The sequence below is a fragment of the Kitasatospora sp. NBC_01300 genome (assembly GCF_041435235.1).
Lineage (GTDB): Bacteria > Actinomycetota > Actinomycetes > Streptomycetales > Streptomycetaceae > Kitasatospora.
Genome location: NZ_CP108409.1, coordinates 892,501 through 945,000, shown reverse-complemented (window position 1 = coordinate 945,000; position 52,500 = coordinate 892,501). Strand labels below are relative to the sequence as shown.

The window sequence follows — 52,500 nt, the reverse complement described above, 5'->3', positions numbered from 1 at the left end:
GTAGACGAAATCTGTACGGCTCGTTTGAGAAACTCCCAAGTAGCACGGGGCCCGAGAAATCCCGTGTGAATCTGGCGGGACCACCCGCTAAGCCTAAATATTCCCTGGTGACCGATAGCGGATAGTACCGTGAGGGAATGGTGAAAAGTACCGCGGGAGCGGAGTGAAATAGTACCTGAAACCGTGTGCCTACAAGCCGTGGGAGCGTCGTTCATCAGCTTGCTGGTGGGCCGTGACTGCGTGCCTTTTGAAGAATGAGCCTGCGAGTTTGCGGTGTGTAGCGAGGTTAACCCGTGTGGGGTAGCCGTAGCGAAAGCGAGTCCGAATAGGGCGGTTGAGTTGCATGCCCAAGACCCGAAGCGGAGTGATCTAGCCATGGGCAGGTTGAAGCGCGGGTAAGACCGTGTGGAGGACCGAACCCACCAGGGTTGAAAACCTGGGGGATGACCTGTGGTTAGGGGTGAAAGGCCAATCAAACTCCGTTATAGCTGGTTCTCCCCGAAATGCATTTAGGTGCAGCGTCACGTGTTTCTTGCCGGAGGTAGAGCACTGGATAGGCGATGGGCCTTACCGGGTTACTGACCTTAGCCAAACTCCGAATGCCGGTAAGTGAGAGCGTGGCAGTGAGACTGTGGGGGATAAGCTCCATGGTCGAGAGGGAAACAGCCCAGAACACCGACTAAGGTCCCTAAGCGTGTGCTAAGTGGGAAAGGATGTGGAGTCGCAGAGACAACCAGGAGGTTGGCTTAGAAGCAGCCACCCTTGAAAGAGTGCGTAATAGCTCACTGGTCAAGTGATTCCGCGCCGACAATGTAGCGGGGCTCAAGCACATCACCGAAGTCGTGTCATTGCAGCAATAGGGCCAACGCCTGCTGTGATGGGTAGGGGAGCGTCGTGTGCCGGGTGAAGCGGCGGTGGAAACCAGTCGTGGACGGTATACGAGTGAGAATGCAGGCATGAGTAGCGATACAAGAGTGGGAAACTCTTGCGCCGATTGACCAAGGGTTCCTGGGTCAAGCTGATCTGCCCAGGGTAAGTCGGGACCTAAGGCGAGGCCGACAGGCGTAGTCGATGGACAACGGGTTGATATTCCCGTACCCGCTTTGAAGCGCCAACGCTGAACCAGGTGATGCTAAGGCCGTGAAGCCGGCCCGGAGTCTTCGGACAAAGGGACGTGGTGGAGCCGCTGAACCAAGTCTGTAGTAGGTGAGCGATGGGGTGACGCAGGAAGGTAGTCCAGCCCGGGCGGTGGTTGTCCCGGGGTAAGGGTGTAGGACGAACGGTAGGCAAATCCGCCGTTCACATAGTCTGAGACCTGATGCCGAGCCGATTGTGGTGAAGTGGATGATCCTATGCTGTCGAGAAAAGCCTCTAGCGAGTTTCATGGCGGCCCGTACCCCAAACCGACTCAGGTGGTCAGGTAGAGAATACCGAGGCGTTCGGGTGAACTATGGTTAAGGAACTCGGCAAAATGCCCCCGTAACTTCGGGAGAAGGGGGGCCATTCCTGGTGACGGCACTTGCTGCCAGAGCTGGGGGTGGCCGCAGAGACCAGCGAGAAGCGACTGTTTACTAAAAACACAGGTCCGTGCGAAGCCGTAAGGCGATGTATACGGACTGACGCCTGCCCGGTGCTGGAACGTTAAGGGGACCGGTTAGCTCCACTTCGGTGGGGCGAAGCTGAGAACTTAAGCGCCAGTAAACGGCGGTGGTAACTATAACCATCCTAAGGTAGCGAAATTCCTTGTCGGGTAAGTTCCGACCTGCACGAATGGCGTAACGACTTCTCGACTGTCTCAACCATAGGCCCGGTGAAATTGCATTACGAGTAAAGATGCTCGTTTCGCGCAGCAGGACGGAAAGACCCCGGGACCTTTACTATAGCTTGATATTGGTGTTCGGTTCGGCTTGTGTAGGATAGGTGGGAGACTTTGAAGCAGCAACGCCAGTTGTTGTGGAGTCGTCGTTGAAATACCACTCTGGTCGTGCTGGATGTCTAACCTGGGTCCGTGATCCGGATCAGGGACAGTGTCTGGTGGGTAGTTTAACTGGGGCGGTTGCCTCCTAAAGAGTAACGGAGGCGCCCAAAGGTTCCCTCAGCCTGGTTGGCAATCAGGTGTTGAGTGTAAGTGCACAAGGGAGCTTGACTGTGAGACTGACGGGTCGAGCAGGTACGAAAGTAGGGACTAGTGATCCGGCGGTGGCTTGTGGAAGCGCCGTCGCTCAACGGATAAAAGGTACCCCGGGGATAACAGGCTGATCTTCCCCAAGAGTCCATATCGACGGGATGGTTTGGCACCTCGATGTCGGCTCGTCGCATCCTGGGGCTGGAGTAGGTCCCAAGGGTTGGGCTGTTCGCCCATTAAAGCGGTACGCGAGCTGGGTTTAGAACGTCGTGAGACAGTTCGGTCCCTATCCGCTGTGCGCGTAGGAGTGTTGAGAAGGGCTGTCCCTAGTACGAGAGGACCGGGACGGACGAACCTCTGGTGTGCCAGTTGTCCTGCCAAGGGCATGGCTGGTTGGCTACGTTCGGGAGGGATAACCGCTGAAAGCATCTAAGCGGGAAGCCTGCTTCGAGATGAGCACTCCCACCTCCTTGAGAGGGTAAGGCTCCCAGTAGACGACTGGGTTGATAGGCCGGATATGGAAGCCCTGTGAGGGGTGGAGTTGACCGGTACTAATAGGCCGAGGGCTTGTCCTCAGTTGCTCGCGTCCACTGTGTTGTTCTGAAACAACGACCCCAGCCCTGCCACGGGTTGGTGCGGTTGACAGTTTCATAGTGTTTCGGTGGTCATAGCGTGAGGGAAACGCCCGGTTACATTCCGAACCCGGAAGCTAAGCCTTACAGCGCCGATGGTACTGCAGGGGGGACCCTGTGGGAGAGTAGGACGCCGCCGAACAATCATTCACAGAGAACCCCTATCCGGGAAACCGGATGGGGGTTCTTTGCATTTGTGGAGTTGTGGCCTGGTGGCCGGCCCCGCTCCGATCCGATGGGCAGCGACACGGCGACACGGCGCCGGGGCAGGGCGCGCGTCGGACGGGTGCAGGGCGGGCAGCCCCCGGGGTGTCGAATGCGTGTTCGTGGGGGAGCGTCGGCGAGGGCGGATGCGGGAAGAACAGGGGAAGAGGTCGCCTCTCGGATGCCGTGGAGGACCGATGCGCCGGAACGGACGGGTGGCGGATGCCCTGCTCGCGTTGCTGAGCCGGGACTGGCTGGGAGTGCCGGTCGCGGTGCTGGTGGTGGGTGTGGGGGCCTGGCTGGTCGGGGGCGGTACGGGATGGCTGGTGGCGCTCGGGTGCCTGGTGGTGACCGTGGGTGTGGTGCTGGCGGTCGGTGCGGTGCGGCATCTGGTGCTGGTCGGCCGGGGCACAGGGGCGGGCGGGCCGCCGGGGCGGCTGGTCGGGGTGGGCGGGCGCCGGATGCACGTCCTCGCGGAGGGGGTTGCCGGGGACGGGCCGACGGTGGTCTGGATGCCGGGCGGACACGCGCCGGGCGAGGAGTTCGGGCAGCTGCACGCGATGATGGCGGCCCGGACCCGCTCGGTGCTGGTCGACCGGTTCGGCTCGGGCTGGAGTGACGTCGGGCTCTTCCCGAGGACGACGGCGGCCGAGGCGGAGGAGCTGGTGGCCGCGCTGGAGGCGGCGGGGGAGCGGGCCCCGTACGTGTTCGTCGGCCATTCCTTCGGCGGGCTGCTGGTCGCGAATGCCGCCAGGCGGCGGCCGGACGTGGTGGCCGGACTCGTGCTGCTGGATCCGACGCCCCTGGAGGTCATCGCCTTCGCGCCGCCCAACCGGCTGGTCACGGGCATGCGCCGGGAGTTCCTGCTGACGGCGGTGCGGCACCTGTTCGGTGTGCACCGGGTCCGCGGCCGTGGCGGCCGGACCGGCCAGTACTGCGCCAGCGCGTCGATCTTCGCGGAGCTCTCGCCCGTCGGCCTGGCGGAGGTGGGCTGGGAGACGGTGGTCTACGACGGGGACCTCGGCGACCTGCCGCTGGTGCTGGTCATCCCCCGCGACCTCACGGGCGGGGATTCGGTGCTGGCCGCCGCCGGGGACGCCGCCGAGGCCGAGCGGATCGCCCGCTTCTACCTCGGGGCCCGGATCCGCTACCTGGCGGCGTCGACCGCGTCCAGGGTGGTGCACACGCCGTCGGGCACCGGCCACGATTTCCCGACCGAGGAGCCCGGGTTCGTGGTCGGGGTGGTCGCGGATCTGGTGAGCGAACTGCGCACCCTCAGCCCATGACCGTGCTCAGCCCATGACCGTGCGGGCGGAGCCGCTCCGGACGGGGCGGCGGCGGGAGAACGCGCCCAGGTCCACGACGTTGCCGGTGTGCTCGCAGCGGTAGCGGATCGGGTCGCCGTCATGGTCGTGGCCGGCCTCGACCAGGTCGATCAGGGTCGCGAGGTAGCGGCCCACCAGCGGGGCGTTCTTGAACTGGTTGCCGCTCGTGCCCATGGCGACGTAGTAGCCGTCGAGGGCGGTGCGGTCGTAGATCGGGGTCCAGTCGTCGGCGGCGTCGTACACGCCCGCGACGCCGACGGGCCGGTTGGGGACGGTGATCCCGGGGAAGCGGCGGGCCGCGCGGGTCACCTGGGTGCGGAAGTGGTGGGCGGTGGGGCGCGGGTCGGCCTCGTCCGGGTCGTCGATCCACTCCGCCGGGTCGCAGTCGGGCTGGGTGCCGCCGATGAGCAGGCGGCCCCCGGCGGCCGGGCGCAGGTAGGTGCCGAGGTCGACGTCGGCGACGACCGGAAGCGACCCGGAGCCGACGGTGGAGTCGGCGGTGGGGCCGATGGTGGGGCCGGCAGTGAGGCCGGTGGTGGAGCTGTCGGGCGCGGCGATCTGGTGGACCTCCTCGCGCAGGGGGCGCACACCGATGGTGAAGTCGCTGCCGACACCCGCCAGCCGGTTGAGGCCTCCCGACCACGGGCCGGCGGCGTTGACCACGACCGGCGCGGCGATCCGGGCCCCGTCGGCCAGCCGGAGGCCCGTCACGCGGTCCGCGTGCCGGTCGACGGCCACCACGGTGCGGTGGAACAGGAAGCGCGCACCCAGCTCGCCCGCCGCGTCGGCGAGGTTCTGGGCCGCGAGCTGCGGGTCGTCGACGAATCCGGCGTCCGGGGTGAACAGGGCGCCGAGCTCACCGGCCGGGCCGTCGAAGAAGGCGTCGTCGTCGACGGGCTTCGGCGGCCAGTACCGCCCGGCGTCGATCCCGGGCAGGCGCTCGCGCAGCGTGGCGGTGTCCCACCGTTCGTACGGGACGCCGGCCAGGTCGAACAGGGCCGTGGTGTCGGCGGGTTCGGGGAAGGGCGGGTCGAGCAGCACGGCGCCGGTGCGGTGGAAGGCAGCGAGCGGGCGGCGGTCGGTGGCGAGCCGGAGGTGCTGGGGCCAGGACGCCCACAAGTGGAGGGACTCCCAGGCCGTGGCGACGCCGTCGAAGGTGGAGTAGTTGAACCGGACGATCGCGCTGGACGCGCCGGTCGATCCGTGGCCGGCCGCGCCGGCCTTGTCCACGACGACCACCTGCCGTCCGGTGCGGGCGAGTTCGAGGGCGATGGCGGTGCCGATCACCCCGGCCCCGACCACCACCGCGTCGGGTCGGTCGACGGTCATCGGGACCTCCGGGAGGGCGGTGGGCCGGACAGGCGGGGGACGGCGGCGAGGAGCTCCCGCGTGTAGGGGTGCTGCGGGTCGCGCAGGAGGGCGTCGGTGGGGCCCGTTTCGACGATCCGGCCGCGCTGCATGACCGCCACCGTATCGGAGACGTAGCAGACCGCGGGCAGGTTGTGGCCGATGAACAGCATGGACAGGCCGAGCCGTTGCCGGAGTTCGCGGATCGTGTTGAGGACGGACGCCTGCACCGAGACGTCGAGGGCCGAGGTGATCTCGTCGGCGATCAGGAGTCCGGGTCCGACGGCCAGGGCGCGGGCGACGGCGACCCGTTGGCGCTGGCCGCCGGACAGCTGCCGGGGCAGGCGGCCGGCGAGCCGGGGGTCCAGTCCGACGAGGTCGAGCAGTTCGGCGACGCGCTCGGTACGGGCGTGCCGGTCGAGCCGCTGGAAGACGGTGGCGGCCTCGACGAGGGTCTGGCGGACGGTCATCCGGGGGTCGAGCGCGGTGTCCGGGTCCTGGAGGACGATCTGGACCAGGCGGCCGAGCCGGCGCCGGGCACGGACGGTGCGGACTCGGACGTCCTGGCCGTCGACGAGGACCCGGCCGTCGTGCACGGGGGCGAGCCCGACGATCGCGCGGGCCAGGGTCGACTTCCCCGAGCCGGACTCGCCGACGAGCCCGAGCGTGGTGCCGGTCGGGACCTCCAGCGAGACGCGGTCCACGGCGGTGACGGGGCCGCGTGGGCCGTGGTGGCGGACGGTGAGGTCGCAGAGCCGCAGGTCGGTCATGACGGGTCCGCCTTCACCTGATGTTCCGGCACCTGTTCTGACGTCGCCTGGTCCGTTTCTGCCAGCGGCGGCGGGGGGTTCCAGCAGGCGACCCGCTGGAGCGCGTCGATGCTGTCCAGCCGCGGAGCCTCCCGGGCGCAGCGGTCCAGCCGGTACGGGCAGCGGGGTTCGAACGGGCAGCCCGGGGTGGGGGCGATCGGGTCGGGCGGCGTGCCCGCCACGGTGGGCAGCGGCCGGTCGCGGTCCGCGGTGAGGTCGGGCACCGAGGCGACCAGGGCCCGGGTGTAGGGGTGCCGGGCGGCGGTGGCGAGCCGGTCGGCGGGGAGGGCCTCGACGACGGAGCCCGCGTACATCACCAGGACGCGTTCGCAGAATCCGCTCACGAGCGCGATGTCGTGGCTGATGAACAGGACGGCGGCGGAGGTGTCCCGCCGCAGGTCGGAGAGCAGTTCGGTGATCTGCCGCTGCACGGTGGTGTCGAGGGCGGTCGTCGGTTCGTCGGCGATGATCAGGCCGGGCCGCATCATCAGGCCGGCGGCGATCATCACGCGCTGGCGCTGGCCGCCGGAGAGCTGGTGGGGGCGTGACCGCAGCAGGGCGGGGGGCAGGGCCACCCGTTGCAGGGCGTCCGCGGCATCGTGCAGGGCCTGGGTGCGGCTCGTGCCGAGGTGGGTGCGGGGTGCCTCGGTGAGCTGGGTGGCGATCCGGAGTGACGGGTTGAGCGCCGTGGCCGGGTTCTGGAAGACCATCGCCAGGCCGGTCGCGAGGTGCTGGTCGCGCTGCTTCGGCGTCATGGCGTCCAGGTCGGCGCCGAGCAGCCGGAGGGTGCGGTGGGAGACCCGGGCGCGTTCGGGGAGCAGGTCGGCGATCGCGAGCGCGGTGAGCGACTTGCCGGAGCCGGACTCGCCGACGAGTCCGACGATCTCGCCCGGCCGCAGGGCGAGGCTCACGCCGCGGACCGGCCGGATCGTGCCGTCCGGGGTGGGGAGTTCGACGCTCAGGTCCTCGACCTGGAGGACGAGGCCGTCCTCGGCGGGCCCGCTCGGCGCACTCGGCGCGACCGGACGCCGCGGTGTACGGCCCGCCGGGGTGCGTCGGGCGGCGCCTCCGGCCAGGACCTCGCCGAGCAGTTGGAACGTCACCGCGGCGTAGAGGATGGCCAGGCCGGGGGCGAGGGCGGGCAGCGGCTGGGCGTAGATCCGGTCGAGCCCCTGGTTGAGCAGTTGCCCCCAGTCGTAGCCGGGCGGTTGGACGCCCAGGCCGAGGAAGCTCAGCCCGGAGAGCGCGACCAGGGAGGTGCCCGCCGCCGTGGTCGCGGTCAGCAGCAGCGGTTCGGCGATGTTGGGCAGGACGTGCCGCCACAGCAGCCGGTGCCGGCGCAGGCCGAGGACCCGGGCGGAGGCCAGGTGGTCGGTGCCCGCGACGGCGGCGGCGAGGGTCTGGGCGAGCCGGGCGAAGCCGGGTACACCGGCGACGGCGAGGGCGAGCACCGCCCCGGCCGCGCCCGCGCCGAACACGACCGCGAGGAAGAGCGCGACCAGGAGCGCGGGGAAGGCGAGCAGGAGGTTGATCAGTGCCGCGAGCAGGCGGCGGGCGCGGGGGCCGACGACGGCGGTGGACGTGCCGAGGAGGATGCCCGTGCTCGCGCCGATCGCGGTCGCGGCCAGCGCGAGCAGCAGGGAGGGCCGGGTGGCGGTGAGGACCCGGGCGAGCAGGTCCCGTCCGAGGTTGTCGGTGCCGAAGGGGTGGGCGGTGGAGGGGCCTTGCAGCACCGCCGAGGGGTCGGGCTGGTCGGCTGCCGCGCCCCAGACGAGCGGGCCCGCCAGCGCGAGCACGATCAGCGAGGCCAGCATGGCGGTGGCGGCCCAGGCCATGGGCGAGCGGAGGTACCTGGTGGGAAGGGGCATCGGCACCTCAGCTCTCCCGGATCGTCGAGCGCGGGTCGAGCAGCGCCAGCAGCACGTCGACCAGGAGCGCGGCGAGCAGGACGGTCGTGCCCAGGATCAGGACCATCGCCTGGATCACCGGGTAGTCCTGCGAGCTCACGGACTGGGCCAGGGCCGAACCGATGCCGGGCCAGGCGAAGACCTTCTCCACCAGCACGGTGCCGGCGATCAGGGCGGGCAGCAGGCCTCCGGCGACGGTGAGTGCGGCGGTGGCCATGTTCGGCGCCGCGTGCCGCAGGTAGCGGCGCGGCGGTGACAGCCGCTTTCCGCGGGCGGTGCGCATGTAGTCCTCGGACAGCACTTTCAACGCCTCCACCCGGACGATGCGCACCAGGACGGCGGTGGGCGCCACGGAGAGCGCGAGGACCGGCAGGACGAAGGATCCGGCGCCCGCCGTGCCGGCCACCGGCAGCAGCTGGAGGCCGACGGCCAGCAGCGCGCTGAGCCCGGCGGCCAGGACGAAGTCGGGGATCCCGGCCAGGCCGGCGGTGAGCGTGGTGAACGCCAGCTCGCTGCGCGGGTGCCGGCCGTCCCGGGTGCGGACGGCGGCGAGCAGGCCGCAGGGCAGGGCGACGGCGAGGGTCACGAGGAAGGCCAGGCCGGCGATTTCGAGGGTGGCCGGCAGTCGGGTGCGGACGAGCTCCGCGACCGGTGTCGAGGTGACCAGCGAGGTGCCGAGGTCGCCGTGCACGAGGCCGTCGACATAGTGCCGGTACTGGGTCAGGAAGGGTTCGTCGAGCCCGAGTTGGTGGCGGCGTGCGGCCACCAGGGCGGGGGAGGCGTCGACGCCGAGCGCCGCGCGGACCGGGTCTCCGGGTACCAGGCGGATCATCGCGAACGAGGCGGTGAGCACGACCCCGAGTGAGAGGAGCAGCCGGGCGGTGCGCCGGCCGAGGAACACCGTCCAGGGGTGTCGCAGGAGCCGGGGCACGGGATGGCGTGGCAGGGGCGGCGAACGGCGGGGCACGGTCACGCGGGTTCCCCCGGTCATCGGTGCAGGCGGAGGCTGGTGGGGATGACCTGGCCGCCGAAGGTCGTGGCGAAGGTGGTGCTGTGCCCGTACACGGTGCTGCGGCCGTCGGCGATCGGCAGGGCGTCGGCGGAGCGGAAGAGCGCGGCGGAGGCCTGGTTCCAGGTGGTGCAGCCCGCGGTGTCCGGCTCCCGGAGGGCCTGGGCGACCAGGGCGTCGTATTCGGGGTTGGCCACGCCCGCGAAGTTGAGGCCCTGGGCGGGGGGCGGGCCGGAGAAGAACGGGATGAAGCCGACGGGCAGGGCGAAGCCGGGGGAGGTGCCGACGACGACGTCGAAGTCGCCGGTCTGGTACATGGCGTTGACGAGGGCGGGCAGGCTCTCGGTGACGAGCTTGACGTCGGCGCCCAGGGCCGTCCAGGAGCGGGCCATCAGCTCGGCGACGGGTGCCAGCGTCGGGCCGAGGTCGGGGCTGGTGATCAGGCGCAGCCGGAGCGGTCGGCCGTCCTTGGTGAGCCGGGCGTCGGCGGCGCGGGTCCAGCCGGCGGCGCGCAGCGCCGCGGTGGCGTCCTGTGCGGGCAGGTTGGCGGCGGCGAGGTCGGCGTGGCAGACGGCGCCCTGGGCGCCGAAGTCGGTGGCGGGTGCGCCGGTGCCGCCGACGGCGACGTTGGCGAGCCCCTGGCGGTCGAGGGCGGAGACCAGGGCCCGGCGCAGGGCCGGGTCGGCGAGGGGGCGGCCGGGGCGCTGGTTGAAGAAGGTCAGCCCGATGACGGTCGCCGCGTCGGCGGTGGCCAGGCCGTGGTCGGTGAGCCGGGCGCGGTCGGGTCCGTTGACGCTCGCGATGTCGATGCCGCCGGTGAGCAGCAGGTTGGCGGCGGTGGAGGCCTGGGGCACCACGGAGATGACGATGTGGGCGGGGAGGCCGGGTTCCGCGGTGGTGGCTCCGGCGGGCCCCCAGGTGTAGCCCTCGCGCACGGTGAACTCGTACGGCCCGCCCGGGGTGTAGTGGGTCAGCACGTACGGTCCGGTGCCCTGGGTGGAGCGGTCCAGGGACTGGGGCCGGTCGAGGCCGGCGGGGCAGACGATCGGCAGCAGTCCGAGCGTGCGGGTGAGAAACGGGAAGGGGGCGGTGGTGGTCGCCGTCACGGTGCCGGTCGGGTCGTCGGCGCTCGCGGTGAACGGGACGGTGGGCAGGACGGTCTGGGCGCCGGCGAGCTGGTGGGCCGGGTCGGCGGCGTAGGTGAGCGCGCGGGCGACGGCCGTGGCGGTGAGGGGGGTGCCGTCGGAGCAGGTGGTTCCCGGGCGGAGGGTGAAGGTGGCCGTGGTGGTGGTGGCCTTCCAGGAGGAGGCCAGGCCGGAGACCAGGGTGGCGTCGGCGGCGACGTTGACCAGCGAGTCGTAGGCGTAGCGGGCCGCAGCGGCGCCGAAGGCCGTGTACGGGTTGAAGCTGGGCGTCTCGCTGGCGGCCGCGATCCGTACGGTCCCGCGGTCCACGAGGGGACCGGTCGTGGAGGAGGGGGCGACGCTGCCGCAGCCGGTGAGTGTGCCGGCCGTGACGGCCGCGGTGGTCAGGGCAGCCGCCAGCGGGACCGGTAGGGGGCGACGGGGCATGGCGTCATGGTGCCACCGAGTGCTGGTGCTGGCGAGTCAACTCACCTGTACGGCAAGCCTGTTCGAAAGGTCTGGGCCGTGTGCCGCCTTGGCGGGCGGAAGGGGTCACGGGTGGCGGGGGCCGATCCGGTTCACCCGTTCGGGGGGTGCCGTGGCCGGTTGTGTGCGGACCGGGGTGGCCGGGCGGCGGGTCCTCGGCAGGATGGCGGGATGACGACGAATGAACCGGGCCGGGAGATCGGTCGGCTGGCGGACCGCTACTGGGAGTTCCTGTTGGAGCGTGACCCGCTGCTGCGGGCCCGGCAGGGGCTCCCGGTCGAGTCGCTGCCGGGGGTGTCGCCGGCCGAGGCCGAGGAGCGGGCGCGGTTCGCCGCGGGCGTCGTGGAGCGGGTCGGGGCGGTGGTGGAGGGGGCCCGGGCGCTCGACGGCGCGGAGCTCTGCGGCGCCGATGCCGATACGGCCGCCTTCCTCGTGGGGTCGGCCGAGCAGGAGCTGCGGGCCCACCGCTGCTACTGGCTGACGCCCGCCGTCACGCCGTACCAGCTGTTCCCGTTGTCGCAGTACGTCGATGCCGTTCTGCGGCCCCACCGATTCGACCGACCTCCGGATGCCGAGCGGTACTTGGTGCTGGTGCGCGAGCTGGCCGGGGTGGTCGGCTCGATCGGCGACAAGGTGGCGGGGCAGGCCGCGCGCGGCTTCCGGGTGCCGGCGCCCGCTCTGCCCGGGGTGCGGGCCACCCTCGCGGGCCTGCGGGCGTCGGCGGCGGAGCGCGTCGAGGTGGACGAGGGCCGGCTCGGCGGGCTGGGGCCGGCCGAGCGAGGGCGGGTCCGAGAGGGCGTGCGGCGGCTGGTGGAAGCCGAGTTGCTGCCGGCCTTCGACGGCCTGCTCGCCGTCGTCGACGGTCCGGACCGGCTGCGGGAGGCGCCGCAGGCCGTGGGCTGGGCGCGGTACGAGGGCGGTGAGGAGGCGTACCGGGAGTTCGTCCGGACGTACACGGGCGGTGGGACGCCGCCCGAGCGGCTGCACGAGCTCGGCCGCGAGCAGTGCCGCGAACTGGCCGAGCGGATGCGGGAGGTCCGTACCACCCTCGGATTCCCGGGCCCCGAGGAGGAGTTCCACGAGCGGCTGCGGAGCGAGCCCCGGCTGTACGCCCGCACGCCGGAGGAGGTCGAGGCCCGCTACCGCCGCTACCTCGACCGGCTGGCCCCGTTGCTGCCGCGGTGGTTCGCCGCGCTGCCGGACGCCCCGTACGGGCTGGCCCGGTTGGATCCGGCGCTGGAGGCGGGGCTGACGTTCGGGTACTACCAGCAGCCCACGGCGGCGGACCCGGTCGGACGCTACCGCTACAACGGCTCGGGGCTGGAAGGGCGGTCGCTGCTGGGCGCGGCCTCGCTGATCTACCACGAGCTGGCTCCGGGCCACCACTTCCACCTGGCCCGCCAGGCGGAGAACCGGGCGCTGCCCCGGCTGCGCCGTGAGGTGGCCGGGTTCGGCGCGTTCAACGAGGGCTGGGCCGAGTACGCGGCCGGTCTGGGCTGGGAGATGGGCCTCTACGACGACCCGTGGGACGCGTACGGGCGCCTGGCGCAGGAGCGGTTCACCGCGCAGCGCCTCGTCGTCGACACCGGGCTCAACCTCGGCACCATGGGGTTGGAGCAGGCGCGGGACTTCATGCGCGCCAACTCCACCGAGGCGGACGCCCAGATCGCCTCGGACCTGCTGCGGTACTCGACGGACCTGCCGGGGCAGGCGCTGTCCTACCGGGCGGGGTATCTGGAGTTCGCCCGGCTGCGGGAGGGGGCCGAGGCCGGCCCGGGCGCCGGGTTCGAGGTGCGGGCCTTCCACGAGGCGGTCCTGGGCGGCGGCGGGCTGCCGTTTCCGGCTCTGCGGCGGCGGGTGGCACGTGAACTCGACGGGCCCGATCAGTGAAAAAAGAATATAAGTGGATTGTCGTGTGGGCATTTGTTCGTTAATCCAAGCTACAAAAAAGGGCCGAGAGCACTCGCATGAGTGAAACCGGATGAGAAGGTTTGGCTCCGATGGACCCGGCTCGACTACGGTGAAGCGAGAGCGGGCGGTTGATCCATCGAGTGCGGAATTCATCCCGGCGGGAAATCCGGTGGGGAGCGTCGAATTCCGGAGTCGGGTGCTTCCGTCCGCCTAGTCGTGCGGTGCTCCGGTGCGTCCGCAGTTGCCCGGGGTCCCTGTCATACGTCCGCGTAGAGAGGATGGAGCAACATGCCGCCCCTAGTACCGCCCTTCCTGGTCGGCCTCATCGTCGCGCCACTGGCCAAGCGTCTCCTCAAGCCGCTGGTGCGAGGCGTCGTCAAGACGTCCGTCGGCCTCGTCCTCGAGGTGAAGAAGGCGGCCCACGAGGCCGGAGAGAACATCCACGACCTCGCGGCCGAGGTGGCCGCCGAGGTGGTGGCCGCGCAGGTCTCCGCCGGCGACGGCGCAGCCCCCTCGGGTGACGGCCAGCGCGTCGCCGAGGGCGCCGCCCCGAGCAGCGGGAAGGACGAGGCCGCCGCCCGGGCCGAAGCCGAGGCGAGGGCCCCGAAGATCCGCGTGGGCGCCGGCGCCGGCAAGGTGCACTGACGGTCTGCCTGGCGACCCCGGCCGCCGTGTGAGCGCACTTTTCGGTCGATCCGGAATGCGGCTCCCGCGCGGCGGCCGGCTGCGGGCCTTTCGGTAGCAGCAGTTTCCCCTCAAGAATTCCCACTTCGTCGCAGTGATCCCGTCGTGCCCGTGACGGCCTTTCTCGCGACCTCCGCAAACAGGTGATCGTACACATGCCCTCTCTGCTGGGTGCCGCAGCCGGATACCGCTCCGTGGACGTGGACGCGGACGTGCGCCCGCGCTCGGTCATTCCGGGCCGGCAGCGCTGGGACGTCAAGCTGGTCGTCGGGCGGCCCCGGACGGCCGAAGTCCTCGCCGCGGCCCTGCGGCGCGTCCCCGGGATCAGCGAGGCGCAGGCCAGCCCGGTCACCGGCGGGGTCCTCGTCCGGCACGACGCGCGGGTGAGTGCCACGGACGTCGGCCGGATCGTCCGCAGAGCCGTCACCCTGGTCGCGCAGGGCCCGGCCGGCGCGGGACGCCGGGCGCCCGACCGGCCCGGCGCCGCACCGGCTCCGCGGGTGGACCGCGGCATCGTCGTGCGCCCCGTGCTCGCCGTCGGGGGCGGTGTGGCGGCCGCCGTCGCGCTGGTCCGCGGGTCGGCGCTGAGCAGGCAGCTGGTCGCGCTGGGCGGTGTGGCGGCGGCGACCGCAGCGGTGGCCCGGAAGGCCTGGCGCCGGACGGTCGACACGACCCGGGAGCTGTCCGGGGCCGGAGCCGCACGCCACCCCCTGCTGGAGATCGTCGGACCGCACCGGAAGCGGTTCTACCGCGCCACCACACTGTCGGTGGCCTGCCAGGTCGCGGAGATGGCGCTGGGCACCTTCCTCGGTTGGACGGGACTGGTGCTCATCAAGGGCCAGGCAGGTCCGTTGGTCAGCCTCGGCCTGACCACCGCGTCGGCCCAACTCCTGGGCCTGGCAGGGCTGGTGGCGGCCGCCTGCGCCGCCGTGGCGGGCCTGTCGTACGCGTCGAACCTCCAGTGGCGCGGGCTCGGCCAGGACATCGAACACGACTGGCGCAGCCGCACGTACGCCCATGTCCAGCACCTCGAACTGCGGCACCTGGAGGGCGAGCGGACCAGCCGGGTGGCCGGTGCGCTCACCGAGGACGTCGGTCAGTTGGGCGCCTTCTTCGCCACCTCGGCCAACGACGTGCTGCACCTGGGGACCAGCCTGACCATCCTGGTACCGGTGTTCCTGCTGATGGCGCCGCAGATCGCCTGGATCGCCCTCCTGCCCATCCCGGTCATCGCCTGGCTGTCGCTCCACTATCAGGACAGGGTCGCGGCCGACTACGCCGTCTCCGGCGAGAACCGGGCCAGGCTGCACAGCCAGCTGGTCAACACCCTGGAGGCCGGAGCCACCGTCAAGAGCTTCTGCACCGAGGACTACGAGGCCGACCGGATCGACGGCTTGAGCGAGGCGGTCCAGGAGAGCAACCAGCAGACCGCACGGAGCACGATCCGCCACGCCGAGACCGTCCGGGCCTGCACGACCGCCTCCATGGCGGGCACCCTGCTGGTCGGCGGCCGCGCGGTGCTCGACGGCACGCTGCGCTTCGAGGTGTTCAGCCCGTTGATCGGGTTGCCGCAGATGGTGCTGTTCCGGATGAGCCGGCTCGGCGGCATCGTCGACCAGTACCAGCGCACCCTGGCCGCCTACGACCGGGTCCAGCGGCTGCGCGCCCTGCCGGTGGAGGCCGAGGGCACCGGCGGGCCGCTCGACGTCGAGGCGGTGAAGGGCGAGATCGTCCTCGACGGGGTGACCTTCGCCTACCCGGGCCGGCCGCCGGCGCTGGAGGACCTCTCGCTGACCATCCCCGCCGGGCAGGTCACCGCCCTCGTCGGCGCCACCGGCTCCGGCAAGACGACCATCGCCAAGCTGCTGATGCGCTTCCAGGACGCGGAGTCCGGGAGCGTGCTGCTCGACGGGCGCGACGTGTCCGACGTGCCGCGCCGGGACCTGCGCCACGCGATCGGGTTCGTCGCCCAGGATCCGTTCCTCTTCGACGGCAGCATCGCGGACAACATCCGCTACGGCAGCTTCGCTGCCTCGGACGAGGCCGTGGTCGAAGCGGCCGCGATGGCCGAGGCGCACACCTTCATCGCGACGCTGCCGGACGGCTACGACACGGTGATCGGCGAACGCGGCGCCGCACTGTCGGGCGGACAGCGGCAGCGGATCGCCCTGGCCCGCGCGATCCTCAAGGACGCGCCGGTCGTGATCCTCGACGAGGCCACCTCCGCCGTGGACAACGAGACCGAGGCCGCCATCCAGCGCACGCTGCGCGGCTTCGCGGCCGACCGGACGATGGTCATCATCGCCCACCGGCTCTCCACCGTCCGCCATGCCGACCGGATCTACGTCATGGACAAGGGCGGCGTGGTGGCCGAGCAGGGCACCCACGACGAACTCCTGGCCCGGCACGGACTCTACGCATCCCTGTGGCAGCTCCAGGCCGGCGAACTCGCCGCCTGACCGCAGCAGCCGCGCCACACCCGCCACCCGCCCGCCGACCGCGTGACGCCACCGCGGTCGGCGCGCCCCGGCGCGCCCTCACGCCTGCCCACATTCCCGGAGGTACCCCCATGTCCCGTCGCGACGGCGACACCCTTCCCCTGACAGCGGCCCAGCGTGAGATCTGGCTGGCCGAACAACGGGCCCGCACGGCGATCCCCGGTTACCGCATCGGCGACTACCTGGAGATCCAGGGGCCGGTCGACCCGGAGCTGTTCGCGACCGCGCTGCGCCACGTCGTCGACGAGGTCGACGCCCTGCACGTGGGTTTCGTCGACGGTGCCGAGGGCCCGCACCAGGTCGTCCGCGCGCACACGCGATGGGAGCCCGCACGGGTCGACGTCAGCGCGGAGGCAGAGCCGCTCGCGGCGGCCCGGGAGTGGATGGAGCGGGACCGGCTCCGGCCGCTGGACCTCGCCCACGACCCGCTCTTCCGCTACGCGCTGATCACGCTGGCACCGGACCGGTCCGTCTTCTACCAGAGCTACCACCACCTGGTGATGGACGGGTTCGGGTACTCCGCCGTGGGCCGGCGGGTGGCCCAGGCGTACGCGGCGCTCGCGGAGGGGAGGCCGGTGCCGCCGTCCCCGTTCGGCTCACTGGGTGACCTGGTCGCCTGCGACGAGGCCTACCGCGACTCGGAGCAGTACCTCGCCGACCGCGCCTACTGGACCGGACGGTTCGCCGACCGGCCGGCGCCGACCCGGCTGTCGGAGCGCCGGCCGGGCAGCCCCTCCGCGCGGTTGCGGCGCACCTCGCCGGCCGGACCGCAGCGCCCCGGGGCACTGCGTGACGCGGCCGAGCGCCTGGGGGTCCGCTGGTCCCGCGTCGTGCTGGCGGCGACGGCGCTGTACGTGCACCGGCTCACCGGGGCCCGGGACGTACTGCTCGGCCTCCCCGTCACCGGCCGGGCGGGCGACCCGGTGCTGGCGGCGACGCCCGGCGCGGTGTCGAACCTCGTGCCACTGCGTCTGTCGGTGCGGCCGGACCTGCCGTGGTCGGAACTGGTCGAGCAGGTGGACCGGGAAGTCGCCGCCGCGCTGGCGCACCAGCGGTACCGCAGCGAGGACCTGCTCCGGGACCTCGGGCAGGCCGACACGATCGAGACGGCGTTCCCACTGGTCGTCAACATCATGTCCTTCTACTCCGAACCGACCTTCGCCGGGCAGCCCGCCACGGTGTACGCGCCCCTGGGTACCTCCGCCGACGACGTGGCGGTCTGGGCCGTGGGCGGGCGTGACGAGTACGCCCCGAGGATCGAGCTCGGAGCCTGCGCGGAGGTGTGCGCGGAGAGTGAACTCCTCGGCCACCAACGGCGTTTGCTCGCCCTGCTGGACACCGTCGCTGACTGTGACCCGGACGAGGTGCTGGGCCGTATCGGTCTGGTCGGGGCCGAGGAGCAGCGTGAGCTGCTGGCCCTGGGCGCTGGTCCGAGGGTCGGGGTTTCGGCCGAGACCCTGCCGGAGTTGTTCCGGGCGCATGTGCGGGCGATGCCGGATGTGGTGGCGTTGGTGTGTGGGGATGTTTCGCTGACTTATGCGGAGTTGGACGGGCGGGCGAATCGGCTGGCGCACGCTCTGGTTGCGCGGGGTGCGGGGCCGGAGCGGCTGGTGGCGGTGGCGTTGCCGCGCTCGGCTGAGTTGGTGGTGGCGATTCTCGCGGTGCTCAAGTCCGGGGCGGCCTGTGTGCCGGTCGATCCCGAGTATCCGGCGGCGCGGATCGCGTTGCTGCTGGATGACGCGCGCCCGGCCCTGGTGGTGACCGACACGGTCAGTGGGGGTCGGTTGCCGGGGGAGGGTTCGGTCGGTCGGCTGGTTGTCGATGATCCGGTGACGGCCGGGCTGGTGGCGGGTCTGTCGGGGGCTGATCCGATGGTGGTGGTCGATCCGGGTCATCCGGCGTATGTGGTCTACACGTCCGGTTCCACTGGCAGGCCCAAGGGTGTGGCGCCGACCCATGGTGGTCTGCTCAACCTGCTCGCGGACCTGCGGGAGGTCCGCTTCGCGCCGGCGACGGGCGGGCGGCGGTTGCGGGTGGCGTTGACGACGTCGGTGTCGTTCGATGCGTCGTGGAACCAGTTGCTGGCCCTGTTCGCGGGTCATGAGTTGCATGTCCTGGACTACGGGACGTGGACCGATCCTGAGGCGTTCGTCGGTTACGCGGCGCGTCACGGGTTGGACTATGTCGAGGCGACGCCGTCCTATCTGGAGGTTCTGGTCGCGCATGGGCTTCTGGGTGGCGGGGGGTGGCGTCCGGCGCTGGTGGCGTCCGGTGGGGAGGCTGTTCCGGAGGGGTTGTGGGGGGAGTTGCGGGCGGCGGACGGGGTGTCCTGCCTCAATCTGTACGGGCCGTCGGAGTGCACCGTCAATCCGGTGGTGGCCTCGGTGGGGTCGAGTGCGTTGCCGGTGATCGGCCGGCCGGCCGGCAACGTCCGGTTGTATGTGCTGGACGGGGCTCTGCGGCCGTTGCCGGCGGGTGTGTCGGGTGAGTTGTACATCGCGGGGCCTGGTCTGGCGCGTGGGTACCTGAACCGGCCGGGGCTGACCGCGGGGCGGTTTGTGGCGGACCCGTTCGGTCCGGGTGGATCGCGGATGTACCGCACGGGGGACCTGGTGCGGTGGGGCGCGGACGGGAACCTGGAGTTCCTCGGGCGTACGGACGACCAGGTCAAGGTGCGCGGTTTCCGGGTGGAGCTCGGCGAAGTCGAGGCCGTCCTCGCCGAGCACCCGCAGGTCGCCCGGGCCGCGGCCATGGTGCGCACCGAGGACGAACCCCGACTGGTCGCCTACGTCGTCCCGACCGCCGGGGCGCAGGTCGAGCCGGACGGGCTCCGGGCCCACCTGCGCGAACGGCTGCCGGAGCACCTGGTGCCCGGCGCGTTCGTCCTGCTGGACGGGCTCCCGCTGACGCCCAACGGCAAGCTCGACCGCCAGGCGCTCCCGGCCCCCGGCCCGGCGCCGGTCACCGCCGGACGGGCCCCGCGCAGCGCGGCCGAGCAGGTGCTCGCCGGCCTCTTCGCCGACGTCCTCGGCGTGTCCGGGGTCGGGGCGGACGACAGCTTCTTCGACCTCGGCGGGCACTCCCTGCTCGCCACCCGGCTGATCGCCCGGGCCCGCTCGGTGCTCGGCGTGGAACTGGCCCTGGCCGACCTGTTCGACGCGCCGACGGTGGCGGGCCTGGCGGCGACCGTGGACCGGGCCGGCCGGGCGAGGCCCGCGCTGTCACGACGCGAGCGGCCCGACACGGTGCCGCTGTCCTTCGCCCAGCGCCGGCTGTGGTTCCTGCACAGCATGGAGGGGCCCGGCGCCACCTACAACGTGCCGCTGGCCCTGCGCCTGTCCGGGCACCTCGACCAGCAGGCCCTGGAAGCCGCGCTGGCCGACGTCGTCGAGCGGCACGAGAGCCTGCGCACCGTCTTCCCGCTGGTCGACGGCGAGCCGTGCCAGCGCGTGCTGGACCCCGACACCGCCCGGCCCCGGCTGCGCGTCACCGCGGTCACCGCGGGCGACCTGCCGCAGCGGCTGGCGGAGGCGGCCCGGCACGGCTTCGACCTGGCGGCCCAACCCCCGCTGCGCACCGAGCTGTTCGAGCTGGGCGCGGACGAGCACGCCCTGCTGCTGGTCGTGCACCACATCGCGGGCGACGGCTGGTCGATGGGCCCGCTGGCGCGCGACCTGACCGCCGCGTACGCCGCACGGGCGACGGGCGGGAAGCCCGAGTGGGCCCAACTGCCCGTCCAGTACGCCGACTACACCCTGTGGCAGCGGGAGCTGCTCGGCGCGGAGAACGACCCGGACAGCCTCCAGAGCCGGCAGCTCGCCGCCTGGTCGCAGCGGCTCGCGGGGCTGCCGGAACAGACCGAGCTGCCCTTCGACCGGCCCCGGCCGGCCGCGATGTCCTTCCGGGGAGCGCAACTGCCGGTCCGGCTCGACGCCGACCTGCACCAGGGCCTGCGCGAGCTCGCCCGGGGCGGCGGCGCAAGCCTGTTCATGGTGCTCCAGGCCGGGCTGGCCGCCCTGCTCGGCAAGCTGGGCGCCGGCACCGACGTCCCGATCGGCACCCCGATCGCCGGGCGCACCGACGAGGCCGTGGACGAGCTGGTCGGCTTCTTCGTCAACACGCTGGTGCTGCGCACCGACCTGACCGGCGACCCGACCTTCACCGAACTGCTGGGCCGGGTCCGGGCCGGCGCGCTGGCCGCGTACGCCCACCAGGACCTGCCGTTCGAGCACCTGGTGGAGGCGGTGAACCCGACCAGGTCGCTCGCCCACCACCCGCTCTTCCAGACCATGCTCGCCCTGCAGAACGCGCCCACGGGCACCTTCGACCTGCCGGGGCTGCGGGTGACGACCGATCTGGTGCACACCGGAACGGCCAAGTGCGACCTGACCTTCATCCTGACCGAACGGCCCGGCGAGGACGGCCTGTCGGGCGTGCTGGAGTACAGCACCGACCTGTTCGACGCGGCCACCGCGGCGGACCTCGTCGACCGGTGGCTGCGCCTGCTGCGGGCCGTGGCCGCCGACCCGGGCCGCCGGATCGGCCGGATCGACGTGCTGTCGCCGGACGAGCTGTGCGAACTGCTGCCGTCCGTGGCGGGTGCCGAGGACGACACTCCGCAGAGCACCATCACCGCGCTCGTCGAGGAGCGGGTGCGGGCCGACCCGGCGGCGGTCGCGGTGGTGTGCGGCGAGGTCGCGCTGACGTACGGCGAGCTGAACGCCCGGGCCAACCGGCTCGCGCACGCGCTGATCGAGCGGGGTGTGGGGCCGGAGCAGCTCGTCGCCCTGGCGCTGCCGCGCTCGGCGGAGCTGGTGGTCGCGGTCCTGGCCGTCCTCAAGGCCGGCGCCGCGTACCTGCCGGTGGACCCGCAGTACCCGGCGGCCCGGATCTCCTACCTGCTCCAGGACGCCCGCCCCGCAATGATGCTGACGACGCGTCAGGTCGGCGACCTGCCCGGCGCGGAGTCCGTGGACCGGCTCCAGCTGGACACCGCCGACCTGGACGGCCTGCCGGACACGGACCCCGCGCTTGATGTCGACCCGGGTCACCCGGCGTACGTCATCTACACCTCGGGCTCCACCGGGAAGCCCAAGGGCGTGGTGGTCCCGCACCGCAACGTGGTGCGCCTGTTCGGCACCACGCGGGCGCTGTTCGACTTCACCGCCGAGGACGTCTGGACGCTCTTCCACTCCTACGCCTTCGACTTCTCGGTGTGGGAGCTGTGGGGCCCGCTGCTGCACGGCGGCCGGCTGGTGGTCGTGGACTACGAGACCAGCCGCTCGCCCGGCCGGTTCCTCGAACTCCTCGCCCGCGAGCGGGTGACGGTGCTCAACCAGACGCCGTCCGCCTTCTACCAGCTGATGCAGGCCGACGCCGAGCACCCGCATGAACTCGCCCTGCGGACGGTGGTGTTCGGCGGCGAGGCCCTGGAGCCCGCCCGCCTGGCGCCCTGGTACGAACGGCACCCGGACGACGCGCCGCGGCTGGTCAACATGTACGGCATCACCGAGACCACCGTGCACGTCACCTACGCCGCGCTCGACCGCTCGGCCGCGACCGCGGGGGCGGCCAGCGTGGTCGGCGCCGCCATCCCCGACCTGCGCGCCTACGTGCTGGACCCCCACCTGCGGCCGGTGGCCCCGGGCGTGCCCGGCGAGCTGTACGTCGCCGGCCCGGGCCTGGCGCGCGGCTACCTGAACCGGCCGGGCCTGACCGCCGGGCGCTTCGTCGCCGACCCGTACGGGCCGGCGGGTAGCCGGATGTACCGCAGCGGCGACGTGGTGCGCCGGACTGCGGAAGGCAGCCTGAGCTTCGTCGGCCGGGCCGACCAGCAGGTGAAGGTACGCGGCTTCCGGATCGAGCTCGGCGAGATCGAGGCGGCGCTGGCCGCGCACCCCGGCGTGGCCCAGGCCGCCGTCCTCGCCCGGCAGGACCGAGCCGACGACACCCGCCTGGTCGGGTACCTGGTGCCGGCCGCCGACGCGGCCCCGCGCTCGGCCGAGCTGCGCGCCTACCTGCGCGAGCGGCTGCCGGAGTACATGGTGCCCTCGGCGTTCGTCGAGCTGGACGCGCTGCCGCTGACCACCAACGGGAAACTGGACCGCCGGGCGCTGCCCGCACCGGAACTCGTCTCGACGGGAGCGGGAGCCGGGCGCGCACCGCGCACCCCGCAGGAGCAGATCCTCTGCGAGCTGTTCGCCGAGGTCCTCGGGGTGGCCGAGGCCGGCGTCGAGGACAGCTTCTTCGACCTCGGCGGGCACTCGCTGCTCGCCACCCGGCTGGCCGCCCGGGTCCGCGCGACCCTCGGGGTCGAGCTGGAACTGCGCACCCTGTTCGAGGCGCCGACCCCGGCCGCGCTGGCCGCCGCCCTCGCCGGTGCCCGCCGCGCCCAGCTGGCCCTGGCGCCCTACCCGCGCCCGGAGCGGACCCCGCTGTCGTTCGCCCAGCGCCGGCTGTGGTTCCTGCACCAGCTGGAGGGCGCCAGCGCCAACTACAACATCCCGCTGGCCTGGCGGCTGACCGGACCGCTCGACCGCGAGGCGCTCACCGCAGCGCTGGCGGACGTGGTGGCCCGGCACGAGAGCCTGCGCACGCTCTTCCCGTCGGTGGACGGCGTGCCGTACCAGCAGGTGCTGGACGTCGTGGCGGCCCGCCCCCGGCTGCACCTGCGCCGCACCACCGAAGCGGAGCTGGACGCCGTCCTGGCCACAGCGCTGGCCTGCCAGTTCGACCTGAGCACGGACCTGCCGCTGCACACCGAACTGTTCGAACTGGCGCCGGACGAGCACGTCCTGCTGCTGGTGGTCCACCACATCGCGGGCGACGGCTGGTCGCTCGGCCCGCTGGCGCAGAACCTGACCGCCGCCTACGCGGCGCGCCGCCGGGGCGAGGAGCCGTCCTGGGAGGCGCTGGCCGTCCAGTACGCCGACTACACGCTGTGGCAGCACGAGCTGCTGGGCGACGCCGCCGACCGGGACAGCCTGTTCGCCCGGCAGGCGGACTACTGGACCGGGCAACTGGCCGGCCTGCCGGAGCAGGTCGAGCTGCCCACCGACCGGCCCCGCCCCGCGATGGCCTCGCACCGGGGCGACTTCGTGCGCAGCGGGCTGGACGCGCAGCTGCACCAGGGCCTGCGCGAGCTGGCCCGCGCGCACGGCACCAGCCTCTTCATGGTGCTCCAGGCGGGGCTCTCGGCCCTGCTGACCAAGCTGGGTGCGGGCGAGGACATCCCGGTCGGCAGTCTGATCGCGGGCCGGACGGACCAGGCGCTGGACGAGTTGGTCGGGTTCTTCGTGAACACGCTGGTGCTGCGCACCGACACGAGCGGGGATCCGACCTTCGCCGAGCTGCTGGGCCGGGTCCGGGACACCTCGCTGGCCGCGTACGCCCACCAGGAGCTGCCGTTCGAGTACCTGGTCGAGGCCCTCAACCCGGCCCGGTCGCTGTCCCACCACCCGCTGTTCCAGGTCATGCTGGTGCTCCAGAACGCCCCGAGGGCCGACTTCGCGCCGCCCGGGCTGGAGATCGGCGAGGTCAAACTGACCACGACCACCTCCAAGCTCGACCTGATCTTCTCGATGTCCGAGCGGCACTCCGAGGACGGCGCCCCCGAGGGGATCGACGGATTCGTCGAGTACGCCTGCGACCTGTACGACCGGGCGACCGTCGAGACGGTGATCGCGCGGTGGGTGTGCCTGCTCACGGCGGCGGTCGCCGACCCGACGGCTCAGCCGGCTCGACCTGCTCTCCGCCGAGGAGCGGCGCGCACTGCTGCCGGCGGGGCCGGTCCCCGCGGCGACGGCCCAGACCACCGGGCTGCCCGCGCTGTTCGAGGCCCAGGCGCGGGAGCGGCCGGACGCGGTCGCCGTGGTGTGCGGCGAGACCGCGCTGACGTACGGCGAGCTGAACGCCCGCGCCAACCGGCTCGCCCACGCGCTGATCGGCCGGGGTGTGGGGCCGGAGCAACTGGTGGCGCTGGCCCTGCCGCGCTCGGCCGAGCTGGTGGTGGCCGTCCTCGCCGTCCTCAAGACCGGCGCCGCGTACCTCCCGGTCGACCCGGACTACCCGGCCGCCCGGATCGCCCACCTGCTCGACGACGCCCGGCCCGCGCTGCTCCTGACGGACCGCCGCAGCGGCGACCTGCCGGGCGCGGACGGGGTCGACCGGCTCGTGCTGGACACCGCCGACCTGGACGGCCTGCCGGACACGGACCCCGCGGTCGCCGTCGCACCCGACAGCGCCGCCTACGTCATCTACACCTCCGGCTCCACCGGGAAGCCCAAGGGCGTGGTGGTCCCGCACCGCAACGTGGTGCGGCTGTTCGACGCCACCCGGCACTGGTTCGACTTCTCCGCCGAGGACGTCTGGACGCTCTTCCACTCCTACGCCTTCGACTTCTCGGTGTGGGAGATCTGGGGCCCGCTGCTGCACGGCGGCCGACTGGTCGTGGTGCCGTTCGACGTCACCCGCGCACCGGAGCGGTTCCTGGAGCTCCTCGCCCGCGAGCGGGTGACGGTGCTCAACCAGACGCCGTCCGCCTTCTACCAGCTGATGCAGGCCGACGCCGAGCACCCGCGTGAACTCGCCCTGCGCACGGTGGTGTTCGGCGGCGAGGCCCTGGAACCCGCCCGCCTGGCGGCCTGGTTCGAGCGCCACCCGGCCGGTGCGCCGCGGCTGGTCAACATGTACGGCATCACCGAGACCACCGTGCACGTCACCTACACGGAACTGGACGGCACCCACACCGCCGGCCCGGCGAGCGTCATCGGCACCGCGATCCCCGACCTGCGCGCCCACGTGCTCGACGCCTATCTCCAGCCGGTGCCCCCCGGGGTCGTCGGCGAGCTGTACGTGGCCGGTGCCGGTCTGGCGCGCGGGTACCTGAACCGGCCGGGCCTGACCGCCGGGCGCTTCGTCGCCGACCCGTACGGGCCGGTGGGCAGCCGGATGTACCGCAGCGGCGACCTCGTGCGCCGACGCGCCGACGGCGCGCTGGAGTACGCGGGCCGGGCGGACGACCAGGTGAAGGTGCGCGGCTTCCGGATCGAGCTCGGCGAGATCGAGGCGGCCCTGGCCCAGCACCCGCGGATCCGCCAGGTCGCGGTGATCGCCCGGCAGGACCGCGCCGACGACACCCGGCTGGTCGCCTACCTGGTGCCCGTGGCCGGGGCTGCCGTCGGGCCGGACGAGCTCCGCGCCCACCTGCGCGAGCGGCTGCCGGACCACATGGTGCCGGCCGCGTACGTCGCCCTCGACGCCCTGCCGCTGACCGGCAACGGCAAGCTCGACCGGCGCGCCCTGCCCGAGCCCGACACCACCGGCGCCCCGGCCGGCCGGGCTCCGCACACCCCGCAGGAACACGTCCTCGCCGGACTGTTCGCGGAGGTGCTGGGGGTGTCACAGGTCGGCGCCGACGACGACTTCTTCGCCCTCGGCGGGCACTCCCTGCTCGCCACCCGGCTGGTGGCCCGCGTGCGCGCGACCCTGGGCGTGGAGCTGGAGCTGCGCAGCCTGTTCGAGACCCCGACGGTGGCAGGCCTGGCCGCCGGCCTGGGCGGAGCCGACCGGGCACGGCTCGCCCTCGGCCGCGCGGAGCGGCCCGACCGCGTACCGCTGTCGTACGCGCAGCGGCGGCTGTGGTTCGTCGACCAGCTGGAGGGCGCCGGCGCGATGTACCACATCCCGCTGGCCTGGCGCCTGACCGGCGACCTGGACCAGGACGCGCTGCGGGCGGCGCTCGGGGACGTCGTCGCCCGCCACGAGAGCCTGCGCACGGCCTTCCCCCAGATCGACGGCGTGCCGTACCAGCAGGTCCTGGACGCCGAGACGGCCCGGCCGCACCTGTCCGTCACCCGGACCGACGAGGCGGGCCTGCCCCGGGCCCTGACCGAGGCCGTGGGCCGCGGATTCGACCTGGCGGCCGAAGCGCCCGTGCGCGCCGAACTGTTCCGGCTGGCGGCGGACGCGTACGTGCTGCTGGTGGTGATCCACCACATCGCGGGCGACGCCTGGTCGCTGGGCCTGGTGTCCGCCGACCTGTCCACCGCGTACGCGGCGCGGCTGCGCGGCGAGGAACCGGCCTGGGCGGACCTGCCGGTGCAGTACGCCGACTACACCCTGTGGCACGACCGGCTGCTCGGGGACCGCGCCGATCCGGAGAGCCTGTTCGCCCGCCAGGCGGACTACTGGACCGCGCAGCTGGCCGGCCTGCCGGAGCAGATCCGGCTGCCCGCCGACCGGCCCCGCCCCACGGCCGTCTCCAGCCGCGGCGGACACCTCGCCGTCGAGCTGGACGCCGAACTGCACGAGGCGCTGGTCCGCCTGGGCCGCGAGCGCGGCGCGAGCGTGTTCATGGTGCTCCAGGCGGGCTTCTCCGCCCTGCTCAGCAAGCTGGGCGCGGGCGAGGACATCCCGGTCGGGAGCCTGATCGCGGGCCGGACGGACCAGGCGTTGGACGAGCTGGTCGGGTTCTTCGTGAACACGCTGGTGCTGCGCACCGACACGAGCGGGGACCCGACCTTCGCCGAGCTGCTGGGCCGGGTCCGGGACACCTCGCTGGCCGCGTACGCCCACCAGGAGCTGCCGTTCGACCACCTGGTCGAGGCCCTCAACCCGGTCCGGTCGTCGGCCCGTCAGCCGCTGTTCCAGGTGCTGCTCGCGCTGCAGAACGCGCCGCGCTCCGCCTTCGAGCTGCCCGGCCTGGCCACCGAGCTCGTGCTGTTGCAGTCGCCCACCGCGATGTTCGACCTCTCCTTCCACCTGCTGGAGCGCGGCGGCACCGGCGGGGCGCCGGAGGGCATCATCGGCCACGTCGAGTACGCCACCGACCTGTTCGACCGGGCCACGGTGGAGGCCCTGCTCGCCCGCTGGCTGCGGCTGCTCGCGGCGGCGGCGGCCGAGCCGGACCGGCCGCTGAGCCGGATCGACGTCCTCACCGCCGAGGAACGGCACGAACTGCTGGCCGGGCGCAACGACACCGGGTGCCCGTACCCCGGCACCGGCCCGGCCGCGCTGTTCGAGGCGCAGGTCAGGGCCACCCCGGAGGCCGAGGCGGTGGTGTTCGAGGACACCGTGCTCATCTACCGGGAACTGAACGCCCGCGCCAACCGGCTGGCCCACGCGCTCATCGGGCGCGGGGTGGGGCCGGAGCAGACCGTCGCCCTGTGCCTGCCGCGCTCGGCGGAGCTGGTGGTGGCCGTCCTTGCGGTGCTCAAGACCGGCGCCGCGTACCTGCCGGTCGACCCGGAGTACCCGGCCAGCCGGATCGCGTACATGCTGGAGGACGCGCGCCCGACCGTCGTGCTCGACGACCTCGCGGCCGTCGACGCGCCCGGGACGTACCCGGACACCGACCCGCTGGTCGCACCGGACGCCCGGCACCCGGCGTACGTCATCTACACGTCCGGCTCGACCGGCCGGCCCAAGGGCGTGGTGATGCCCTCCGGCGCCCTGACGAACCTGCTGCACTGGCACCACCGCGCCGTCGGCGGCGGGACGGGCACGCACACCGCGCAGTTCACCGCGCTCAGCTTCGACGTCTCGGTGCAGGAGGTGCTCTCCGCGCTGCTGTTCGGCAAGACCCTGGTGGTGCCGATCGACGAGCAGCGCCGCAGTGCCGAACTCCTGGTCCGATGGTTGGAGCACCACCGGGTGGCGGAGCTCTTCGCCCCCAACCTGGTGATCGAGGCACTGGCGGAGGCGGCCGAGGAGCACGGCCGCGACCTGCCGGACCTGCGGCTGATCGCGCAGGCCGGCGAGGCGATGCGCCTCGGCGGCGGACTGCGGCGCCTCCAGGCCCGCGGGCCCGGCCGGGTGCTGCACAACCACTACGGCCCGGCCGAGACCCACGTGATCACCGCCTTCCCGCTGCCGGCCGACCCCGCCGACTGCCCGCTGCCGGTGCCGATCGGCCGTCCGATCGCCAACTGCCAGGTGTACGTGCTGGATTCGGCGCTTCGACCGGTCGCCCCCGGCGTCACCGGCGAGCTGTACCTGGCCGGGGCCGGGCTGGCCCGCGGCTACCTCAACCGGCCGTCCCTGACGGCCGGGCGTTTCGTCGCCTGCCCGTTCGAGGCGGGCGGCCGGATGTACCGCACCGGCGACCTGGTGCGCTGGCGCGCATGGGGGTCCCCCCGGCCGGAGGCTGGGGGAGGAGAGCTGGAGTTCGCCGGCCGGGCGGACCACCAGGTGAAGGTGCGCGGCTTCCGCGTCGAGCCCGGCGAGATCGAGGCGGAACTGGCCGCCCACCCCGGCGTGGCCCAGGTCGCGGTGCTCGCCCGCGAGGACCGGCCGGGCGACACCAGGATCGTCGCCTACGTCGTGCCCTCGGCCGAGACCGGGACCACGGCGCCGGTGCTGGCGTCGTACCTGCGTGAGCGGGTGCCGGACTACCTGGTGCCGTCGGTGTTCGTGGTGTTGGCGGCGCTGCCGTTGACGCCGAACGGGAAGCTGGACCGGGCGGCGCTGCCCGCGCCGGAGGCGGGCGCCGTCGGCGGTGGCCGGGCGGCGCGGACGCCGCAGGAGCAGATCCTGTGCGAGCTGTTCGCGGAGGTGTTGGGCCGGGGACAGGTCGGTGTCGACGACGACTTCTTCGACCTGGGCGGGCACTCGCTGCTGGCCACCCGACTGGTCTCGCGGGTCCGGGCGACCCTCGGGGTCGAGCTGGAGCTGCGCCGCCTGTTCCGGACGCCGACACCGGCCGGGCTCGCGGTCGGGCTGCACGACGCCGCCACCGCGCGGCAGGCGCTGGTGCCCCGGCCGCGCCCAGAACCGCTGCCGCTGTCCTTCGCCCAGCGCCGCCTGTGGTTCCTGCACCAGTTCGGGGCGCCCAGCGCGACCTACCACATGCCGTTGGCGCTGCGGCTGACCGGCGACCTCGACCGGGAGGCGCTGGGAGCGGCGCTGACGGACGTGGTGGCGCGGCACGAGAGCCTGCGCACGGTGTTCCCGCACACCGAGGGCGTCCCGCGCCAGCGCGTGCTGAGCGCTGCGGAGGCGACGATCCGGATCCCGGTGCGCCGGGCCGACGAGTCGGAGCTGCCGGGGCTGCTGAGCGAGGCGGCGGTGCGCGCCTTCGACCTGACGGCGGACCTGCCCGTCCGGGCGCAGCTGTTCGCGCTCGCCCCGGACGAGCACGTCCTGCTGGTCGTCCTGCACCACATCGCCGGCGACGGCTGGTCGATGAGCCCGCTCTCCCGCGACCTCGCGACCGCGTACACCGCCCGCCGGCGCGGCGACGCCCCGGGCTGGGCGCCGCTGCCGGTGAGCTACGCGGACTACACCGTGTGGCAGCACGAGATCCTCGGCGAGGAGTCCGACGCGGACAGCGCGTTCGCCCGCCAGGTCGGCTACTGGAGCCAGGCGCTCGCCGGGCTTCCCGAGCAGCTCGCGCTGCCCGTCGACCGGCCCCGGCCGGCGGTCATGACCTACGGCGGCGACCTGCTGGACATCCGGCTGACCCCCGAACTGCACGCGGGGCTGGCCGAGTTGGCCCGGCGGTCGGGGAGCAGTCTGTTCATGGTGCTCCAGGCGGGCCTGGCGGCGCTGTACACGCGGCTGGGGGCGGGGACGGACATCCCCATCGGGAGTCCGATCGCGGGCCGGACGGACGAGGCGCTGGACGAGCTGGTCGGGTTCTTCGTCAACGCGCTGGTGCTGCGGACGGACACGAGTGGTGATCCGAGCTTCCGCGAACTGCTGGGCCGGGTGCGGGAGACGGCGCTGTCGGCGTACGCGCACCAGGATGTGCCGTTCGAGCACCTGGTGGAGGCGCTGAACCCGGCGCGGTCGATGTCGCTCCACCCGCTCTTCCAGACCGTACTGGCCCTGCAGAACGCGCCGATGGGCGACTTCGAGCTGCCCGGGCTGACGGTCTCCGGGGTGCCGGTGCCGACCGGGACCTCGCGGGTCGACCTGACCTTCGGCCTCGTGGAGAACCGCGGGCCCGACGGCACGCCGGCCGGGCTGACCGGGGCGGTCGAGTACAGCACCGACCTCTTCGACCGTTCGACGGTCGAGGCCCTGGTCGCCCGGTGGGCCCGGCTGCTGGCGGCGGTCGCCGCCGATCCGGACCGGCCGCTCGGTGCGATCGACCTGCTGTCCGCCGAGGAACGCCGCGAGCTGCTGCCCGCCGTCGAGCCACGGGCGGCCGGGGTGAGCCTGCCGGAGGCGTTCGCGGCGCAGGTGGCGGCGACGCCGGACGCGCAGGCCCTGGTGTCCGGCGGTGTCGAGCTGACGTACCGCGAGCTGAACTCCCGGGCGAACCGGTTCGCGCATGCGCTGATCGCGCGTGGGGTCGGTCCGGAGCAGGTCGTGGCGGTGGCGCTGCCGCGTTCTGTGGAGTCGGTGGTGGCCGTCCTGGGCGTGCTGAAGGCCGGTGCCGCGTATCTGCCGGTGGACCCGTCGTACCCGGCGTCGCGGATCGCGTACATGCTGGAGGACGCCTGCCCGGTGCTGGTGATCGACGATCCGGCGCTGGTGGCCAAGGCCTCCGAGGCAACCGCGGTGTCTGCGGTGTCCGCCTGGCCGGACACGGATCCGGTGGTCGCGCTCGACGTCCGGCAGCCGGCGTACGTGATCTACACGTCGGGTTCGACCGGTCGTCCCAAGGGTGTGGTGGTGAGTCACAGTGGGGTGTCGGGCTTGGTGGCGGCGCAGGTCGAGCGGCTCGGCGTGGCGCCGGGCAGCCGGGTGCTGCAGTTCGCCTCGCCCAGTTTCGACGCGTCGTTCTGGGACCTGTGCAGCGCGCTGCTGACCGGTGCCGCCCTCGTGCTGGCCCCCGCCGAGGCCCCGCTGGAGGCCCTGACGGACCGCCGGCTCGGCGTGACCCATGTGACGCTGCCGCCCTCGGCCCTGGCGGCGCTGGACGGCGCCGATGTCACGGCCGGCACCCTGGTGGTGGCGGGTGAGGCGTGCCCGTCGGAGCTGGTGGCGCGGTGGGCGCCGGGGCGGCGGATGGTCAACGCGTACGGGCCGACGGAGACGACGGTGTGCGCGACGATGAGTGCCCCGCTGGCGGCGGGCTCCGGCGTGCCGCCGATCGGCCGTGCGGTCGCGGGCTTCCGGGTGTACGTGCTGGACGAGCGGCTCCGCCTGGTGCCGCCGGGCGTGGCGGGGGAGCTGTACGTCGCGGGGCCGGGTCTGGCGCGCGGGTACCTGAACCGGCCCGGGCTCACCGCCGGGCGGTTCCTCGCCTGCCCGTTCGGCGCGGCGGGCGAGAGGATGTACCGGACCGGGGACGTGGCGCGGCGCCGGGCCGACGGAGAGTTGGAGTACGTCGGCCGCGCCGACCAGCAGGTGAAGGTGCGCGGCTTCCGGGTCGAACTCGGCGAAGTCGAGGCCGTCCTGACCGCGCACCCCGCCGTCGCCCAAGCCGCCGTCCTCGCCGACGGCGACCGGCTCGTCGGCTACGTGGCCCCGCGCTCCGGCGCCGACGCCCGCCCGGCGACACTGGCGTCATACCTGCGCGAGCGGCTGCCGGACTACCTGGTGCCGTCGGTGTTCGTGGTGTTGGCGGCGCTGCCGTTGACGCCGAACGGGAAGTTGGACCGGGCGGCGCTGCCGGCGCCGGAGGCGGGCGCCGTCGGCGGTGGCCGGGCGGCGCGGACGCCGCAGGAGCAGATCCTGTGCGAGCTGTTCGCCGAGGTGCTGGGCCGGGACCAGGTCGGGGTCGAGGACGACTTCTTCGACCTGGGCGGGCACTCGCTGCTGGCCACCCGGCTGGTCTCCCGGATCCGTTCGGCCCTGGGGGCCGAGGTCGGGCTGCGCGCGCTCTTCGAGGCGCCGACGGTGGCCGGCCTGACGGCACGGCTCACCGAAGCCGACCGGGCCCGGCCCGCACTGGCGCCGTACGAGCGGCCGCAGACGGTACCGCTGTCGTTCGCGCAGCGCCGCCTGTGGTTCCTGCACCGGATGGACGGAGCCGCCGCGGCCTACCACATCCCGCTGGCGCTGCGACTGACCGGAGCGCTGGACCGGGAGGCACTGGAGGACGCGCTGGCCGGGGTCGTGGCCCGGCACGAGAGCCTGCGGACGGTCTTCCCGGAACTCGACGCCGTGCCGTGCCAGCGGATCCTCGACCCGGCTGCGGCCCGGCCCCGGGTGCGGGTGACCGAGGCCGCGGAGGACGAGCTGCCGCAACGGCTCGCCCACGCGGCGCGGCTCCCGTTCGACCTCGCGGCGGAACCGCCGCTGCGCGCCGAACTGTTCGCGGTCGCGCCGGACGAGCACGTGCTGCTGCTGGTCATGCACCACATCGCCGGTGACGGCTGGTCGACCGGCCCGCTGGCCCGTGACCTGGCCGAGGCGTATGCTGCCCGCTGCCAGGGCCGTGCGGCGGACCGCGACGCCCTGCCGGTGCAGTACGCCGACTACACGCTCTGGCAGCGCGAGCTGCTCGGCGACCCGGAGGATCCGGACAGCCGGTTCGCCGGACAACTCCGCTACTGGGCCGAACAGTTGGACAGCCTCCCGGAGCGGATCCCGCTGCCCGCCGACCGGCCCCGGCCGGCCGTCGCCGGCTACCGGGGAGCCACCTTCGGCCTTGAGCTGACCCCCGAACTGCACGCGGGGCTGGCCGAGTTGGCCCGGCGGTCCGGGAGCAGTCTGTTCATGGTGCTCCAGGCGGCGTTGGCGGCGTTGTACACGCGGCTGGGTGCGGGGACGGACATTCCGATCGGGAGTCCGATCGCGGGTCGTACCGACGAGGCGCTGGACGACCTGGTCGGGTTCTTCGTGAACACGCTGGTGCTGCGGACCGACACGAGCGGCGACCCGAGCTTCGGTGAGCTGCTGGAGCGGGTGCGGGAGACCGCGCTCGCCGCCTACGCGCACGAGGATGTGCCGTTCGAGCACCTGGTGGAGGTGCTGAACCCGTCCCGCTCGCTCGCGCACCACCCGCTGTTCCAGACGATCCTCGCGGTGCAGAACGTGCCGATGGGTGAGTTCGCGCTGCCCGGCCTCCAGGTGTCCGCCTTCGCCGTGCCGACCGGGACGGCCAAGTTCGACCTCGGCTTCAACCTGAGCGAGCGGTTCGGCCCCGATGGAAGCCCGGACGGGATCGTCGGCGTGGTCGAGTACGCCACCGATCTGTTCGACCGCTCGACGGTCGAGGCCCTGGTGCGGCGCTGGACGCTCCTGCTGGAGGCGGTCGCCGCCGATCCGGACCGGTTGATCGGGGGGATCGACCTCCTCGACTCCGACGAGCGGCACCGGTTGCTGGAGCGGGGCAACGCGACTACCCGCGAGGTGGGCGCCGTTCCGGTGCCGCAGGCGTTCGCGGCGCAGGTGGCGGCGACGCCGGACGCGCTCGCGTTGGTGTGCGGCGGTGTTGAGCTGACGTATCGTCAACTGAACGACCGGGCGAATCGGTTCGCGCATGCGCTGATCGCGCGTGGGGTCGGTCCGGAGCAGTTGGTGGCGGTGGCGTTGCCGCGCTCGGTGGAGTCGGTGGTGGCCGTCCTGGGCGTGCTGAAGGCGGGTGCTGCGTATCTGCCGGTGGACCCGTCGTACCCGGCGTCGCGGATCGCGTACATGCTGGAGGATGCCTGCCCGGCGCTGGTGGTCGATGATCCGGCGCTGGTCGCCGAGACATGTGAGGCGTCTGCCTGGCCGGACACCGATCCGGAGGTGGCCCTCGACGTCCGGCACCCGGCGTACGTGATCTACACGTCGGGTTCGACCGGTCGTCCCAAGGGTGTCGCGGTCGCGCACGGCGGTGTGGCGAGTCTGGTCGCGGCGCAGATCGAGCGGTTCGCGATCGATGCCGGCAGTCGGGTGCTGCAGTTCGCCTCGCCCAGTTTCGACGCCTCGGTGTCGGAGATCTTCACGGCGTTGCTGTGCGGTGCGGCGTTGGTGCTGCCGCCGGCGGCGGAGCCGGTGGCCGCGCTGACGGATCCGGGGCTCGCGGTGACCCATGTGACGGTGCCTCCGTCGGTTCTGGCGGCTTTGCCGGAGGGCGCGGTGAGGGTGTCGACGTTGGTGGTGGCGGGGGAGGCGTGTCCGTCGGAGTTGGTGGCGCGGTGGGCGCCGGGTCGGCGGATGGTGAACGCGTACGGTCCGACGGAGACGACGGTGTGCGCGACGATGAGCGACCCCCTCGTCGCCGGTTCGGGTGTGCCGCCGATCGGTCGGCCGATCGCCAACGCGCGGGTGTATGTGCTGGACGAGCGGTTGCGGCCGGTGCCGCCCGGTGTGCCGGGGGAGTTGTACGTCGCCGGCGCTGGCTTGGCGCGCGGGTATCTGAACCGGCCGGGCTTGACGGCGGGTCGCTTTGTTGCCTGCCCGTTCGGCGCGGCGGGCGGTGACCGGATGTATCGCACCGGCGACGTGGTCCGGTGGCTGGGCGACGGGCAGTTGGAGTACGTCGGCCGGGCCGACGAGCAGGTGAAGGTGCGTGGCTTCCGGGTCGAGCCGGGTGAGATCGAGACGGTGTTGGCCGAGCACCCCGCCGTCGCCCGGGCCGCCGTCCTCGCCCGGGACGACCGCCTCATCGGCTACGTCGTCCCCCGCCAGGACGAGGCCCGCGACAGCGGTCTGGAAGCCGACCACGTCGGCGAGTGGCAGGACATCTACGACGCCCTGCCCATCACCCCCGAGGAGAGCGCTTTCGGCCAGAACTTCGTCGGCTGGAACAGCAGTTACGACGCCAGCCCGATCCCCGTCGAGCAGATGCGGGAATGGCGCGACGCCACCGTGGCCCGCATCCTGGCCCTGCGCCCCCGCCGGGTACTGGAGGTCGGCGTCGGCACCGGACTGCTCCTCTCGCAGGTCGCACCGCACTGCGAGACGTACTGGGCGACCGACTTCTCCGCCACCGCGATCGACGCACTCACCACCCAGGTCACCCGACAGGAGCACCTGGCCGACCGCGTCGTCCTGCACACCCGACCCGCGCACGACACCGACGGCCTGCCCGCCGGGCACTTCGACACCATCGTGATCAACTCGGTCGTGCAGTACTTCCCGTCCGCCGACTACCTCACCGACGTGATCGACAAGCTGATGGGGCTGCTCGCCCCCGGCGGCGCACTCTTCCTCGGCGACATCCGCAACCTGCGGCTCCTGCGCCCGCTGGCCACCGCCGTCCAACTCCACCGGGCCGCCGACGGCGCCGACCTCACCTCGGTGCGCCGCGCGGTGGAACAGTCCCTCCGGACGGAGAAAGAGCTTCTGGTCGACCCGGACTTCTTCACCGTCCTTCGGGAGCACGGCACGGATATCGGCGCGGTGGCCGTGGAGGTCAAGCGCGGCCGCCACCACAACGAGCTGACCCGCTACCGCTACGACGTCACCCTTCGCAAGCGGCCCGCCGCCCCGGCGCAGGGCGACGAGCCGGTCGAGCTCCGCTGGGGCCGGGACGTGGCCGCCCTGCCGGAGCTGTCCGAGCTCCTCGGGCGGCACGACGGCCGCCCGGTCCGGATCACCGGGGCACCCAACCGCCGCGTGGTCCAGGAGGCGGCCCTGGCCCGGGCCGTGCAGGAGGAGGACATCCCGCTCGGGCCGCTGCTGGACCGGCTGCACGCGCCGCAGGAAGACGCGGCGCCCGATCCCGAGGACTTCCACACCCTCGGGGACACGCTCGGCCGCCAGGTGTCCGTCACCTGGTCGGCCACCGGCCCGGACGCCCTGGACGTGCTCTTCAGCGCCGCACTCAGCGACGTATCCGACGACGCGCCCGACGGCACACCCAACGCCGCCCCGGTCGAGGCGTACCGTCCCACCCGGGGCGCGGGCGCGGCGCTGTCCGCGCTCACCAACCGCCCGGCCGGAAAGCGCGGCGCCCCGGCCCTCGCCGCCGAACTCCGGAGCTGGCTGGGCGCCCGGCTGCCCGACTACCTGGTGCCGTCGGTGTTCGTCGTGCTGGACGCGCTGCCGCTGACCGCCAACGGCAAGCTCGACCGCCGCGCCCTGCCCGCCCCCGACCTGGGGACGGCCGCCGGCGGCCGGGAGCCGCGCACCCCGCAGGAGCAGCTGCTCGCCGGGCTCTTCGCCGACGTGCTCGGCCTGCCCCGGGTCGGCGTCGAGGACAGCTTCTTCGACCTCGGCGGCCACTCGCTGCTGGCGACCCGCCTGGCCTCCCGGGTCCGGGCGGTCCTCGGCGCCGAACTGGAGATCCGGACGCTGTTCGAGCACCCGACCGTGGCCGCGCTGTCGGGCCGCCTCGACGGGTCCGTCACCGAGCGGCCCGCGCTGACCGCCCGTCCGCGCCCCGAGCAGCTCCCGCTGTCCTTCGCCCAGCGCCGCCTGTGGTTCCTGCACCGCATGGACGGGCCGAGCGCCACCTACAACATGCCGCTCGCGCTCAGCCTGACCGGCGACCTCGACCGGGAGGCGCTGGCGGCAGCGCTGGCGGACGTGGTCGCCCGGCACGAGAGCCTGCGCACCGTCCTGCGGGAGACGGACGGGATGCCCCACCAGCAGGTGCTGGGCACGGACGAGGCGCACCCGCCGCTGCCGGTGGTCGAGCTCGACGAGAGCAGGCTCGCCGAACGGCTCGCCGAGGCGGCCCGGCGCGGCTTCGACCTGGCCGCCGAGCCGCCGGTCCGGGCGGAGCTCTACGCGCTCGCCCCCGGGCGGCACGTCCTGCTGGTCGTGGTGCACCACATCGCCGCCGACGGCTGGTCGATGGGCCCGCTCTCCCGGGACCTGGCCACCGCCTACGCGGCCCGCTGCCAGGGCGGGGCACCGCAGTGGTCCCCGCTGCCGGTGCAGTACGCCGACTACACCCTGTGGCAGCGCGACCTGCTCGGCGAGGCCGCCGACCGGGGCAGCCTGTTCGCCCGGCAACTCGACTACTGGAAGCAGGAGTTGGCGGGCCTGCCGGACCAGGTGCGGCTGCCCGCGGACCGGCCCCGGCCGGCCGAGGCCTCCCAGCGCGGCGGCCGGATCGAGGTCCGGTTCGACGCGGACCTGCACCAGGACCTGCGGGATCTGGCCACCGCGCACGGCGCCAGCATGTTCATGGTGCTCCAGGCCGGCCTGGCCGCCCTGCTCACCCGGCTCGGCGCCGGCACCGACATCCCGATCGGCAGCCCCATCGCCGGGCGCACCGACCAGGCGCTGGACGACCTCGTCGGGTTCTTCGTCAACACCCTGGTGCTGCGCACCGACACCGGCGGCGACCCGGGCTTCGCCGAACTCGTCGGCCGGGTGCGGCAGAAGGCGCTGGCCGCCTACGCCCACCAGGACGTGCCGTTCGAGTACCTGGTCGAGGCCGTCAACCCCACCCGCTCGCTGGCGCACCACCCGCTGTTCCAGGTCATGCTCGGCCTGCAGAACGCCCCGGCCGGGGAGTTCGCCCTGCCGGGCCTGGAGACCGCCCACCTGGAGGCCCCCACCGGCACCGCCCGCGTCGACCTGACCGTCAGCCTGGCCGAGCAGTACGGCCCGGACGGCAGCCCGGCGGGTGTGCTCGGCGCGGTCGAGTACGCGACCGACCTGTTCGACCCGGCCACCGTGGAGCTGCTGTTCGCCCGCTGGGTGCGGCTGCTGCGCGCGGCCGCCGCCGAGCCGGACCAGCCGATCGGCCGGCTCGACCTGCTGTCCGGCGAGGAACGCCGCGAACTGCTGGTCGAGTTCAACCGGACCGACGCCGAACTGCCCGAGGCCGCCCTGCCGGAGCTGTTCGCCCGCCGGGTGCGGGCCACGCCGGACGCGGTCGCGGTCGTCGCGGACGGCGCCGAACTGACCTACCGCGAGCTCGACGGGCGGGCCAACCGCCTGGCCCGGGCCCTGATCGGCCAGGGCGTGCGGGCGGAGACCCCGGTCGCGGTGCTGCTGGAGCGCTCGGCGGACGTCGTCGTCGCGGTCCTGGCGATCGTCAAGGCCGGCGGCGCGTACGTTCCGCTCGATCCGCGGTTCCCGTCCTCCCGGATCGACCTGATCCTCCGGGAGACCGGCGCGGCCCTGGTGCTCACCGAGGACGTGCTGACCGCGCTGAGCCAGGTCGAGACCGACGACTCCGATCCGCAGGTCCTGTGCGATCCCGGGCAGTTGGCGTACGTGATGTACACCTCCGGTTCGACGGGACGGCCGAAGGGCATCGGGGTGACCCACCGGGACGTCGCGAGCCTGGCGTTGGACCCGTGCTGGGCGAACGGCAGTCACCGGCGCGTCCTGATGCACTCCCCGACCGCCTTCGACGCCTCGACCTACGAGATGTGGACGCCGCTGCTCGGTGGCGGCCGGGTCGTCGTCGCGCCGGCCGGCCAGCTGGAGGTCGGCACGCTGGCGCGGACCATCAGCCGGCACGGCGTCACGGGGCTGTTCCTGACGGTCGGGCTGTTCCACCTGGTGGCCGAGCAGCAGCCGGACTGCTTCACGGGGGTGCGCGAGGTGTGGACGGGCGGCGACGTGGTCTCCCCGGCCGCGGTCGCCAGGGTGATGGCGGCGTGCCCGGGGACCGCTGTGGTCCACGTCTACGGGCCGACCGAGACCACCACCTTCGCGATGTCCCAAGCCCTGGGCACACCGCCCGACCTCGCCCGCGTCCTTCCGCTCGGCCGGCCGATGGCGAACATGCGGGTCTACGTGCTCGACGCGGGGCTGCGGCCGGTGCCGCCGGGCGTGGCCGGCGAGCTGTACCTCGCCGGGGCGGGCGTGGCCCGGGGCTACCCGGCCCGGCCCGGCCTGACCGCGGAACGGTTCGTCGCGAACCCGTACGGGCCCGGAGGGCAGCGGATGTACCGTACGGGTGACCTGGTCCGGTGGCAGGCCGACGGCACCCTGGAGTTCGTCGGCCGCGCCGACGAGCAGGTCAAGCTGCGCGGGTTCCGGATCGAGCCCGGCGAGGTCGAGGCCCTCCTCGCCGCCTGCCCGGGGGTGGCCCAGGCGGCCGTCGTCGCCCGCGAGGACCGGCCGGGCGACAAGCGCCTGGTCGCCTACCTGGTGCCCGCCCCCGAGGGCGCGCCCGCGCCGGACGGCCTCGCCCGCCTGCTCGGCCGCGAACTGCCCGAGTACATGGTGCCGTCGGCCTTCGTCACCCTCGACGCGCTGCCGCTGACCGCCAACGGCAAGCTCGACCGGGCCGCGCTGCCCGCACCCGAGTCCGAGGCGACGGGCGCGGGCCGCGGGCCGCGCACCCCGCAGGAGCAGCTGCTGTGCGCCCTGTTCGCCGAGATCCTCGGCCGGGAGCAGGTCCACCTCGACGACAGCTTCTTCGACCTCGGTGGGCACTCGCTGCTGGCCGCCCGCCTGGTCTCGCGCATCCGCGAGACGCTGGGCGTCCCGGTGGGCCTGCGCACCCTGTTCGAGGCCCCCACCGTGGCCGGTCTGACCAGCCGGCTGGCCATGGACGACGCCGAGGACTCCTTCGACGTGGTGCTGCCGCTGCGGTCCACCGGGACCCTCCCGCCGCTGTTCTGCATCCACCCCGGCGGCGGCATCAGCTGGTCCTACTCCGGTCTGCTGAACCACATCGGCCCGGAGTACCCGGTGTACGCGATCCAGGCGCGCGGTCTCGCGCACGCCGAGACCCTGCCGACCTCGTACGAGGAGATGGCGGCCGACTACGCCGACCAGATCCGCAAGGTCCAGGCCGACGGCCCCTACCGGCTGCTCGGCTGGTCCGCCGGCGGGCTGATCGCCCACGCGATCGCCTGCGAGCTCCAGGCCCGCGGCGAGCGCACCGAGCTGCTGGCGACCCTCGACGCCTACCCGGTCAAGGACGTGGTGCTCGACGACTCCGCCGTGCCCAGCGAGCGGGACGTGCTCGTCGGCATCCTCGACTGCGACCCCGCCGAACTGGGCGAGGGGCCGCTGTCCTACGCCGAGGTCGCCGAGATCCTCCGCCGCCGGGGCAGCGCCCTGGCGCACCTGGACGAGCGGCGCATCGAGGCCGTCGTCCGGATCATGATCAACAACGCCGAGCTGGCGGTCGCCCACGCCCCCGGCCGGTTCGAGGGGGACCTGCTGCTGTTCAACTCCACGATCGACCGCACCGAGGACTCGGCCGGCGCCGGCACCTGGCGCCCGTACGTCACCGGCCGGATCGACTCGCACGACATCACCACCCGCCACGACCGGATGACCCAGCCGGGCTCGCTGGCCCAGATCGGACCGATCGTGGCCGCCCGCCTCGCCGAGGTCACCGGCGACACCGCCCTTTCCCACCAGGAGGACTGACCCATGACCAACCCCTTCGACGACCAGGACGCCACCTTCCTCGTGCTCGTCAACCAGGAGAACCAGCACTCGCTGTGGCCGCAGTTCGCCGACGTCCCCGAGGGCTGGACCGTCGCCCACGGCCCCGACAGCCACACCGCCTGCCTGGAGTACGTCGAGCAGTCCTGGACCGACATGCGGCCCAGGAGCCTCGCCGTCGCCATGGACGCCCGGCAGTAGCGCGGCCGACGTGACCTCCACCGACACCCTCGGCACCGACGCCCTCGGCACCGACGCCCTCGGCACCGACGCCCTCGGCACCGACGCCCCTGGCGCCGACGCCGCAGCCGGGCCCGGCGACCTCGCCGCGGCCCTGTACACGCCCGAGGCCCGCCGCGACCCGTACCCGTTCTACGCCCGCATGCGGCGCGAGAGCCCGGTCCACCGCAGCGCGCAGGGCATCTGGTACCTCACCCGGTACGCCGACATCGACGCCGCCCTGGGCGACCTGCGCCTGTCGAACGACCGGGACCGGATGACCCGGGCCCTCAGCGGCCTGGGCGGCAACCTGAAGGCCCTGAGCCGGCTCACCGACCGGCTCGGCCGGGTGATGACCAACACCGACCCGCCGGACCACGCCCGGCTGCGCAAGCTCGTCAACCGGGCGTTCACCGCCCGGCGGGTCGAGGCCCTGCGGGACGGCATCCAGGCGGTCGTCGACGACCTGATCGACCGGGCCGTGGCCCAGGGGCCCGCCATGGACTTCATCGAGGCGGTCGCCTCGCCGCTGCCCCTGGCCGTCGCCTGCGAGCTGTTCGGCATCCCGCCCGAGGACCGCCCCCAGGTCAAGACCTGGTTCCGCCGGATCGGCAACCTGGCCGCCGACATCGAGCAGGCCGAGGCCGCCGTCGACCAGTACGAGGAGTACCTGTCCCGGCTCATCCGGCAGCGCCGCGAGGATCCGGGCGACGACCTGATCAGCGCCCTGGTCACCACCCAGGCCACGGACGACCGGCTCACCGACTCCGAACTGCTGTCCACCTGCTTCGTCCTCATCACCGCCGGGGACGAGACCACCGCCAACCTGATCGGCAACAGCACCCTCGCCCTGCTGCGCCACCCCGACCAGCTGGCCCGGCTGCGCGAGGACCCGGCGCTGATCCGCACCGCCGTCGAGGAACTGGCCCGCTACGACACGCCGACCCAGGCGATCGTCCGGGTCGTCGCGCAGGACGTCGAGATCGGCGGGCGGACGCTGCGCGAGGGCGAGCTGGTGTACCTGTTCCTCAGCGCGGCCAACCGCGACGAGGAGCGCTTCGAGGACCCCGACCGACTCGACCTGGCGCGCACCCGCAACCGGCACCTGACCTTCGGCACGGGCCCGCACTTCTGCCTCGGCGGACCGCTCGCCAAGCTCCAGACCGAACTGGCGGTCGGCACCCTGGTCCGCAGGCTCCCGCGCCTCGGGCTCGCCGACGGGGCGGTCCTCGACTGGCGGCCCAGCCCGCTGCAACGGCACCTGTGCGCACTGCCGCTCACCTACTGAACGACAAGCCCGTCGAACGACGACCCCACCGAACGACAAGCCCACCGAACGACAAGACCATCGACCGCGAAGGAGAACCGACCATGGCCCGAGAGTTCCAGGTGCGCCGGGAACAGGACCTGCCCGCCGCACCGGACAAGGTCTGGCAGGCGATCGCCACCGGCGCCGGCAACCTCAGCTGGCTCTACCCCATGGAGGTCGAGCCGCACGTCGGCGGCACGGTCTCCCGCGGCGGCGGCACCGTCGTGGCCTGGGAACCGCCGCACCACTTCGCCGTCCTGGCGACCAGGGACGGCGGCTTCTCGAACACCCTCAGCTACCACATCGAGCCGGCCGACGGCACGTCGAGCCACCTGCGGATGGGCATCCACTGGGTGCACGAGGGCGTCGTCGACGACGGCTGGGACACCAGGGCGGACGCGGCCGAGAAGCACGTCGACTTCTACCAGCACAGCCTCGCCCAGTACCTGACGCACTTCGCCGACCGCACCGCCGTCTACGTCAAGGCCGCCCGGCCCGGACCGACCGCCGACCCCGCCGACTTCGCCACGCTGCGCCGCCGCCTCGGCCTCGCCGAGGACACGGCTGTCGGCGACCGGCTCTCGCTCGACCTCCCGGGCGCGGACGGCGGCCCGGAAGAGGTGGTCGTGGACTACCTGAGCCCCGACTTCATCGGCCTGCGCGGCCCGGACACGCTGTACCGGTTCTACAACGGCAGCTCCTGGAACTGGCCGATCTGGCTGGGCCACCACCTGTTCGCCGAGGGAGCGGACGAGGAGCAGGCGACCAAGGCGTGGAACGCCTGGCTCACCGCCTCCTGACCCGCCGTACGACAGACACCGGAGGGACCCCTGGTGGAAGAAACACTGCTCTACGCCGCCGAACTCGTCGAGGAGGGCGGCACCTACAGGCTCGTCGTGCAGGACGTGGTCCGGGACACCGTCCAGGTCACCCCCGTCCCCAAGACCGCGGTGGACAGGCTCCCGACCTTCCTGTCGGTGCTCAGCGCCAAGCTCAACCCCGCACCGGCCCGCAGTCGCCGGTAGGGCGCCTCACATCCGAAGAGGCCGGCGCCGCGCCCCGGCGCCGGCCTCCTCGCCGTTCAACCGCTGATGCTCGGCCGGCCGTTCTCGACGTGGCCCATGAGGCGGCGGCGGAAGGACGCGTCCTCGGCGATCGCGAGGTCCAGGTCGTACCAGCCGTCGGCAGCCTCGGTGTCCCAGGCGAGGACGAGGGATTGGCCCGTGACGACGGTCCCGGTCAGCGCCTTCGCGGTGCTGTAGTGCCGGGGCGCGACGGTGACGGTCTGCGGCGTGGCGCTGGGTGAGGTGATCGTCAGGGTGAGGGTGCGCTTCGGGGCGGCGGCGATGGCGGTGGCCACGGAGGTTTCGGCGGCGGCCCCGGAGGCCTTTCCGGCGAACTCGCGGCGGAACCCGTTGGGGCCGGTGAGGTAGAAGTCGTAACTTCCTTCGCGCAGCGGCACTTTGGTGGCCGGCGCGGTGGTGCCGAGCACGTCGAAGTGCCGGGGTGTGTCGTAGCTGCCGGACGTGCCGATGTTGTCGTACAGGGCCAGGTGTACGGAGGCGGCGCCGGTGTTGGTCGGCTGGAGGACGAACGCGCCCTGCTCCTGGTCCAGGGCGCCGTGGGCGTCCGGCTGGTACGGCAGCGGGCGGGCCAGACGCCGGGTGGGGTCGGTGGGTTGCGGCGGCGGGTCGCCGGTGCGGTCGAAGTCGAAGACCGAGGTGAGGTTGCCGGCCACGGTGCGCCGCCAGCGGCTGATGGCGGGCTGCCGCACGCCCAACCACTCCTCCAGGAAACGGACTTGTGAGGTATGGTCGAAGACCTGGGAGTTGACGTAGCCGCCCACCGTCCACGGGGAGACGACGATCATCGGTACGCGCATGCCCAGGCCGATGGGCTCCTTGCCGACGTACTCGTCGTCGATGCCCTGCGGGGGCACCGGCGGCGGCACGTGGTCGAAGAAGCCGTCGTTCTCGTCGTAGCTGATGAATAGCACGGTGGAGTCCCACATGTCCTCGTCGGAGGCGATGACGTCCAGGACCTGGGCGACGACCTCCTCACCGGCCATGGGGGCCGAACCGCCGTCGCCCGGGTGCTCCGAGTCCGCGTCCGAGGGCACCAGGTACGAGACCCGGGGGACTCTCTTCGCCGCCACGTCCTGCGCGAACGCGTAGACGAAGTCGCGGTAGTTCTTGGGGTTCTGCTGCGAGTCCGGCGGGGGCGGGCAGCGGAAGAGTCCGCGGTCGTAGAGGCTCCGGTCGGCCGGCGGCAGGTCGGCGACCGCCTTGGCGAGGGCCTCCACGTCCTCCGGGCGCACGCGCGTCGGATCCTTGTAGAAGTCGTACAGGCTCAGGTAGTCGAGATTGGCGCTGTTCAGCACGGTCTGGAAGATCCGCTTGAACTCGGCGTGGAAGTCCAGGTTGTTGTCGTAGTAGTTGTCCCAGCCCTGGTAGACGCGCCAGCTGATCCCGTCGGAGCCGAAGGGGTCGTTGTTGACCTCCAGGATCTCGGGGTAGCTGGACCAGTTGTAGCCGAGTGTCCGGTCCCCCGTGTACGTCGCATCGGGATTCTCGCGGTCGTGCGCGGCCGACCCGGTGACCCGTGACCCGTCGGGCTCCCAGCCGCCGAATCCGCTGAAGAGGTAGTTGCGGTTCGAGGTGGTCTCGCTCATCACCGAGCAGTGGTAGGCGTCGCACACGGTGAACAGGTCGGCCAGTGCCCGATAGGTGCCGACGACCTCCGGCTGGTCGAAGTAGCCCATCGTGACGGTTCCCTTGGCCTTGATCCACTGGTCGTGGCGGCCGTTGTTCCACGCCTGGTGGCCGGTGGGCCAGGTGTGGGCCGCGGGCTCGGTCGTCACGTCGTCCAGGCCGAACCGGTAGGGCCTCCGGGGCTTGGACGGATGGCCCGGGTCGGGCTGGTCGAGGACGGTGTGGCCGCCGGTCCCGGGGAACGTGACGAGGTTGCGGTCGTCGTAGCCGCGCACTCCTCGGAAGTTGCTGCCGAAGTAGTGGTCGAAGGAACGGTTCTCCTGCATCAGGAAGACCACGTGTCGGATGGCCTTCAGGCCGCCGGGGCGGGGTTTGCGCTTGAGGGCCTTCAGTAGCGAGTCCGGCAGCGACGGAGCGCTCTGCGGGGAGTGGGGAGTGTTCACGCGTTCTCCTGGTCCGGCGTGGCGGGCGAACCGGAGGGTGCGTTCTCGGTGGCCCGGAGGTAGTCGAGGTAGAGGAAGTCGCCCGTCGCGCCCTCGTTGAGGTTGGTGTCGACGCGGGTGTAGCCCGTCTTGGGAGGGATCTCCTGCGATCCGTCCTTCCAGTCCGTGACGGTGAGGTCGACGATGCGCCGGCCTGCGCCTTCCTGGCGGGTGACGGCCAGGAACAGGGCCTTGCCGTGCACGGGCGTCGCCCTGTTGAGGTCGACCGGCAGCTTCTGGTACCCGGGGGGCGGCTTCTCGTCGTCCTTCAGGACGCGGATGCCGGTGACGGGTTGGCCCTCGGCGGACCGTTCGACGACGAGGTACAGGTAGGCGCCGTGCGCGCCCTTGTTCAGGTCGACGTCGATCCACTCCCACCCGGCGGGTGTGTGGAACGGACTTCGCACCGGGTCGTCGTAGGCGACCAGAACGTTGACGTCTGTGACGAACTGACCCATGGGCAGGTCTCCGATCCGGGCGGGCGAACGTGAACGGGAGAGGCGGGACGGATGGGGGGCACGTACGGGTACGTGAGACGCCCGGCCGGGGGCGGTCCGGCCGGGCGTCCAGTGCGGGGTGCGGCGGGTCCGGTGCGGTCCGGGCACCCGAGGCGGCCGTCAGCCCTTGGTGAGGCCTTCCCACTCGCTCAGCGGCGCCGGACCGTAGGTCTTGGTGTCCACGGTGCTTTCCACGCGCCGGTAGTCGGTGTTGGAGAACACCCAGAACTGGTTCGGCTCGTCGGGTACGGCCATCACCGCGTCGACGTGGTCGAAGCCCATGGTTGAGTCCTTCTGAATCCATATGTGCGTGTGCTGCCGAAGCCTTGCCCGGGCGGATCCGTGGCTCGATCCCATGGCTCGCGCGCAGCGAGGAACGTCGGGGAGGAGCGCCACGACCCACGCTAGGTCGGCCGGTCCGGCGGCGCGATGCGAAAAGGCCTGGTGAGCTGCATTCCAGTGACAGGTAATTTTGCTACGAACCTTTGGCGCGAGAGGCGCGAGAAGTCGGTCCGGCGCTCGGGAGGCCTTGACGGCCTGCCCCGAGGCCTTCGGGGACCGAGGCCGAGCAGCTCTCTCGCAGGCCGGTACCGCGAGGCTCGACGACGGCGTCCCCCCGAGTGGACCGGTGTCCGGTCGTGGCTGGGGCAGGGCGCGGCCCGGGTACCCGCGGGGGCGGGCGGGCACTCGGATGCGGTACGCGTACCCCGAGGTCGAGTCCGAGCAGAGGAACGCGTCGGTCGACCGGATGGCGCGCCGTCAGGCGAGCGGCCCAGTTCCACGAGCGTCCGCCGCGCGGGGCTGGTGAGCTGGGCAGGGAGTCGGTGGTTGGACCGGCCTCCCGGAGCTGCTGGAGGAGGAGTCCGTGCCGGACCCGACGACGTCGTACACCGACCTGCGCGCCCTGGTGATCAACTGCACGTTGAAGCGTTCCCCGGAGCGAAGCCACACCCAGGGCCTGATCGACGTCAGCACCGGCATCCTGGAGCGCCAGGGCGTCGCCGTCGACGTCCTGCGCGCGGTGGACCTCGACATCGCCACGGGCGTCTGGCCGGACATGACGGAGCACGGCTGGGAGACCGACGAGTGGCCGGTGATCTACTCCCAGGTGATGGCCGCCGACATCCTCACGCTAGCCGGACCTGTGTGGCTGGGCGACAACTCCTCGGTGATGAAGAAGGTCATCGAGCGGCTGTACGCCTGCTCGTCGATCCTCAACTCCGAGGGCCAGTACGCCTACTACGGCCGGGTCGGCGGCTGCCTGATCACCGGGAACGAGGACGGTGCCAAGCACTGCGCGATGAACGTCCTCTACAGCCTCCAGCACCTCGGCTACACCGTCCCGCCGCAGGCGGACGCGGGCTGGGTGGGGGAGGCGGGCCCCGGTCCCTCCTACCTGGACCCCGGGTCGGGCGGGCCGGAGAACGATTTCACCAACCGCAACACCACCTTCATGACCTGGAACCAGCTCCACCTCGCCCGCATGCTCAAGGACGCCGGCGGCATCCCGGCCCACGGCAACCAGCGCTCCGGGTGGGACGCCGGCTGCCGCTTCGACTTCGAGAACCCCGAGCATCGCTGAGCGCAACGCGGCGGTCTCCGGGCGCGCCGACTCGCGGTGCTGCCGTGCCTCCGGCGTCAGACCGCTCCCATCCGCGGCTGAGTGGACGACCTGCGCCGGGTGCGGTCCACCCGGTGCAGGTGTTCAGCACCTGGCGGTCCTGGACTGCAGGATGGTGCTCGGGATGACGCCCCGGCTGCCCGGGTGGGGGTAGAGGGGAGGGTCGTGGGGCGGGGATGGCTTGAGTCGATCGTGATTCATATGATGGAAAGCCAGTAATTGTTTTGCCGGTGTCATGATCCTCGGAGGGCGCCCCGGACCAAGGTGCGCCCATGGAACCGGGCCGGTCTCCGGATTCGCTCCGGTCCTCGGGCTTGATTCAGGGAGTATCATGCGCGGCACCGTGCTCGCCGACCGCTACCGGCTGGTTGACCTGCTGGGCGGCGGGTCGATGGGCGACGTGTGGCTCGCCGAGGACGAGGTCCTGGGCCGCCGGGTCGCGGTCAAGGTGGTGAAGCCGGCCCTGCTGGACGAATCCGGCTTCGCCGAACGCTTCCACGCCGAGGCCCGCGTCATGGCACAGCTGCGCCACCCCGGCATCGTCGGCGTGTACGACTACGGGCACAGCGCCGTGGACGGGCGGCCCTCGGTCGGCTACCTGGTCATGGAGCTGATCGACGGGGAACCGCTGAGTGCCGTACTGGAACGCCGCGGCGCGCTGCCGGTGGAGGAGACCCTCCTGATGGCGCTCCAGGTGCTGGAGGCCTTGGAGGCCGCGCACGAGTCCGGGGTGGTCCACCGGGACATCAAACCGGCCAACCTGATGGTCCGCGACGACCGGACGGTGATGATCGCGGACTTCGGCATCGCCCGGCCCGGCTGCGACGCCCGGCTGACCGTACCGGGCATGGTGCTCGGCACCGCCGCCTACCAGGCGCCCGAACAGGCCTCCACCGGGACGGTCACCGCCTCGGCGGACCTCTACGCACTCGGCGTCGTCCTCTACGAATGCCTCGCCGGCCAGCTCCCCTTCGACGGGGAGACCGCCCTCGAACTGATCCTCAAGCACCTGACGGAGCCCGTGCCGCCGCTTCCGGAGGACGTGCCCGCGCCGGTGTGGGCGCTGGTCGAGCGGGCGATGGCCAAGGAGCCCAGCGAGCGCTGGCCCGACGCGGCGGCGATGGCCGCGGCGGCACGGGAGGCCCTCGCACCGGCCGAGGCGACGGCGCCGCCGGCTCCGGTCGGGCCCCGGCCGGTCGCCGGACGCGCACGGTGGGCCAGGTTCCGCCTGCGCGGGCTGATCGGGGTGACGGCGCTGTCGCTGCTCTGCGTGGTCGGAGCCTCCGGCGCGACGGTGATCCGGTCCGACGAGGACGACGCTCCGGACGCCGCCGCCGTCGCGGGCCCGGTGGCCGGACTCTCGGGCCCGGCCGTTCCCGCGGCGGTGGCAGCCGACCGCCAACCCGCCGGACAGCAGCCCGCCGAGCCGACGGCCCCGGTGCCGTCGGCCGGACCGGAAGCGGGCGGGAGCCCCACGCCCGGCGCCGAGCCCGAGCCGGTCGCCGGACGGACCCCCGCCGGGCCCGTCCGGCCCGGTACGCCCACCCGGGGCACCGCCGCGTCCCCTCCCGCCTCCGCCACGGCTACCGGCGGCCAGGGCGCCACCGCGCCCGTCCGGCCCGGTACGCCCAACCCGGCCCCCGCCGCGTCCCCTCCCGCCTCCACCGCGCCCACCGCGAGCCAGAACCCCGCCTCGCCCGCGCCGACCTCCGCCGTCCCGTCCCCGCCCACCTCCCACGAACCGCCCACGCCCACGCCGTCCGCGACGTCGACGCCGCCCACGCCGCCCACACCGGAGCCGAAACCGCAGCCGCAGCTGCCCTCCCAGACACAGATCACCGGCGTCAACGGCGCGCTGGACAACTCCTACTCCGCGGACCGGGACGGCAACCAGGTCGGCACCTTCAACGTCAACGGCACGCCGGCCCAGGTGTGGCGGCTGGAAAAGCTCTCCGAGGGGAAGTACTTCCTGCGCAACGCCTCCAGCAACTACACCAAGGTGCTGGACCTGGACACGGGCGACGGGCGCGTGCAGATCTGGACGAGCCCGCCGTACAACGACAACCAGCTCTGGTCCTTCGTGCCGGTCCGGGGCGGCTACCAGATCGTCAACGGCACCACCAAGGGCTGCCTGACGTCCGACGGAGTCGCCCGCTACGTCAGGGTGGCGGCCTGCTCCAACGCGGAGAGCCAGGTGTGGGCGCTGTCCTGAGCCGTCCGGCCGGCAGCCGAACACCCCCGGGGCGAGGGGAGGATCAGGCCGGCAGCCAGGACGGCCACTGCCGGCGGGGCCGGTCGGCGGCTCCGCCGAGGCCGATCAGGGCGCGCAGCCGGTCGGCTTCGGGGGAGCCGATGGAGGCCAGGATGTCGTAGGCCTCCGACCGGCACGCCCGGGCCGCGTCCTCGGCGGCGCCGCGGTCGGCGAGCGCGTCACCGAGCGCCGCCAGGGCCAGCCCCCGCCCCCGGCGGTCGCCGTCGAGCGTCAGCACCTCGACCGCCCGGCCGGCCGCCTCCACCGCCTCGTCGCCGCGGCCGACGGCTCGCAGCGACTCGGTGAGCCGCAGGAGCGTGCGGCCCGTCCGGCGCCGGTCGTCCGGCCGCAGCAGGGCGAGGGCGCCGCGGTGGTGGCTCAGGGCCTGCTCGAACTCGCCGCGATCGTGGGCGATCGTCCCCAACGAGTCGAGGGCGAGCGCCTGGAGCTCGTGGTCGGCGAGCTGGTGGCAGATCAGCAGCGACTGGTCGACGACGCGGACCGCCGCCTCGGGCCGGCCGAGCTCGGTGAACGCACCGGCCAGGTTGAGCAGTTCACCCGCCACCGAGCGCCGGTCGCCCAGCCGCTCCCAGACCGCGATCGCCGCCGCGAAGCCGTCGACCGCGTCGCCCGGCCGGCCGACCTGCACGAACAGGGCGGCCAGCGAGGCGTGGGCCAGGGCGAGCAGCGGCCCCGGCAGGCTGTGGGCGATGCACAGGTCGCGGGACCTGAGCAGCTCCCCGAGGGCCGCGGGTTCGGAGCCGACCTCGGTCAGCAGCCGGCCGAGCACCAGCCGGGCCCTGACCTCGGCCGTTCGGTCGCCCTGCCGGACGGCGGCCTGGAGCAGGACCTTGGCCGCGTGCCCCAGCGGCCGGGCGGCCTGGCCGGTCTCGCACAACAGGCTTCCCCCGAGCAGCAGTTCGGCCGCCAGATCGAGCCGGGGCGGCTGGGGGAGCCCGGCGTACTGGCCGACCAGGGCGCCGATGCCCTGGTACTCGCCGCGACCGCGGGCCACCACGTGGCAGTCGGCGGCGTACGGTGCGCCGGCGCCGGTCAGGGCCGCTCGGGTGGCGGCCGGGCCGAGGGCCGTGACGGTCTCGGCGTGCTGGCGGATCACCAGGCGGGTGAGGACGGCGGCCGGGCGGTCCGCCTCCGGGGCCGAGCCCGCGCCGCCGGCCTCGACGTCGGCCGCCGTCTCCGGGGTGAGCCGCTGGGCGAAGGCGCGCAGCAGGTCGTGGTACCGGTAGCGGTCCGGCGGCGCGGTCTCCAGCATCGAGCAGTCGACCAGCGACTCGGCCAGCTCCTCGGCCTCGTGCTCGGGCAGGTCGAGCACCGCAGCGACCGCGCCCGGCGACAGGTCGGGCACGTCCGGCACCGCCAACAGGCAGAAGGCCCGGGCCTGTTCGGGCGTCAGCTGGTCGTAGCCGAAGCGGAACGCCGACTCGACGGCGAGGTCCCCGGTGCGCAGCACGTCCAGCCGGCGACGGTTCTCGGACAGCTTGTCGAGCAGCCGCGCCATGGTCCAGCCCGGCCGGCAGGAGAGGCGGGCGGCGAGGATGCGCACGGCCAACGGGAGGTGGCCGCAGAGCCGCACGAGCTCCCTGGCCGTGTCCGCCTCGGCCTGCAGCCGCTGCCCGCCGACCACCTGGCCGAGCAGGTCGAGGGCCTCCTCCGGGGCGAAGGCCGGCAGCTCGACGACGTGCGCGTTGGGAAGCGAACCGAGCCTGGCCCGGCTGGTGACGAGCACGGCGCAACCGGGCCGGCCGGGCAGCAGCGGCCTGATCTGCTCGGCGTCCCGGGCGTTGTCGAGGACCATCAGCACGCGTCGGCCGGAGAGCAGCGAGCGGAACTGGGCGGAGCGTTCGGCGAGCCCGGCGGGCAGCGCCTCCGCCGGCACGCCGAGGGCGCGGAGGAAGGCGCCCAACACCTCCTCGGGCGGGGTCGGGCGGCCGTCGGCCCCGTGCAGGTCGACGTAGAGCTGGCCGTCGGGGAAATCGGCGGCCAGCCCGTGCGCGACATGGACGGCCAGGGCCGTCTTGCCCATGCCGCCCAGGCCCGACACGGTCGCCACGGGCACGGTGCGGGGCGCGAGCAGGACGGCCCGCACCGCCTCCGTCTGCGCCTCGCGGCCGGTGAAGTCGGCGAGGTCGGCCGGTACCTGGGTCGGCCGGACCGGCGCGTGGTACGGCGGGGGGGCCGTGGCGGTGGTGTCCGGCCGGGGCGGCGCGGGCGCCACGAGGGCGGCGTCGGCCACCAGGATCCGGCGCTGCAAGTCGCGCAGACCGGGCCCGGCGGCGACGCCGAGCTGCGCCCGCAGCCGCCGGTCCGTGTCGCGGTACACGCTCAGGGCCTCGGCCTGCCGTCCGGACCGGTAGAGGGCGAGCATCAGCAGCTCGGCGAACCGTTCCCTGAGCGGGTGCTCGGCCGCGACCGCGGTCAGTTCGGCGACGGCCTCGCCGGACGGCCCGGCCTCGATCTCGGCTTCCAGACACGACTCCAGGACGGTCACCCGCCGTTCGGTCCACTCGCCGCGCTGCCGTTCGGCATAGGGGCCGGAGAGCCCGGACATCGGCTCGCCCTGCCAGAGGGCCAGCGCCAGGCGCAGCGTGGCGGCGGCGCGGGCGTGCTCCCCGGCGCCGCTGAGCTCCTTCGCCGTGGCGACGAGCTCCTCGCAGCGGTGGGTGTCCAGCTCCCCGGGATCCACGGTGAGCAGGTAGCCCCCGCTGAGCGAGGTCAGCGGGGCGGGCCCCAGGACGCGGCGCAGGCGGTGGACGTACGTCCGGATCACGGCCATGGGCTTGGCAGGCGGGTCCTCGCCCCACAGGTCGTCGACGAGCTGACCGGTCGACACGGGGTGGTTGGCCCTCAGCAGCAGCGAGAGCAGCAGGCTGCGCTGCTGCGGCGACCCGAGTGCGAGCTCCCCGCCGTCCCGCCACCCCCGTATCGGTCCCAGCACCGTGAACCGCAACCCACCCACCGACCGTTCCCCTCTGCCTGCAAACGAACCCCCGGGCGCATGATACCGACCGCATCACCGCTGGCCGGGCTGCTCCTCACGGGGTCGGCCGCGGGGAGACGGAGGTGTCCGTGGAGGGCGGTCGACGCGGCAGGGGTGAAAAGAAAAAGAAGGTGCTCAGCCCGCGCGACATGCCGACGCCTTACGTAGTCATGAGGGGTATGCACGGGGATCACAGGACAAGGGAACAGG

At 72.9% G+C, this 52,500-nt stretch carries 19 protein-coding genes, 2 rRNA genes and 1 pseudogene (1 of these 22 only partly in view); 13 read left to right on the top strand and 9 right to left on the bottom strand.

All coding sequences use genetic code 11. The features are described 5' to 3' along the window. From OG556_RS37615 to OG556_RS37605, 3 genes are all read left to right on the top strand, one after another. Positions 1-2,700, top strand: a 23S ribosomal RNA gene (locus OG556_RS37615) (it extends 420 nt beyond the left edge of the window). An 82-nt stretch (positions 2,701-2,782) separates the two neighbouring features. Further along, positions 2,783-2,899: ribosomal RNA gene (rrf, locus tag OG556_RS37610) — 5S ribosomal RNA — on the top strand. 259 nt (positions 2,900-3,158) lie between these two features. Beyond that, positions 3,159-4,247: an alpha/beta hydrolase gene (locus OG556_RS37605; protein WP_331744600.1), complete on the top strand. Its 1,089-nt coding sequence runs from the start codon at positions 3,159-3,161 to the stop codon at positions 4,245-4,247. 6 nt (positions 4,248-4,253) lie between these two features. Here the strand turns inward: OG556_RS37605 and OG556_RS37600 are convergent, their stop codons facing one another. The 5 genes from OG556_RS37600 to OG556_RS37580 are packed head-to-tail and all read right to left on the bottom strand — an operon-like array spanning position 4,254 to position 10,929. Then, a complete protein-coding gene (locus tag OG556_RS37600; protein WP_331744598.1) occupies positions 4,254-5,615 on the bottom strand; it encodes an FAD-dependent oxidoreductase in 1,362 nt (453 codons plus the stop codon). Continuing rightward, on the bottom strand, positions 5,612-6,403 hold the full coding sequence (locus tag OG556_RS37595) for an ATP-binding cassette domain-containing protein (RefSeq protein ID WP_331744596.1): 792 nt from the start codon (positions 6,401-6,403) through the stop codon (positions 5,612-5,614). The genes OG556_RS37600 and OG556_RS37595 overlap by 4 nt, the downstream gene beginning before the upstream one ends. Beyond that, the gene (locus tag OG556_RS37590; protein ID WP_371523207.1) at positions 6,400-8,277 is read right to left on the bottom strand and encodes a dipeptide/oligopeptide/nickel ABC transporter permease/ATP-binding protein; all 1,878 of its coding nucleotides are present in this window, start codon (positions 8,275-8,277) and stop codon (positions 6,400-6,402) included. The genes OG556_RS37595 and OG556_RS37590 overlap by 4 nt, the downstream gene beginning before the upstream one ends. 40 nt (positions 8,278-8,317) lie before the next feature. Beyond that, entirely contained in the window at positions 8,318-9,340 is a 1,023-nt protein-coding gene (locus OG556_RS37585; protein ID WP_371523113.1) for an ABC transporter permease, read from the bottom strand. After that, positions 9,337-10,929: an ABC transporter substrate-binding protein gene (locus tag OG556_RS37580; protein ID WP_331744589.1), complete on the bottom strand. Its 1,593-nt coding sequence runs from the start codon at positions 10,927-10,929 to the stop codon at positions 9,337-9,339. The genes OG556_RS37585 and OG556_RS37580 overlap by 4 nt, the downstream gene beginning before the upstream one ends. Before the next feature lie 210 nt (positions 10,930-11,139). On the opposite strand from OG556_RS37580, the gene OG556_RS37575 reads away from it, so the two are divergent. The 8 genes and pseudogenes from OG556_RS37575 (at position 11,140) to OG556_RS37540 (ending at position 42,755) form a co-directional block, all read left to right on the top strand. Then, positions 11,140-12,858 carry a DUF885 domain-containing protein gene (locus OG556_RS37575; protein ID WP_331744587.1) on the top strand — a complete coding sequence of 573 codons (1,719 nt, stop codon included), beginning with the start codon at positions 11,140-11,142 and terminating at the stop codon, positions 12,856-12,858. A 309-nt stretch (positions 12,859-13,167) separates the two neighbouring features. After that, a complete protein-coding gene (locus tag OG556_RS37570) occupies positions 13,168-13,524 on the top strand; it encodes a DUF5132 domain-containing protein (protein ID WP_331744585.1) in 357 nt (118 codons plus the stop codon). Between the two features lie 194 nt (positions 13,525-13,718). Then, the gene (locus OG556_RS37565) at positions 13,719-16,022 is read left to right on the top strand and encodes an ATP-binding cassette domain-containing protein (protein WP_331744582.1); all 2,304 of its coding nucleotides are present in this window, start codon (positions 13,719-13,721) and stop codon (positions 16,020-16,022) included. A gap of 110 nt (positions 16,023-16,132) precedes the next feature. Beyond that, a pseudogene (locus OG556_RS37560) lies at positions 16,133-40,184 on the top strand (non-ribosomal peptide synthase/polyketide synthase). 3 nt (positions 40,185-40,187) lie between these two features. After that, positions 40,188-40,403 carry an MbtH family protein gene (locus tag OG556_RS37555; protein WP_331744577.1) on the top strand — a complete coding sequence of 72 codons (216 nt, stop codon included), beginning with the start codon at positions 40,188-40,190 and terminating at the stop codon, positions 40,401-40,403. A gap of 10 nt (positions 40,404-40,413) precedes the next feature. Then, positions 40,414-41,709: a cytochrome P450 gene (locus OG556_RS37550; protein WP_331744575.1), complete on the top strand. Its 1,296-nt coding sequence runs from the start codon at positions 40,414-40,416 to the stop codon at positions 41,707-41,709. An 83-nt stretch (positions 41,710-41,792) separates the two neighbouring features. Next, positions 41,793-42,530, top strand: coding sequence for an SRPBCC domain-containing protein (locus OG556_RS37545; protein WP_331744573.1), 738 nt, complete (start codon positions 41,793-41,795; stop codon positions 42,528-42,530). A 33-nt stretch (positions 42,531-42,563) separates the two neighbouring features. Next, positions 42,564-42,755, top strand: coding sequence for a hypothetical protein (locus OG556_RS37540; protein ID WP_331744570.1), 192 nt, complete (start codon positions 42,564-42,566; stop codon positions 42,753-42,755). 56 nt (positions 42,756-42,811) lie between these two features. Here OG556_RS37540 and OG556_RS37535 read toward each other — a convergent pair whose 3' ends face one another. The 3 genes from OG556_RS37535 to OG556_RS37525 all read right to left on the bottom strand — a co-directional run bounded on the left by OG556_RS37535 (position 42,812) and on the right by OG556_RS37525 (position 45,702). Then, complete coding sequence (locus OG556_RS37535; protein WP_331744567.1) at positions 42,812-44,884, bottom strand: alkaline phosphatase family protein; 2,073 nt, start codon at positions 44,882-44,884, stop codon at positions 42,812-42,814. Beyond that, the gene (locus tag OG556_RS37530) at positions 44,881-45,381 is read right to left on the bottom strand and encodes a hypothetical protein (protein WP_331744564.1); all 501 of its coding nucleotides are present in this window, start codon (positions 45,379-45,381) and stop codon (positions 44,881-44,883) included. Before OG556_RS37530 ends, OG556_RS37535 begins: the two co-directional genes overlap by 4 nt. 159 nt (positions 45,382-45,540) lie before the next feature. Continuing rightward, a complete protein-coding gene (locus tag OG556_RS37525; protein ID WP_331744562.1) occupies positions 45,541-45,702 on the bottom strand; it encodes a hypothetical protein in 162 nt (53 codons plus the stop codon). 583 nt (positions 45,703-46,285) lie between these two features. On the opposite strand from OG556_RS37525, the gene OG556_RS37520 reads away from it, so the two are divergent. Beyond that, positions 46,286-47,002 (top strand): flavodoxin family protein, encoded by a 717-nt coding sequence (locus tag OG556_RS37520; RefSeq protein ID WP_331744559.1) that lies wholly within the window; start codon positions 46,286-46,288, stop codon positions 47,000-47,002. Between the two features lie 370 nt (positions 47,003-47,372). Beyond that, positions 47,373-49,253 (top strand): protein kinase, encoded by a 1,881-nt coding sequence (locus OG556_RS37515; RefSeq protein WP_331744556.1) that lies wholly within the window; start codon positions 47,373-47,375, stop codon positions 49,251-49,253. 43 nt (positions 49,254-49,296) lie between these two features. Here OG556_RS37515 and OG556_RS37510 read toward each other — a convergent pair whose 3' ends face one another. Next, positions 49,297-52,248 (bottom strand): BTAD domain-containing putative transcriptional regulator, encoded by a 2,952-nt coding sequence (locus OG556_RS37510; protein ID WP_331744553.1) that lies wholly within the window; start codon positions 52,246-52,248, stop codon positions 49,297-49,299. Positions 52,249-52,500 lie beyond the last annotated feature (252 nt).

Excerpts from the sequence above, each read along its gene's own strand:
- OG556_RS37605 (WP_331744600.1), top strand. The coding sequence starts at position 3,159 with ATGCGCCGGAACGGACGGGTGGCGGATGCCCTGCTCGCGTTGCTGAGC.
- OG556_RS37600 (WP_331744598.1), bottom strand. The coding sequence starts at position 5,615 with ATGACCGTCGACCGACCCGACGCGGTGGTGGTCGGGGCCGGGGTGATC.
- OG556_RS37595 (WP_331744596.1), bottom strand. The coding sequence starts at position 6,403 with ATGACCGACCTGCGGCTCTGCGACCTCACCGTCCGCCACCACGGCCCA.
- OG556_RS37590 (WP_371523207.1), bottom strand. The coding sequence starts at position 8,277 with ATGGCCTGGGCCGCCACCGCCATGCTGGCCTCGCTGATCGTGCTCGCG.
- OG556_RS37585 (WP_371523113.1), bottom strand. The coding sequence starts at position 9,340 with ATGACCGGGGGAACCCGCGTGACCGTGCCCCGCCGTTCGCCGCCCCTG.
- OG556_RS37580 (WP_331744589.1), bottom strand. The coding sequence starts at position 10,929 with ATGCCCCGTCGCCCCCTACCGGTCCCGCTGGCGGCTGCCCTGACCACC.
- OG556_RS37575 (WP_331744587.1), top strand. The coding sequence starts at position 11,140 with ATGACGACGAATGAACCGGGCCGGGAGATCGGTCGGCTGGCGGACCGC.
- OG556_RS37570 (WP_331744585.1), top strand. The coding sequence starts at position 13,168 with ATGCCGCCCCTAGTACCGCCCTTCCTGGTCGGCCTCATCGTCGCGCCA.
- OG556_RS37565 (WP_331744582.1), top strand. The coding sequence starts at position 13,719 with ATGCCCTCTCTGCTGGGTGCCGCAGCCGGATACCGCTCCGTGGACGTG.
- OG556_RS37555 (WP_331744577.1), top strand. The coding sequence starts at position 40,188 with ATGACCAACCCCTTCGACGACCAGGACGCCACCTTCCTCGTGCTCGTC.
- OG556_RS37545 (WP_331744573.1), top strand. The coding sequence starts at position 41,793 with ATGGCCCGAGAGTTCCAGGTGCGCCGGGAACAGGACCTGCCCGCCGCA.
- OG556_RS37530 (WP_331744564.1), bottom strand. The coding sequence starts at position 45,381 with ATGGGTCAGTTCGTCACAGACGTCAACGTTCTGGTCGCCTACGACGAC.
- OG556_RS37525 (WP_331744562.1), bottom strand. The coding sequence starts at position 45,702 with ATGGGCTTCGACCACGTCGACGCGGTGATGGCCGTACCCGACGAGCCG.
- OG556_RS37515 (WP_331744556.1), top strand. The coding sequence starts at position 47,373 with ATGCGCGGCACCGTGCTCGCCGACCGCTACCGGCTGGTTGACCTGCTG.